General features: G+C 29.5%; 57 protein-coding genes and 1 other annotated feature (1 of these 58 running past the window's edge). Of the genes, 11 read left to right on the forward strand and 46 right to left on the reverse strand.

What is annotated here, in order from left to right; genetic code table 11:
• Window positions 1-166 precede the first annotated feature (166 nt).
• On the forward strand, window positions 167-1267 hold the full coding sequence (locus tag B5E92_RS04605; RefSeq protein WP_087299665.1) for a tyrosine-type recombinase/integrase: 1101 nt from the start codon (window positions 167-169) through the stop codon (window positions 1265-1267).
• A gap of 177 nt (window positions 1268-1444) precedes the next feature.
• Here the strand turns inward: B5E92_RS04605 and lysS are convergent, their stop codons facing one another.
• The 4 genes from lysS to B5E92_RS04625 form a co-directional block, all read right to left on the reverse strand.
• Window positions 1445-2935: a lysine--tRNA ligase gene (lysS, locus tag B5E92_RS04610; RefSeq protein ID WP_087299667.1), complete on the reverse strand. Its 1491-nt coding sequence runs from the start codon at window positions 2933-2935 to the stop codon at window positions 1445-1447.
• Window positions 2936-2968: 33 nt separating this feature from the next.
• Window positions 2969-3204 (reverse strand) — a binding site (T-box leader).
• 43 nt (window positions 3205-3247) lie between these two features.
• A complete protein-coding gene (locus tag B5E92_RS04615; RefSeq protein ID WP_087299669.1) occupies window positions 3248-3493 on the reverse strand; it encodes a helix-hairpin-helix domain-containing protein in 246 nt (81 codons plus the stop codon).
• Window positions 3494-3617: 124 nt separating this feature from the next.
• A complete protein-coding gene (locus B5E92_RS04620; RefSeq protein WP_087299671.1) occupies window positions 3618-4904 on the reverse strand; it encodes an O-acetylhomoserine aminocarboxypropyltransferase/cysteine synthase family protein in 1287 nt (428 codons plus the stop codon).
• A gap of 211 nt (window positions 4905-5115) precedes the next feature.
• Window positions 5116-6534, reverse strand: coding sequence for an NAD(P)/FAD-dependent oxidoreductase (locus B5E92_RS04625; protein ID WP_087299673.1), 1419 nt, complete (start codon window positions 6532-6534; stop codon window positions 5116-5118).
• Between the two features lie 198 nt (window positions 6535-6732).
• Between B5E92_RS04625 and thiM the strand changes: the two genes are divergently transcribed.
• From thiM to thiD, 4 genes are read left to right on the forward strand one after another with little or no spacing between them, the layout of a single operon-like run.
• Window positions 6733-7542 carry a hydroxyethylthiazole kinase gene (thiM, locus tag B5E92_RS04630; RefSeq protein WP_239406400.1) on the forward strand — a complete coding sequence of 270 codons (810 nt, stop codon included), beginning with the start codon at window positions 6733-6735 and terminating at the stop codon, window positions 7540-7542.
• Window positions 7529-8167: a thiamine phosphate synthase gene (gene thiE / locus B5E92_RS04635; RefSeq protein ID WP_087299676.1), complete on the forward strand. Its 639-nt coding sequence runs from the start codon at window positions 7529-7531 to the stop codon at window positions 8165-8167. Before thiM ends, thiE begins: the two co-directional genes overlap by 14 nt.
• Window positions 8160-8798, forward strand: coding sequence for an HAD family phosphatase (locus tag B5E92_RS04640; RefSeq protein WP_087299678.1), 639 nt, complete (start codon window positions 8160-8162; stop codon window positions 8796-8798). The genes thiE and B5E92_RS04640 overlap by 8 nt, the downstream gene beginning before the upstream one ends.
• Before the next feature lies 1 nt (window position 8799).
• A complete protein-coding gene (gene thiD / locus B5E92_RS04645) occupies window positions 8800-9582 on the forward strand; it encodes a bifunctional hydroxymethylpyrimidine kinase/phosphomethylpyrimidine kinase (RefSeq protein WP_087299680.1) in 783 nt (260 codons plus the stop codon).
• A 22-nt stretch (window positions 9583-9604) separates the two neighbouring features.
• On the opposite strand, the gene B5E92_RS04650 is transcribed toward thiD, so the two are convergent.
• Window positions 9605-9883 carry a hypothetical protein gene (locus B5E92_RS04650; protein WP_087299682.1) on the reverse strand — a complete coding sequence of 93 codons (279 nt, stop codon included), beginning with the start codon at window positions 9881-9883 and terminating at the stop codon, window positions 9605-9607.
• Between the two features lie 294 nt (window positions 9884-10177).
• Here B5E92_RS04650 and B5E92_RS04655 point away from each other — a divergent pair, with 294 nt between their 5' ends.
• Window positions 10178-10630 carry an N-acetyltransferase gene (locus B5E92_RS04655; protein ID WP_239406401.1) on the forward strand — a complete coding sequence of 151 codons (453 nt, stop codon included), beginning with the start codon at window positions 10178-10180 and terminating at the stop codon, window positions 10628-10630.
• 92 nt (window positions 10631-10722) lie between these two features.
• Here B5E92_RS04655 and B5E92_RS04660 read toward each other — a convergent pair whose 3' ends face one another.
• Window positions 10723-11340: a hypothetical protein gene (locus B5E92_RS04660; RefSeq protein WP_087299684.1), complete on the reverse strand. Its 618-nt coding sequence runs from the start codon at window positions 11338-11340 to the stop codon at window positions 10723-10725.
• A 190-nt stretch (window positions 11341-11530) separates the two neighbouring features.
• Here B5E92_RS04660 and B5E92_RS04665 point away from each other — a divergent pair, with 190 nt between their 5' ends.
• Window positions 11531-11857: a helix-turn-helix domain-containing protein gene (locus B5E92_RS04665; RefSeq protein ID WP_087299686.1), complete on the forward strand. Its 327-nt coding sequence runs from the start codon at window positions 11531-11533 to the stop codon at window positions 11855-11857.
• 61 nt (window positions 11858-11918) lie between these two features.
• On the opposite strand, the gene B5E92_RS04670 is transcribed toward B5E92_RS04665, so the two are convergent.
• Window positions 11919-12959 carry a DNA recombination protein RmuC gene (locus B5E92_RS04670; RefSeq protein WP_087299688.1) on the reverse strand — a complete coding sequence of 347 codons (1041 nt, stop codon included), beginning with the start codon at window positions 12957-12959 and terminating at the stop codon, window positions 11919-11921.
• Window positions 12960-13343: 384 nt separating this feature from the next.
• Here B5E92_RS04670 and B5E92_RS04675 point away from each other — a divergent pair, with 384 nt between their 5' ends.
• Window positions 13344-13976, forward strand: coding sequence for a hypothetical protein (locus tag B5E92_RS04675; protein WP_087299690.1), 633 nt, complete (start codon window positions 13344-13346; stop codon window positions 13974-13976).
• A gap of 588 nt (window positions 13977-14564) precedes the next feature.
• On the opposite strand, the gene B5E92_RS04680 is transcribed toward B5E92_RS04675, so the two are convergent.
• The 4 genes from B5E92_RS04680 to B5E92_RS04695 are packed head-to-tail and all read right to left on the reverse strand — an operon-like array spanning window position 14565 to window position 17993.
• Window positions 14565-16013 carry a glycoside hydrolase family 1 protein gene (locus B5E92_RS04680; RefSeq protein ID WP_087299692.1) on the reverse strand — a complete coding sequence of 483 codons (1449 nt, stop codon included), beginning with the start codon at window positions 16011-16013 and terminating at the stop codon, window positions 14565-14567.
• Window positions 15997-16356 (reverse strand): PTS lactose/cellobiose transporter subunit IIA, encoded by a 360-nt coding sequence (locus B5E92_RS04685; protein ID WP_087299694.1) that lies wholly within the window; start codon window positions 16354-16356, stop codon window positions 15997-15999. Before B5E92_RS04685 ends, B5E92_RS04680 begins: the two co-directional genes overlap by 17 nt.
• Window positions 16357-16371: 15 nt before the next feature.
• Window positions 16372-17649, reverse strand: a complete 1278-nt coding sequence (locus B5E92_RS04690) for a PTS sugar transporter subunit IIC (RefSeq protein WP_087299696.1) — start codon at window positions 17647-17649, stop codon at window positions 16372-16374.
• 20 nt (window positions 17650-17669) lie between these two features.
• The gene (locus B5E92_RS04695) at window positions 17670-17993 is read right to left on the reverse strand and encodes a PTS sugar transporter subunit IIB (protein WP_087299698.1); all 324 of its coding nucleotides are present in this window, start codon (window positions 17991-17993) and stop codon (window positions 17670-17672) included.
• A gap of 185 nt (window positions 17994-18178) precedes the next feature.
• Here B5E92_RS04695 and B5E92_RS04700 point away from each other — a divergent pair, with 185 nt between their 5' ends.
• Window positions 18179-20095: a transcription antiterminator gene (locus B5E92_RS04700; protein WP_087299700.1), complete on the forward strand. Its 1917-nt coding sequence runs from the start codon at window positions 18179-18181 to the stop codon at window positions 20093-20095.
• Window positions 20096-20176: 81 nt separating this feature from the next.
• Here the strand turns inward: B5E92_RS04700 and B5E92_RS04705 are convergent, their stop codons facing one another.
• The 26 genes from B5E92_RS04705 to B5E92_RS04830 all read right to left on the reverse strand — a co-directional run bounded on the left by B5E92_RS04705 (window position 20177) and on the right by B5E92_RS04830 (window position 46580).
• Window positions 20177-20857 carry a response regulator transcription factor gene (locus B5E92_RS04705; protein ID WP_087299702.1) on the reverse strand — a complete coding sequence of 227 codons (681 nt, stop codon included), beginning with the start codon at window positions 20855-20857 and terminating at the stop codon, window positions 20177-20179.
• A 16-nt stretch (window positions 20858-20873) separates the two neighbouring features.
• Window positions 20874-22394, reverse strand: coding sequence for an ATP-binding protein (locus B5E92_RS04710; RefSeq protein ID WP_087299704.1), 1521 nt, complete (start codon window positions 22392-22394; stop codon window positions 20874-20876).
• A 36-nt stretch (window positions 22395-22430) separates the two neighbouring features.
• A complete protein-coding gene (locus B5E92_RS04715) occupies window positions 22431-23894 on the reverse strand; it encodes a TrkH family potassium uptake protein (RefSeq protein ID WP_204245234.1) in 1464 nt (487 codons plus the stop codon).
• Complete coding sequence (locus B5E92_RS04720; protein ID WP_087299708.1) at window positions 23894-24553, reverse strand: TrkA family potassium uptake protein; 660 nt, start codon at window positions 24551-24553, stop codon at window positions 23894-23896. Before B5E92_RS04720 ends, B5E92_RS04715 begins: the two co-directional genes overlap by 1 nt.
• Entirely contained in the window at window positions 24550-24969 is a 420-nt protein-coding gene (locus tag B5E92_RS04725; RefSeq protein WP_087299710.1) for an NAD-binding protein, read from the reverse strand. The genes B5E92_RS04720 and B5E92_RS04725 overlap by 4 nt, the downstream gene beginning before the upstream one ends.
• The gene (locus B5E92_RS04730) at window positions 24962-25153 is read right to left on the reverse strand and encodes a hypothetical protein (protein WP_087299712.1); all 192 of its coding nucleotides are present in this window, start codon (window positions 25151-25153) and stop codon (window positions 24962-24964) included. The genes B5E92_RS04725 and B5E92_RS04730 overlap by 8 nt, the downstream gene beginning before the upstream one ends.
• A 428-nt stretch (window positions 25154-25581) precedes the next feature.
• Window positions 25582-26253 (reverse strand): YoaK family protein, encoded by a 672-nt coding sequence (locus tag B5E92_RS04735; protein WP_087299714.1) that lies wholly within the window; start codon window positions 26251-26253, stop codon window positions 25582-25584.
• A gap of 115 nt (window positions 26254-26368) precedes the next feature.
• On the reverse strand, window positions 26369-27142 hold the full coding sequence (locus tag B5E92_RS04740) for a MurR/RpiR family transcriptional regulator (RefSeq protein WP_087299716.1): 774 nt from the start codon (window positions 27140-27142) through the stop codon (window positions 26369-26371).
• A 17-nt stretch (window positions 27143-27159) separates the two neighbouring features.
• Window positions 27160-27711, reverse strand: a complete 552-nt coding sequence (locus B5E92_RS04745) for a DJ-1 family glyoxalase III (protein WP_087299718.1) — start codon at window positions 27709-27711, stop codon at window positions 27160-27162.
• A gap of 1 nt (window position 27712) precedes the next feature.
• On the reverse strand, window positions 27713-28273 hold the full coding sequence (locus B5E92_RS04750) for a DJ-1 family glyoxalase III (protein WP_087299720.1): 561 nt from the start codon (window positions 28271-28273) through the stop codon (window positions 27713-27715).
• A gap of 255 nt (window positions 28274-28528) precedes the next feature.
• Window positions 28529-30298, reverse strand: a complete 1770-nt coding sequence (locus B5E92_RS04755; RefSeq protein ID WP_087299722.1) for an ABC transporter ATP-binding protein — start codon at window positions 30296-30298, stop codon at window positions 28529-28531.
• A complete protein-coding gene (locus tag B5E92_RS04760) occupies window positions 30288-32054 on the reverse strand; it encodes an ABC transporter ATP-binding protein (protein ID WP_087299724.1) in 1767 nt (588 codons plus the stop codon). The genes B5E92_RS04755 and B5E92_RS04760 overlap by 11 nt, the downstream gene beginning before the upstream one ends.
• Window positions 32055-32131: 77 nt before the next feature.
• Window positions 32132-33178: a HAMP domain-containing sensor histidine kinase gene (locus B5E92_RS04765; protein ID WP_239406402.1), complete on the reverse strand. Its 1047-nt coding sequence runs from the start codon at window positions 33176-33178 to the stop codon at window positions 32132-32134.
• On the reverse strand, window positions 33168-33848 hold the full coding sequence (locus B5E92_RS04770) for a response regulator transcription factor (RefSeq protein ID WP_087299728.1): 681 nt from the start codon (window positions 33846-33848) through the stop codon (window positions 33168-33170). Before B5E92_RS04770 ends, B5E92_RS04765 begins: the two co-directional genes overlap by 11 nt.
• A 325-nt stretch (window positions 33849-34173) precedes the next feature.
• Window positions 34174-35886 carry a class I mannose-6-phosphate isomerase gene (locus tag B5E92_RS04775; protein WP_087299730.1) on the reverse strand — a complete coding sequence of 571 codons (1713 nt, stop codon included), beginning with the start codon at window positions 35884-35886 and terminating at the stop codon, window positions 34174-34176.
• A gap of 30 nt (window positions 35887-35916) precedes the next feature.
• Window positions 35917-36720, reverse strand: coding sequence for a Cof-type HAD-IIB family hydrolase (locus B5E92_RS04780; RefSeq protein ID WP_087299733.1), 804 nt, complete (start codon window positions 36718-36720; stop codon window positions 35917-35919).
• A gap of 57 nt (window positions 36721-36777) precedes the next feature.
• Window positions 36778-37044, reverse strand: coding sequence for a hypothetical protein (locus B5E92_RS04785; RefSeq protein WP_087299735.1), 267 nt, complete (start codon window positions 37042-37044; stop codon window positions 36778-36780).
• 15 nt (window positions 37045-37059) lie between these two features.
• Complete coding sequence (locus B5E92_RS04790; protein ID WP_087299737.1) at window positions 37060-37893, reverse strand: PTS system mannose/fructose/sorbose family transporter subunit IID; 834 nt, start codon at window positions 37891-37893, stop codon at window positions 37060-37062.
• Between the two features lies 1 nt (window position 37894).
• Window positions 37895-38734: a PTS sugar transporter subunit IIC gene (locus tag B5E92_RS04795; RefSeq protein WP_087299739.1), complete on the reverse strand. Its 840-nt coding sequence runs from the start codon at window positions 38732-38734 to the stop codon at window positions 37895-37897.
• A gap of 27 nt (window positions 38735-38761) precedes the next feature.
• Complete coding sequence (locus B5E92_RS04800) at window positions 38762-39253, reverse strand: PTS sugar transporter subunit IIB (protein WP_087299741.1); 492 nt, start codon at window positions 39251-39253, stop codon at window positions 38762-38764.
• A gap of 14 nt (window positions 39254-39267) precedes the next feature.
• Window positions 39268-39690 (reverse strand): PTS sugar transporter subunit IIA, encoded by a 423-nt coding sequence (locus tag B5E92_RS04805; protein ID WP_087299743.1) that lies wholly within the window; start codon window positions 39688-39690, stop codon window positions 39268-39270.
• 141 nt (window positions 39691-39831) lie between these two features.
• Window positions 39832-41121, reverse strand: coding sequence for an ABC transporter substrate-binding protein (locus tag B5E92_RS04810; protein ID WP_239406403.1), 1290 nt, complete (start codon window positions 41119-41121; stop codon window positions 39832-39834).
• On the reverse strand, window positions 41114-41788 hold the full coding sequence (locus tag B5E92_RS04815) for a response regulator transcription factor (protein ID WP_087299747.1): 675 nt from the start codon (window positions 41786-41788) through the stop codon (window positions 41114-41116). The genes B5E92_RS04810 and B5E92_RS04815 overlap by 8 nt, the downstream gene beginning before the upstream one ends.
• Window positions 41766-43091, reverse strand: coding sequence for a sensor histidine kinase (locus tag B5E92_RS04820; RefSeq protein WP_087299749.1), 1326 nt, complete (start codon window positions 43089-43091; stop codon window positions 41766-41768). The genes B5E92_RS04815 and B5E92_RS04820 overlap by 23 nt, the downstream gene beginning before the upstream one ends.
• Window positions 43091-44044, reverse strand: a complete 954-nt coding sequence (locus B5E92_RS04825) for a sugar ABC transporter substrate-binding protein (protein WP_087299751.1) — start codon at window positions 44042-44044, stop codon at window positions 43091-43093. The genes B5E92_RS04820 and B5E92_RS04825 overlap by 1 nt, the downstream gene beginning before the upstream one ends.
• 322 nt (window positions 44045-44366) lie before the next feature.
• Window positions 44367-46580 carry a family 16 glycosylhydrolase gene (locus B5E92_RS04830; protein WP_087299753.1) on the reverse strand — a complete coding sequence of 738 codons (2214 nt, stop codon included), beginning with the start codon at window positions 46578-46580 and terminating at the stop codon, window positions 44367-44369.
• Window positions 46581-46725: 145 nt separating this feature from the next.
• Between B5E92_RS04830 and B5E92_RS04835 the strand changes: the two genes are divergently transcribed.
• On the forward strand, window positions 46726-47424 hold the full coding sequence (locus B5E92_RS04835; protein ID WP_087299755.1) for a GntR family transcriptional regulator: 699 nt from the start codon (window positions 46726-46728) through the stop codon (window positions 47422-47424).
• A 107-nt stretch (window positions 47425-47531) separates the two neighbouring features.
• Here the strand turns inward: B5E92_RS04835 and B5E92_RS04840 are convergent, their stop codons facing one another.
• The 3 genes from B5E92_RS04840 to B5E92_RS04850 all read right to left on the reverse strand — a co-directional run bounded on the left by B5E92_RS04840 (window position 47532) and on the right by B5E92_RS04850 (window position 50737).
• Window positions 47532-48374, reverse strand: coding sequence for a YitT family protein (locus tag B5E92_RS04840; protein ID WP_087299757.1), 843 nt, complete (start codon window positions 48372-48374; stop codon window positions 47532-47534).
• Window positions 48371-49780 (reverse strand): family 1 glycosylhydrolase, encoded by a 1410-nt coding sequence (locus B5E92_RS04845; protein ID WP_087299759.1) that lies wholly within the window; start codon window positions 49778-49780, stop codon window positions 48371-48373. The genes B5E92_RS04840 and B5E92_RS04845 overlap by 4 nt, the downstream gene beginning before the upstream one ends.
• A 123-nt stretch (window positions 49781-49903) precedes the next feature.
• Entirely contained in the window at window positions 49904-50737 is an 834-nt protein-coding gene (locus B5E92_RS04850; protein ID WP_087299761.1) for a MurR/RpiR family transcriptional regulator, read from the reverse strand.
• A gap of 249 nt (window positions 50738-50986) precedes the next feature.
• Between B5E92_RS04850 and B5E92_RS04855 the strand changes: the two genes are divergently transcribed.
• Window positions 50987-51808: a MurR/RpiR family transcriptional regulator gene (locus B5E92_RS04855; RefSeq protein WP_087299763.1), complete on the forward strand. Its 822-nt coding sequence runs from the start codon at window positions 50987-50989 to the stop codon at window positions 51806-51808.
• 20 nt (window positions 51809-51828) lie between these two features.
• On the opposite strand, the gene B5E92_RS04860 is transcribed toward B5E92_RS04855, so the two are convergent.
• From B5E92_RS04860 to B5E92_RS04885, 6 genes are all read right to left on the reverse strand, one after another.
• A complete protein-coding gene (locus tag B5E92_RS04860; RefSeq protein ID WP_087299765.1) occupies window positions 51829-52611 on the reverse strand; it encodes a PHP domain-containing protein in 783 nt (260 codons plus the stop codon).
• An 11-nt stretch (window positions 52612-52622) separates the two neighbouring features.
• The gene (locus B5E92_RS04865) at window positions 52623-53450 is read right to left on the reverse strand and encodes an energy-coupling factor transporter transmembrane protein EcfT (protein ID WP_087299767.1); all 828 of its coding nucleotides are present in this window, start codon (window positions 53448-53450) and stop codon (window positions 52623-52625) included.
• A 13-nt stretch (window positions 53451-53463) separates the two neighbouring features.
• A complete protein-coding gene (locus tag B5E92_RS04870; protein ID WP_087299769.1) occupies window positions 53464-55143 on the reverse strand; it encodes an ABC transporter ATP-binding protein in 1680 nt (559 codons plus the stop codon).
• The gene (locus B5E92_RS04875) at window positions 55140-55973 is read right to left on the reverse strand and encodes a hypothetical protein (protein WP_204245235.1); all 834 of its coding nucleotides are present in this window, start codon (window positions 55971-55973) and stop codon (window positions 55140-55142) included. The genes B5E92_RS04870 and B5E92_RS04875 overlap by 4 nt, the downstream gene beginning before the upstream one ends.
• A 206-nt stretch (window positions 55974-56179) precedes the next feature.
• On the reverse strand, window positions 56180-56995 hold the full coding sequence (locus B5E92_RS04880) for an ABC transporter permease (RefSeq protein WP_204245236.1): 816 nt from the start codon (window positions 56993-56995) through the stop codon (window positions 56180-56182).
• Window positions 56995-57671 carry the 3' portion of an ABC transporter permease gene (locus B5E92_RS04885; protein ID WP_087299771.1) on the reverse strand. Its footprint extends 115 nt past the window's final position, so 677 of the gene's 792 nt are visible here — the last part of the coding sequence; the start codon falls outside the window, past its right edge; its stop codon occupies window positions 56995-56997. The genes B5E92_RS04880 and B5E92_RS04885 overlap by 1 nt, the downstream gene beginning before the upstream one ends.

The following is a 57671-nucleotide window of genomic DNA, read 5'->3' on the forward strand; positions in this document are numbered from 1 at the left end:
GATAAGCAGGCAGTTAAAGAAAGCAATCAAATAATATTAAAAGAACTGGAGAATATAATTTATGACAATGACTAATGATGTACTGGAACAATTGAATTATTTAAAACTGAAATCAGCATCACATCAATAGAAAGAATTATCATAATGCTGTTGTAGGAGCAATGTAATGGCTCAACAAAAAGAAAGTAATGGAACATGGTCATTCTATGGAAAACTACCGAAAGATGAAAATGGAAAAAGAAAGAATTATAAACGTAGGGGATTTAAAAGTAAAAAAGCAGCAAAATTAGCGGAAGCAGAATTTTTGAAACAATATAATAATATTTTACCAACTCGTATAAAATTAAATGATTTGATTAAGGAGTATCATAAAGATGCTCCCAATCATATTAAATTATCTACTCTCAAGGCTTATAAGAGATTTGAAACATATGTTATATCACCTAGTTTTGGTAATCGTTATATTGATGATATTACAACATTAGAAATTACACGTTGGATTAATGCTATTTCACAAAATGGATATGATGGGAGAATTTATGGCGAATCATCTACACGTAATATTTTACTACACCTGTCAGGTTTATTCACATATGCTGTTGATCATGACTGGTTACAAAAGAATCCATGTCATAAAGTTAAACCACCTAAAGATCCAAATAAGATTATAAAAAGGCAATCTAGTGAAGAAAACTTTTGGGAGATAGATGAATATCACAAATTTATTAATAGCGTTGAAGATGAATATAAAAGGGATATTTATGAATTTATGTTTCTTACTGGTTTACGTATTGGTGAATTCTGTGCTTTACAATGGAAAGATGTCGATCTTATTAATAATAAATTAAGAATATCTAAATCATTAAGTGCGATTACATCACAAATAACATCACCTAAAACTTCACGTTCAAATAGAACTATTCAATTACCAGATAGACTGGTAGAAAAATTAAAAAGGCGATATATTATTGTTTCTCAACAGGATGGATTTAATGAAGACTATTATTTATATAAGGATCAAACCTATATCTCTATAGCTACACTTAGAAGATGGTTTAATGCAGATGTAAAAAAATCTGGAGTTAAAAAAATAACAGTACATGGACTAAGACATTCTCATGCAAGCTATTTATTGTCAAATCCTGTGATTTCTGAATTATTAATTGCTGATAGATTGGGGCATAGTGTAGAAATGTTACGAAGTACGTATGCACATATTTATGAAAAAAGTCGTAAGAACTTAATTGAATATATTGATAAATTATAATATAGTGTATGCCACTTGTATGCCAGTATCATAAATCTCGCTATGAGAGTCAAATAAAAAAAGCATAACAATAAACTCAATATCATTTCGTTTATAGAGATGATTATTGTTTAAGTTATGCTTTTTATTTTTATTATTTATTGGGTTAAAATAATTCAAATTATCCTGATTTTAACACTATTTATTTCTTGGTTTCATCTGAGGGAACAAGATAACTTCTTGGATAGATTCTTGACCAGTTAATAACATCACAAGTCTATCAATACCCATACCCATTCCACCTGTTGGTGGTAAACCGTATTCCAAAGCTTCTACATAATCTAAATCCATTTCATTAGCTTCGTCATTTCCAAGTTCTTTTTCTTTTAACTGATTTGCAAATCTTTCATATTGATCATCTGGGTCATTTAGTTCATTAAAAGCATTTGCATATTCATTACCACAGATAAATAATTCAAAACGTTGTGTAAAACGTGGATCTTCAGGGTTTTTTCTTGCTAATGGTGAAATTTCTACTGGATGTCCATAAACAAATGTTGGATCAACAATTGTTTCTTCTACATATTTTTCAAAGAATTCATTAATGATATGACCATATTCATAATGTGGTTCTACTTCAATACCATGTTCTTTAGCTAATTCTTTAGCTTGTTCAAAAGTCATATCTCCTGCAAAATCAATTCCTGTTTTTTCTTTTATTGCTTCTGTCATAGAAATACGTTTAAATCCAGGAGCTAAAGAAATTTTATGTCCTTTATATTCAATATCATATGTACCACAAACTTCATTAGCTGCATTAGAAATGATTCCTTCAGTTAAATCCATCATTCCTTCTAAGTCACTGAAAGCTTTATAAACTTCAATTGTTGTAAATTCTGGATTATGTGTTCTATCCATTCCCTCATTTCTAAATAAACGTCCAATTTCATAAACAGCATCCATACCACCAACAATTAATCTTTTTAAAGATAATTCAGTAGCAATACGTAAATAATAGTTCATATCTAATGTATTGTGATGAGTGATAAATGGACGAGCAGCTGCACCACCTAAAATAGGATTTAATACTGGTGTTTCTACTTCTACATATCCCTTACTATCTAAATAATGTTGAATTGAACGAATAATTTTAGGTCTTGTAAATGCGATTTTACGAGCATCTTCATTCATAATTAAATCAACATAGCGACGACGATAACGTTCTTCAACATCAGTTAAACCATGATATTTTTCTGGTAATGGGCGTAAAGCTTTTGTTAAGTGAGTATAGCTAGATACTTTAATTGAACATTCACCTGTATTAGTCATGAATACAATTCCTTTTACACCTACAATGTCTCCAATATCACCTTTTTTGATGATTTCATATACATCTTCACCAACAGTATCCTTACGGATATATAATTGGATTTGTCCATCACGATCTTGAATATGCATGAAACATACTTTACCTTTACGACGTTTAGTCATAATTCTTCCAGCAACGCTAACTTCAATAGCTAACTCTTCTAATTCTTCATGAGTTTTATCACCATATGTTTCTTTAATTTCTTTTGAATAAGCTGTTACATCAAATCTTTGACCAAATGGATCAATTCCTTTTTCTACTAATTCTTTTAACTTTTCGCGGCGAACTAATTCTTGTTCACTAAACTTTCTTTCTTCCATTTTCTCCTCCTAAAATATAAAAAGCTTCCATCCGCAAGGGACGAAAGCTATCGTGGTACCACCCTAATTCGTTAATAAGTCACCTTATTAACCTCATCAACTATCTAATAATAGTCTTGCCTGTAACGTGGCTCACGTTATCTAATCAATTTAAGTATCCTAGATACGGCTCCTAGTCTTTATTCATTGTACCATTCATTATCTCTTTCCACCAGCCGAGACTCTCTATAATTTCAAAATACAATTACTCCTCTATTCATCGCCTTTATTTATACGTTGTAATCTTAACTTATCTAATCTTGCTTGTCAATATCAATCTTTCCAATACCACCACTTTAATTTATCTGGATCAGGATTTTTGGTATTAGCATAATAAACAACCATTCGATACATATATAGCTGACAACGATCTACTTCTAAATCCCGTAACTCACATTCTTTTTGATACATCTTTTCAGGATCAGCACCTTTTAATGATTCAATTGTGTTATATCCAATTAAATTTAATGATGCTTCAGTTGCTTTACCAACATAAGGTATTTTTCTAAGTTCGCCCATATAATCACCTTCTATTTAATTGTAACATAAAAGCCACTTATAGTGGCTTTTAGTCAATAGAAATTTAAGGTTTTGGCAACTACATTAGTAGTATAACCATACATAAATTTTTTATACTCATTATTTAAATTTGTTTAAAAGCATTATCAAGATCTTCTATTAAATCACAAATGTGTTCTGTTCCAATTGATAATCTAATCGTATTTGGTTTAATTCCAGAATTCAACAATTCTTGTTCATTCATTTGTGAATGAGTTGTACTAGCAGGATGAATAACTAGCGATTTTACATCTGCGACATTGGCTAGTAAAGAAAAGATTTCTAAAGAATCAATAAACTTCTTAGCTTCTAAAGCACCACCTTTAATTTCAAAAGTAAAGATAGAACCAGCACCATTTTTAAAATAACGCTTATATAAATGATTGTATGAACTATCTTTTAATGATGGATGATTTACTTTTTCAACTAATGGATGATTATTTAAATAATCTACAATTTTTAAAGCATTTTCAACATGTCGCTCTACTCTTAGTGATAGTGTTTCTACTCCCTGTAATAACAAAAATGCATTAAATGGGGAAATAGCAGCACCAGTATCACGTAGATAAATAGCTCTTATTCTTGTAATATAGGCTTTATTGCCAGCAACCTCATCAAAAACCACATTATGATAACTAGCATCTGGTTTTGTTAATTGTGGAAATTTACCAGAAGCTCGCCAATCAAAATTACCTGAATCAACTATTATTCCACCTAAGGTCGTACCATGACCACCAATAAATTTAGTTGCTGAATGAACTACAATATCACACCCATGTTCAATTGGTCTAAATAAATATGGCGATGCAAATGTATTATCAACAATTAATGGTATTTTAAAATCATGAGCTATTTTAGCTACGGCTTCAATATCGATCAAACTAGAATTGGGATTACCTAAGGTTTCTATAAAAATTGCTTTAGTATTTTCTTTTAAAGCTTTTTTAAAATTCTCTGGATCGTCGCCATCAACAAATGTCGTAGTAATTCCATAACTAACTAAAGTGTGTGCTAATAAATTATATGAGCCCCCATAGATTTGTTTGGCGGCAACTATATGATCACCTGCCTGAGTTAAAGATATTAGAGCATAAGTTATTGCGGCAGCACCAGAAGCTACCGCTAATGCACCAACCCCTCCTTCTAAAGCAGCGATTCGATTTTCTAGTACCTCTTGAGTACTGTTAGTTAAGCGACCATAAATATTACCAGCATCACTTAAACTAAAGCGCTCTTCAGCCTGCTTACAATCTTTAAAAACATATGACGTTGTTTGATAAATCGGAACAGCCCGTGCACCTGTTGCAATGTCAGGTGTTTCTTGTCCAATATGTAATTGTTTTGTTTCAAATCTTAATTCTTTTTTATTCATTATTATATCCCCTTTTTTACTTTTCTTTTAGATTTATACAAAACAACACATTCGTCCATTTCTAAAGTTATGTCTTAACTGTTTTAACAGTTCAAAACTCATCTTCCCACCTCTATTCATACTATTTTAGTATGAATTAAGTATAGAGAATATCATTATCCTTGTCAATAAATATCGTAAAACAAAAAAAGTCTTACTAAAAGTGTAAGACTTATTTAATATGATCAATAATATGACGTGCTACAATAATACCATTAGCACCAGCTTGAGCTAATCCTCTAGTTAAACCAGCTCCATCACCAGCAACATATAAATTATCAATTTCACATTCAAAACCTTCTCTTACTTTAGGTCTTGCAGAATAGAATTTAGCTTCTACTCCATATAATAATGTATGCTCATTAGCAATTCCTGGAGTAACATTATCTAATGCTTCAATCATTTCAATAATTGATTTCATAGTATTGTATGGTAATACTAATCCTAAATCACCAGGTACTGCCTCAGCAAGTGTAGGTACTGTATACCCTTCTTTTAAACGTTTTTCAGTAGTACGGCGTCCTCTTTTAATATCACCATATCTTTGTACAATTACAGAACCATTAGATAATTTATTAGCTAAACGACTTACTTCGTGAGCAAACTCATTAGGTTCATTAAATGGTTCACTAAAAGTATGAGAAACTAATAATGCAAAGTTAGTATTTTTACTTCCTAATTTTGGATCATGATATGCATGTCCATTAGCTAACATTGTTCCACTGTGATTTTCAATAACAACATGACCAGATGGGTTTGAGCAGAATGTTCTTACTCGAGTTCCCACACTAGCATTATAAACGAATTTACCTTCATATAAATTTTCATTAATTTCGTTCATAACAATATTACTTGTTTCAACACGAACTCCAATATCTACTTGATTATTATATAATTCAATTCCATGTTGTTTTAAAACTTTTGTTAACCAGGCAGAACCATCACGACCAGGTGCTAAAACAATCTTTTTACCTTTAATTTCTTGTCCGTTTTCTAATATAATTCCAGTAGCTTGGTTATTTTCTACAACAACTTCTTTAACTGTAGTAGCAAAAGCCATATCAATATGTTTCTTTAATTCATTAGACATTTCTGTCATAATTCTTAAATTCTCTTCTGTTCCTAAATGACGAACTTTAGCACGTAATAATTTTAATCCTACTGCATATCCGCGATGTTCGATTTCTTTTACTTTATCAGTAGTTGGATCAGTAATTTCCTTAGTAGCTCCATGGTGTAAATATAAATCATCAACATAATTGATAATATCTTCAACTTCATCTGTTGAAAGGTAGTCAGTTAACCAGCCACCAAATTCACTTGTAATATTAAATTTTCCATCTGAATATGCTCCAGCACCTCCAAAACCAGAAGTAATTGAACAAGCTGGTAAGCATCCAGGTTCATTATCTTTAATTATTGGACACGCTTTAATCTTTTTTTCTTTAATTGGACAACGTCTATCCATTACGTCGCGTCCTTTATCAACTAATAACACACTTAAATCGGGCTGCTTTAAATACAATTCATAACAAGCCATAATTCCTGCCGGTCCAGCCCCAACAACTATGACATCATAACTATCTTTCATTTATAATCGCTCCATTCTAGGTTTTTTGCCAACCCAATAGATTATACAAGAAAATTCAATTATAAGCAACTATACTTTTTAATTATTAACAAAAAATATAGTAATAATCGCTTAATTGTCTAACTAACAATAAAATGATATGATATAAACAACTAACATATTAATTTGAAAGTGAGTAAAAAAATGTATGAGAATGTAATGAAGGAAGTTAAGTTTCGTAACCCTATTGTTCATTGTATTACTAATTATGTTACTGTTAATGATTGTGCTAATGCAATTCTTGCTACTGGTGGCAGCCCAATAATGGCAGATGATCCTAATGAAGTGGTTGAAATTACGACCATTAGTAATTCTTTAGTTATCAATCTTGGTACCCTTAGTGAAAATAAAATTATCGCGATGAGCAAAGCTGGTAAAATGGCCAATCACCTTAATCATCCTGTTATTTTGGATCCAGTTGGTGTAGGAGCTAGTATATTCAGAAAAGAAGCTGCTAAAAAATTATTAAGTGAAATCAATTTTGCAGTTATTCGTGGTAATATTTCAGAAATCAAAACTTTAGCTAAAAACTTTACTACCAGTAGTGCTATTGATGCTAATATTAATGATCTTGTTACTGAATCAAATTTAAAAGAAACTATTAATTTTGCTAAAATGTTTAGCCAAGAAACTGGAGCCATTATTTCAATTACTGGCGAAATTGATATTGTTGCTGATGCTAATAAAGCATTTGTAATTAAAAACGGCTGTTCAACTATGAGCAAAATAAGCGGTACTGGCTGTATGCTTTCGGCTATATTAGGTGCCTTTGTTGCTGTAGGGCAAAATGATATTTTAGAAACTACAGCCTATACTACTGCTTTAATGGGATATTGTGGAGAAATTGCTGATCAAAAAATTCGTAATCAAGACTTAGGTACGGGCAGTTTTAAAGTATATTTAATTGATGCATTAAGTACAATTACTTTTCCAAAATTAAAGGCAGGTGTAAAAATTGAACTTTACTAAAGAACAATTAAACTTATATTTAGTCACTGACAGGCATTGGTTAGCTAATCGCAACCTAGAAGATGATGTAGAAAAAGCAATTTTAGGCGGTGTTACAATGGTTCAGCTTCGTGAAAAGAACATTGATAATGAATCTTTTATCAAGCTGGCCAAAAAAGTTAAACAAGTTTGTCATAAATACAAGGTTCCTTTTATAATCAACGACAATTTAGAAGTAGCTTTAGCTGTTGATAGTGATGGAATACATATCGGTCAAGATGATTTGCCAGCTAATTTGGTTCGTCAAAAAATTGGTCCTAATAAAATCTTAGGGGTTTCTGTTCATAATCTAGATGAAGCTATTGCTGCCAAAAATGCTGGAGCAACTTATTTAGGAGCAGGAGCTATGTTTTCAACAACTACAAAAGATAATACTACTAATCTTAGCATTGAAAAGTTACAAACAATAACAACAAACATTAATATTCCAGTTGTTGCTATTGGTGGTATCAACTATGATAATTGTTTATCTTTAAAAAACTGTAATTTAGCGGGAATCGCTGTTGTATCTGCAATTATGGCAGCTACCAATATTAGTGAAGCAGCTTCAAAATTAAAAAAGAAGGCTCAGATTATTTATGATTAAAGGTTATATAGTTGATTTAGATGGTACTTTGCTTGATTCAATGTTTATTTGGAATGATATAGGAAGTCGTTATTTACTTTCTAAAAATATTATCCCCAAAAAAGATTTAGATAAGATTTTAGCACCGTTATCGATTAATCAAGCTATCAAATATATAATTAACGAATATTCTTTAAATCAAACTCCTAAACAAATCTATCAAGAAATAAATACATTACTTAAACAACGCTACTTAACTGAAGCTAAATTAAAACCAGGTGCTAAAGATTTTTTAATTAGATGTATAAAAAAACAACAGAAATTATGCTTGTTAACTGCTAATACTTTAGAAATTACTAATGCAATTTTAGACAAATATTCCTTATCAGAATTGTTTACCAAAATCATTACTAGTGAACAAACTGATTTAGATAAACAAAATGGTACAATCTATCATTTTGCAGCTAATCAGTTAAATTTAAAACCAAGTGAATGTATTGTAATTGAAGATGCTTTTCATGCAATCTTATCAGCAAAACAAGCTGGATTTACCGTTTGGGCCGTTTATGATGCAAGCGTTCAAGATAAATGGTCTCAAATCTGTACTATAAGTGATAAATATTTTAAAAATATATCTGAAATGGAGGATTAAAATGAAAAAAGTGTTAACTATTGCCGGTTCTGATTGCTCAGGCGGTGCGGGGATTCAAGCCGATTTAAAAACAATGATGGCCCACAAAGTTTATGGAATGAGTGTAATTACTGCTTTAACTGCTCAAAACACTATGGGTGTTAGTGATATTATGGATGTTACACCAGAATTTTTAGCTAAACAATTAGACTGCGTCTTTGAGGATATCTATCCTGATGCTGTTAAAATTGGTATGGTTTCTAATCCCGAGTTAATTGCAATGATTGTAGAAAAATTAAGCGAACATCACGACTTAAAAATAGTAGTTGATCCCGTAATGGTAGCAACTAGTGGTTCACGTTTACTTGCAGATAATGCATTAAAGATTTTAAAAGAAAAACTTATTCCACTAGCAACTATAATTACTCCTAATATTCCTGAAGCAACTGTGCTCACCGACATTAAAATAGTTAGTAAAGATGACATGGTAGCAGCTGCTAAGAAAATATCTGAATGGTATTCAGGATATATTTTAATAAAAGGTGGGCATTTTGAAAATCGTGCTGATGATTTACTTTATTTTCAAGAAAATATATTGTGGTTAAAAGGAGATAAAATTGATAACCCTAATACACATGGTACTGGATGTACTCTTTCATCCGCTATCGCATCAAATTTAGCACTAGGATATTGTGTTGAAGATAGCGTAACGCAGGCAAAAGATTATTTAACTGGCGCTTTAAAAGATAATTTAGATTTAGGCCATGGTAGTGGTCCTTTAAATCATTGTTGGAACATAAAATAAGAACACTATATATCTAGTGTTCTTATTCGTTATTATTCAAATTTTGCTTTAAATTATCAATTTTTTCTTGTAATCTTTCGATTTCTTTAACAATTTCGACACTATCTTCATCAATGACATTGTCTTTTAACATAATATCGTAGTAAATTTTTCCCAATTTAATAAATTGTTCATCCATATCAGCTTCAGCACTTTTTATACTTAACTTAGTTTTAGCTGTATCAGCCAATTCCGATGATTTCTCGATTGTTTTTTCTGTTAACTTTACTGCTTTCTTACTTAAATTATCAAATAAGGCCATAATAATTCCTCCTTAATATAATTATACCATCATTATCAAATAATAGACAAAATTGTAAACCAAAAACTGATCCTATAAAAATTCCCAACCATATGTCTATTTAATTCAATAAATATTATCGATTCTATTGATTAATAGATAAGCAACTAGATTGGTTATTAAAACTGTATCTCTTCATTATCAAATTCTTTTTTATTTTAAATTGCAGTAATACTATTAAACTGACTAATATTTTTATTAAGATTTGTAAATATGTTAGTCTTTTTATATAATAAATTCAAGTGAGGTGTGATTATGATAAGAAGAGCTCAAGAAAATGACATTAACGGAATTAACAATCTTTTGTATCAAGTGAATAATGTTCACGCTGATGGAAGACCAGATTTATTTAAACATGGGGGTAAAAAATATAATGATGAGCAGCTTTTAGCAATCATCAATGATAATAGTCGCCCTATTTTTGTTTATACCGATGAAAAGCAAAAAGTTTTAGGATATGCTTTTTGTATCTTTCAAAACAATTATGGTAACAAAATAACTTTATACATTGATGATTTATGTGTTGATGAAAATTATCGCGGTCAACATATTGGTACTAAACTATATGAACACGTTGTTAGCTTTGCTAAAGAACATGATTGTTATCATATTACCTTGAATGTTTGGTGTTTAAATGAATCAGCAATGAAATTTTATGAAAAATGTGGTTTAACACCATTGAAAATAATGATGGAAAAAACCTTATAAAAACTATTATAAGCAACAAAATGCTCATAATAGCTCTTTATTTAAAAAATGTACGATAATCGTACATTTTTTAAATAATTAATAATATCCATTTAATCACTACATGTTATTTTTAAATCCATAAAATATGCTTCGGTTCCAACATCCACAAAAAAACCAATTGCTCCATGTTTACCAACACCATGTTTCATATTATTAACAACCAAAACCGGCTCTTTACTATCATTTAGATAAAATTTAGCTTGTTCATTTTCGATAACAGCTTTTAAACTAATCCACTCATTTAACCCAATATCTGCCGGTCCTTCATAATCAGTAATATTTTTATTTCTAAAATAAGCAAATGTATATTTAGGATATGAAAAATACTGACAACCTCGATTTTTTCTTACTGGATCATCAATTCGACCATTAGTTGGTCTAAGATAAAATGATTCAAAAGCAGAATCATCTTCATTAATTCTAAAAGCAATACCAATAAACCCACGTGCAAAATCAGGAGCATCTTTCAAAAGACGACTTAACATTTTTACTTCAATAATTCCATTATGAAACGATAATCCTAGTAGTTTAGCATAAGTATTTTCATCAAATTCCATAATTTTTTTAGCTTTAACCACTTTTAATACTTGTTTATTATCAATATTTATCTTTTCTATTTTAGTATTTACTGGTTCAAAATTATCAATATCTAAATTTATATTATTCATAATTACACCCTTTCTTTATATTCAATTATTATTTTAAAGGCTTTTTCTTCTTTAACAAGTAGGCACTTTTTGGTAAGAAATGGCATTATTATGTTTCTATTTATAATTATTGTTTCAAATCTAGATAATAATTATAATATAAATATATATTATTTTACTACTAACATATATACCATATAGGAGAATAATTATGTTAAAAAAAGAAAATATGCCTGAATGTCCAGTAGCAACTACTGTACAATTAATTGGTAGCAAATGGAAATTACTTATTTTACGAGATTTACTAACTGGTACAAAGCGTTATAATGAACTGCGAAAATCTTTACCTGGTATTTCACAAAAGGTATTAACAGCAAGTTTAAAATCAATGGTTAATGATGGTATTGTCATTAGAACCGCTTATCCAGAAGTACCTCCTAGAGTTGAGTACAGCTTAAGCGAACTAGGCGAATCAATGCGTCCGGTTATTGTGGTAATGGAACAATGGGGTAATCAATACAAAAAATCTTTAGATTAAAAAAAGCCAGTGCTTGTTAATTACTTACACTGGCTTATAACTTTTTATTTGTAGTTATTACTTAATCTTTATCCTCGACAGTTTCAGGTTCATATCCATCATGAATTTTTATAATTCTTTTACCTATTTTTTCTGCAGAAATCCGAACATCTTTAAATAATTTTTGTACTCTAATAATTGCTTGATCAACATTATCTAAACGCTCTGTCAATCTAGTAACATCTTCATACATTGCTACAATATCTTTTTCCAAAGTTTTAATATGTTTGCTACGATTAAAATCTTTAGTAACATTAATCAATGTAAAAACAACCCCAATTAATGTTGTTGGACATGTAATTAAGACATGCTTACTATGAGCGTATTGAATTAAGTTAGCACAATTACCACATATATACATATAAATAGCTTCACTAGGAATAAACATTACTGCATTTTCAACTGTTTGAACACTAATATATTTTTTAGAAATATCGTTTATGTGTTTTTTTATATCCTGTCTAAATGCTGCTTCGTATTTTAACCGTTCCCCTTCTAATACATCTTCATCAATAAATTTTTGATAATTTTCTAATGGAAACTTAGAATCAATAATCATTATCTTATCTGTACCTGGTAAATGTAAAGCAACATCTCCAATATATCCATTTTTAAGTTTGTACTGTGTTTCAAATATTTCCTGGTTATCTCCGGCGTAAACACTTAATAAATTATTTAATTGGTATTCACCCCAATTACCACGAGATTTTTTGTTTATCATAATATCATTAATATCATTAATTCGATTAGCAATATCTGCTACTTTTTGAAAAGACAGTGATGATTCTTTCAATAAACTTTGAACACTTTCGTTTACATTTTTTAATCGTTCTCCAAAACGTTCATCATTTCCTAAACTTTTTTGATTTTGTTGATTTAAAAGTTTAATGGTTTCGTTTTGAGAATTAAGAATTGTTGTAATTTGATTAATTGTATCATCTTTTTGTGTTAACATTAATTGCTGTTGCTGCATTTTTTGTGTTGTCTTTGTTAATTGATAGAACATAATAATTACTAAGATTAAAATTATTATGATTCCAATTAGTATTAGTAATTCATTCATCTTATTATCTCCTTTATCAATATATAAAACTTGCTATATAAGTTTTAATTAATAAAAACACTATCAAAAGTATAAGTTATATTAATACAAATGTCTAGAAAAGGAGATCCTTGTCTCGAAATCAAAAAAATGTAAGATTATCAAAAATATCAATCTACAAACGATATTCTACATTAGTTATCAAAATATATTTATTTTGCAATAAATCATTTTTTATCAATAGAATTTTTAAAAGTTAATAGGATAACATCACTATGCTACTTGAGTTTTGAAGATATAATAGTATAATTTTTATTTAGAAGATATCAAAAAATATATAAAAATTTAGGTTATTATAAGACAAATCATATAACTAAAAATAATTCTAAAGAAGGGGAAATTATTATGAAAAGAAAAATTAATTTACTATTTATAAGTACTTTATTACTAACTTTTATGATAAGCGGTTGTAGTTCTAAGGGCTCTAATAATAACAATATTGAACCAACTAAAGATACTAGCGATACAACATCTTCAGAAACACCATCAACAGATACAATAACCAATGAGTCAAAAGATGACTATCAATATGTCGATGTTTCTTCAATAACATCTGAAGCACCAAATGAAATTGAAACAATTATTAATCAAATTAATGAAACATATAGCTTAAATTTACAATTTATCACAGATTCTTCTCGTGGAAATGATTTAATATATGTTTATCAAGATGAAGCTGCTCAAGATAAACAAAATATTGGAAATGCAATTGCGTTTTTTATCGATAGTCAAAATGGTAGGTATTCTAAAGTAGAAATAGAATCTGAAGAAGTAGAAATTTTATTAGATGTATCAAATTTGATTGCAAAAAAAATAGGATATACTACATATGATATCGATGAATTAACTCAGATTTTTAATGATTCTTCTAAGTCAGGAGATATTACAGAGTTTATCGGAGCTAACGGTTATGGATATTCTTATGAAAAAGCTACTAAGTTTAACCGTCCAGCTATAGATTTTAAAATTTTAGAATAATATATTTACATTCTAAAATAGTATTTTTTTAATAATGTAAGATAGAGTGATAAATTATCATATGAAAAATACAATATTTAAAATATAGGATGGTTGATTTTATATTGACTATCCTTTTTCGTTAAAATGGATAAAATCAATTTAAAAAATGCCCATATGTTTATATTTATTAATAGCAATAATTAAACTCAATTCTTCAACAGTTATCTTTTTGTTATTACCATATACTAAAGAAAACCATGATTGTAAGGCAATATTGTACTTGCCACAAAATTATTTTATAGCTTCTAACAGTAAACTTATCTTTTTTACTTTATTTGTCTTTTAGTAATTATAATTAACCACAATAAATGATAACCTAATTAGCATATTTTCACATGGTACTATTAGTAATATTTTTTATCATTATTTATGCGCCAATGCTAGAAAAATGGATAAGCTTATCGAAATCCAACAAAAAATCCAAATGAAAAGAGCTTTAGAAACCTAATATAAAATATTAGGTTTCTTTGTAGCCCTATATTTTGTCAATATTTTAAAAGATTATAAAAATATATTTGGTATATAAAATTTTATATTTCATTTATATCAAAGATTAGTTCCGTTGCTTTTTATCACTTTTTGATACCACGTAAACGAATCTTTTTTATATCTTTGATGACTACCATTACCGTAGTCATCTTGATCATTATAAATAAAACCATATCTTTTTTTCATTTCACTTGTTCCTGATGAAACCATATCAATTGGTGACCAAGCACAATAAGCAAATACTTCTACCCCATCATCTATCGCTCGTTTTAAAGACATAATATGTTTACGAAGATAATCTATCCGATATTCGTCGTGAACAGTATAATTCTCTAGTTTTTCAATTTGTCCTATTCCATTTTCAGCAATCATCAACGGTTTTTGATAACGATCCCAATATTTTAAGAAACAATCATATAAACCAAGCGGATTGATTGTCCACCCCCATGGATTAGCTTTTAAATATGGATTCTGTTGGGCATCACCGATTGCTAGTGTATTATTTTTATAACTGACAACATTAGAATTATAGTAACTGATTGCTAAAAAGTCCAAAGTGTTATTTTTTATTAACAATAAATCATCTTCTTTTGTGTATATAGGTATGTTATTTTCATGAAAATAATGAATAGCATATCCAGGATATTCTCCTCTTAATTGTACATCTGCATAAAAATACATTGTCATTTGATTTTTTTTGGTTGCAAAAAGAACATCTTCAGGCTGACAAGTCATAGGTGTCACCAAAAAATCTGCCAGCATACAACCAAATTGGAAATCTTTATTTATTTTATTACCAATTTCTTTGATTTTGGCACAGGCAATAAATTTATTATGGACAGCCTGGTATTTTTTCTGTTCTAAATTGGTAACGGTATCTTTAACAATCCCTAATGAACTTAAACCTATGCGAGTTAAATTAATCTGATTGACAGGAATCCAATACTTCACTCTATCTTTATATCTTTTCATGATAAGAGTTGCATAATCAATAAAACTATTGACCACCTTTTCACTTAAAAAACCATTATAATTTAATGCTATATCAACTGGCATATCATCATGATAAAGAGTAACAATAGGAACGATATTCATTTCTGTCAATAAATCAAATATTTTATCATAAAAATGTAATCCTTTTTCACTTGGTTCGCCATCTATTCCATCAGGAAAAATACGCGCCCAACTAATAGAAAAACGAAAACAGTTAATTCCCATTTCTTTTAACATCTTTAAATCTTCACGATAACGATGATAAAATTCAATACCAATCATCTTTGGAAAAATATATTGATCTGGATGTTCAATACGATCTAAAATTCCCTCTCTATTTAAATCACCTTTAACTTTTGTCTTATCTTCAGGATCATAATTCTGCAAATCTGCTACAGTTAAACCACGATCATCTCCCCCTTCTGCCTGTTTAGCACTGATTGCAGCACCCCATAAAAAATGAGAAGGAAACTGATTTATATTTTGTTGTTGATATTTATCTGTCAGTAACATTGCTATTCTCCTTTTCGGCTTTTATCTGATAGAGCGTTTCAAATAGCATAATCATCTTTTCAATCAAATTGACTTCGCTCATGATTGTCATCAATGTATCTTGAGCATGAGTAAATAATAAACATGGTTGATAAGTTTGACCTGCGGCTTCATTTTGAATAATTTCGGTCTGAACTTGATGTGCTTTTTTTATGTCTTCTCTTGCTTCTAAAATTTTTACATGAGCTTGATGAAAGTGAAAATCATTAATCAAAGTTAATGCTTCATCAGCCTTTGTACGTGCATTTCCTGCATTTAAAATTATTTTCATTGCCGTAGACATTAAAAGATTCTTTTCTTCCACTACTTATCCCTCCTATTAAATACATTTGTTTTTTTCCTGTTCTTCTTTAATCAGCTGGTGATCATATTTCATTAAAAATGGGTACCAGATAATTGTATAGATAATAAACAAGATAAAAAACCAAATAAATGCCCGTAAATCATCTGTTGTCAACCATGTACATATTGGCGCAGGAATACGTGAAATATTGTTAACTCCTGCAGGAATATTTAGCATTCCAGCTTTCATGATAAACCATACGATTAATGGTCCAACAATCGAATTAATCCACATTGGAATCATCAACAATGGATTAAAAACTATTGGTGCACCATAAACAAGTGGTTCGTTGATATTGAAAATTGATGGTGCAATACAAATCTTTCCCATTGTTTTCAACTTCTTTGATTTGCATTTAAAAATCATTAAGATATTTAAAGGCAAGGTTGCTCCTAAACCTCCCATTGCCACTAAAGCTGTTGTAAAAATTGTTTCTGTCGTAACAATATAAATTGGGTTTCCTCCAGCTAGAGCCATTTCTGCATTAGCCGCAATTCCTGCCATCAAAATCGGTTTAACAATTGCATTTAATGACCATGCTGAAATACCCACAGAATAAAGCAACACATATAAGAAACAAATTACGACAAATCCTGGTAACGATTGTCCAAGATTGACAACTGGCTGGAATATATAGTTAATGAACTCAACTAAATCAAAACCAATAATAAAAACTGTAATGCCAAAAAGCAGATAAATCACTGTCATCGGCACAATATTATTAATCCATTCACAAACAAAATCCGGTAATGTAGCACTATCTTCTAAAACATGTAATTTTGCATATAAATGAAATATTAGCATTACAACAAGGCCGACAATAATTGCAACAAACAAACCCGAACCACCTAAAAAATTAATATCAGTAAATGTCAGCTCTGTTTTCCCTGTTGTAGTATTTTGTAGCAAGGTTGCCATAGTTGGACATAAAGCCATCAAAAATACTGTTAAAGAAGTTAATCCTGCTGTAATGGTATATTTTGGATGATCTAATTCAACCATACCAAAATAGGTAACCATAAAAGCAACGATTAAAGACATCATCCCAAAACTAAATGTGTTGACAAAACTCAAGTCTGGTAATGATGGTATGTAACGAACAAAGACGTTGTATATAGATACAACTGAACCAACTAAAATAAATGGTAAAATTTTCTGCATTGCACTAGCTACGGCAGCAATCCATGGATTACTGAAGATTTTTTGCATACCTGGTGCCAATTTATTGGTAAACCAATTCATTATTCCTGTCATTTTTTTCACTCCTATCATGATTAATTTTTTACTTTTTCGATTTTAGATAAAGCTAGTTCAAGTAAGGCTTTACCATCTAGCATAGAATATATTTCTTCTGGAATCACAATAACTGGTATATCATATGGGGCTGCCATATCTTGAAAAGCCTCCAATCTAAATTCATAATGTGGTCCAATACATAAAATATCCATTTTGGGTAAATACTGGACTACTTCACTTTCACTTTTCGCTTCAATAGTCGCATTGATTTTTCCTTTTTTTGCAGCTGCTCTTGCCTTTTGAGCTAAAAAGCCTGATGATAATCCTCCGCCACAACAAAGAAATATATGCATTTGTTTCATTTTGTTTTCCTCCCTTTTTCTTGATTTCTTGTTTTGATGCTTTTATTAAATCATTTTGTATAAATCCCCTCAACTAACACTTTGCACAGTGCAAAACCAACATTTGCACCGTGCAAAATTTGAGTTTTAAATGTATTTTAAATTGACTATAATATATTTAAAACTAGGTATGAAAGGATGAGAATATGAGAAAAAAACAACAAGAGCTAATTAATTATTTATATATGAGCAATCATAAAGTGACTGCTGACAATCTAGCTAAAGTTCTTAATCTTTCAGTAAGAACGATCAAATCTTATATTGCTGAAATAAATATGTCATATACTCATTTAATCTCATCCAGTAATCGGGGCTATACTATTAATAAAAAGAAAGCTAAGTTTCTACTTCAATGCAATCATGATATTCCTCAAGATTACGAAGGCCGGTATATTTATATCGTTAAAAAAATGCTTTTAGAAAAGCAAGATAATATTGATATTTTTGATTTATGTGAGGAACTATTTATTAGTTACAGCACCTTAAAAAAAGATTTGCACAAGATGAATACATCACTTGCCAGATTAAATATAGCTTTATCTAGCGAAAATAATAAACTGCATATCGAAGGAAATGAGCATGACAAGCGAAAACTAATTAGTCTTGTTATTTCCGAAGAAGTCTGCGGTAATTTTCTCAATCTCACTTTTTTACAAGAAAGTTTTCCTGATTATGATTTAGAATATCTTTTTTCTCTAATCAAAGATATCTGTAAAAAATATAACTATTATATTAATGATTTTTCATGTGTTAATTTTGTTTTACATGTTACGATTATGGTCAACCGTATTCATCATGGCAATCATATTATCGATGATAAATCATTAAATTTATCAGGAAATAAAAATGACGAAAAAATGATACAGGAATTATGTGATGTTTTACAACAAACTTTCGATGTTACTTTCAATGAAACTGAGATTCTTGAAATCTATATTCTTTTAAAAAATAAGGTTAATGATCTTAATCATAAAATTGAAAATATACCTCTATTAGTTCCTAGTGAAATCATTGAAATGACTAAACAAATCATCAAAAAAGTTGATCAGCATTTTCTAGTAAATCTTGATACAGATACGTTTATAGCACCATTTGTTTTGCATTTAAAAAATTTAAAAAACAGACTTACTCAAAATACTATATTAAAAAATCCTATGCTAGAATCAATCAAATTATCTTGTCCAACAATATATGATATTTCAACTTTTATTGCTTATCAGCTGATGCAATCATTCCATGAAAATATCAGTGAAGATGAAATTGCTTTTATTACCTTACATGTTGGCACCGAAATTGAAAGACAAAAAAAAGAGGAAACTAAAGTTTCCTGCTGTCTGTTATGTCCTGAATATCTGAATTTAACTAGCACTTTATATGAAAAACTAATGATGGATTTTGGTGATCAATTAACCATTATTAAAACCATATCATTTGAAAATGAAATACGGGATAGTCACTTTGATTTACTTATAACAACAATACCTGTCACTCCTTCTTCACAGTATTTAACGTTGTTATTACCACCATTATCAATGGGTTATGATAAAAACAAAATTATTGATGCCATTACCAAAATCAGAGCAAAGAAAAAAAGTGAAATACTCACTAATAATCTCAATTTCTATTTCAGTGAAAATCTATTTTATATACAAGATAGCGATGTTTCTAAAACAACAGTAATTAATGAATTATCACAGAAAATGATTAATCTAGGCTATGTCGCTGATAATTTTCAAGAAGAAGTATGGAAAAGAGAAATCACTAGTTCCACTGCTTTTATGAACATTGCAATTCCTCATCCGATGAAAATGAGTGCCTACAAAACTAGTATCGGTGTTGTCATCAGTCCCAAAGGTATAGATTGGGGAAATAAACATTATGTAAACGTTGTCTTTATGATTGCTTTTAATAAAATTGACAGTAAACATTTTCACGAACTATACGAAACATTGATTTCTTTGTTTAACAATGATATCGTTATCTCAGAAATAAAAAAATGTAAAAACTTGAAAAACTTCAAATCTATTATCATAAAGAATTATTTAAAATTTGATAATGAATAAAATGGATCCCATCTATGAGATCCATTTTTACATATATCCATTCATTCAATGATAAAACTATTTGTGAAAAAACATCCATTTTTATTCATCTGAAAAACGATAACCAATACCTACTTCAGTAAAAATGTATTGTGGTGAAGATGGATTTTTTTCTATTTTTCTACGTAAGGTTGTAATATAAACGCGTAAAGACTGATACTCATCTTCACTAGTATACCCCCAAATCTGTTTTTGAATATAACGATGTGTCAATACTTTGCCTTGATTTTCAATAAACAGTTTGAGAATTTTAAATTCATTAGGGGTTAGATGAATATCATGACCATCTAGTGTTACTTTATATTTATTAAAATCTACAGACAAGCCCTTATAACAAAAACATTGTGATGCCGTATCTCTTTTTGATTTACGGAAACAGACTCTCATTCGTGCCATTAACTCTCCAACATTAAATGGCTTTGTAATATAATCATCCGCACCAGAATCAAGTGCCTCAACTTTTTCTTTCTCACGTCCTCGTGCTGATACAATAATCACTGGTACTTGATCAATTTCACGAATCTGTGCCAATACTTCAGTTCCATCCATATCCGGCAATCCTAAATCTAATAAAATCAAATCCGGCTTTAAAGACAAGAACAATGAGATTCCGTTAACTCCATTTTCTGCCGTAATGACTTTATAGTCATTTGTTTTTAACGCAACCTTTAAAAGACGAACAATTGCTGGATCATCTTCAATAACTAAAATTGTTTTATTCATAAAAATCTCCTTATTTCTACTTCACTATATGTTCATTACTCATTACAGTTTCATCACTTTGAATATTACTTTGATTAACAGGAGCAGTTAATGGCAAAGTGAAAGCAAATGTTGCTCCTCGAGGATTATTGAAAGCCCATATTTTTCCACCATGTGCTTCAACAATCGCCTTACAAATACTTAAGCCCAATCCTGTACTACGCATATGATCTTGATTTTTAGTAATCGAATAGAAATCCTCAAAAATCTTATCTAGCTGATTGTCTTTAATACCACCACCGGTATCACTGATTTCAATCAATATACAATCACCATCAAGATGATAATTGATAGTAATATGTGTTCCATCAGGAGTATGCTTAATAGCATTTTCTAAGATATTGACAATGACCTGATTAATCAGTACCGGGTCAAGATCAACTAAAATCATATCACGTTGCTGATCAACTTCAATTGTACGATGAGACAGTCTTTTTTTTATTTTTCCAATAACATCAAATAAAATATCTTCAATAGATTCTTTAGAATATTGAAGGATATTCTTATTTTCGCTTAACATACTTAAGTTTAAAAGATTTCTAACAAAATCACTCATAAAACATGATTCTTGATAAATATCTTGGATCAGTTCTTTTTTTGATTGATCATCTATCAAATCATAACTCTCCAATAAAAAATCTGAGCCACTTTGAATAGAAGTCAACGGTGTCTTAATATCATGAGATAGTCCTCTTAATAAAGCTGTTTTAAACTTTTCCTTTTCCATTTGAATCTTGCTTTCTTCTTGTTTTTTTGCAATATATTCTTTATCTAGTACTAATGTCAACTCTCTGATAACAACAATCAGAAAATCTATCTCTTCTTGTGATATGTTATAATTTCCCGCTTCAACAGCCAATACCCCATAATCAGCTAATTTAGATTTTATCGGAAAAATAATTAACGGTAAATGAGAAAACTCTTGCTGATTAAAACCAATCGGTTGATCTTTATCTAAACAATATGCAAATAATTCATCAAACGAATCAATATTTAAAACATGGCCATATGTTTTTCTTTGGGTAATGATAGATAATGGAAAATGAAAATGTTTGTCCAAAATAGAAATAAGCATCTGATAAATATCATCGTCTATATGATTGTATAAAAATAACGATGTAATATCATATAGAGTACGAATTCTATTTTCTTTATTTTTTGATAAAATCATCTGTTTTTTTAATTGCAACACCAATGAGTTAACAATCAGTGTAATGGTAATAAAAATTACGAAACTGACATAATAGTTTTGATCATCAATATGAAAAGTATATCTTGGTGCTGTTAAAAAATAATTAAATGACAATGTAAAAATAATTGTCTGCATAATTCCATAATATAGCTTGCTCGTTTCAATCGAAGTAATCAATATAACAAAAACGAATAAAAGAAATATATTTTCATCATTGACATGAAATCCATCAAGAGAAATCATCAAAACAATCATCAAAGCTGTAATTCCCAGGAAAAAAATAACATTTTTTAAATGTGCTTTCATAATTCTCCTTTCAAAAAAGCCATTCAAGGAAATTCTTTACGTTAATTCCTTTTTCTTTATATCATATAATACTCTTATAATTACATGAAATACAATAATAATTTCCAAACGACCAATAAACATTCCTATCGTTGACGTCCAAAGAATAATAGGATGCGCCGAATACCCAACAATTCCTACTGATAATCCTACCGTAGATAATGATGAAGAAAACTCAAACATAGCATCTTGTAAATTATAACCAAAACAAGTAAAAATCCATGATCCTATAAAAAAGAAAATCAGATAAACAATAATAAAGAATGAGGTATTTTTTACTTCTCCATCAGACAATTCTATTTTTTTACCAGCTCTTTGAATATAATTAGTACGAATAACATGCGTATTTGACATTGATTGGCGAATATAATGAGCCAAGCTTTTTATCGAAAGCACAAAACGATACTGTTTAATTCCTCCAGCAGTAGATTCGATTCCACCACCAATAACCATTGCCAAAATAAGGATTGAAAGGAAACCATTTGGCAATTCTTTCATTGTTTCTACAGACTGAAAACCAGTTGTTGAAAGTGCACTTACTAACTGAAAAACAGAAATACGTAAGCTTTCTATAAAACTATGTTCATAGCAATTTGAAACCAGAATAACAGCCATTAAAGGAACAACAATAAGCAACGCTATGATCATAAATCGTATTTCACAATGATGCAAAACTGTTTTAAAACGACGTTTGATCAAAAAATAATGTACTAAAAAATTTGTATTTCCTAAAATCATTAAAACAATCGTTATAATTTCAATCACAGCACTATGATAACCATAGATGCTTTGGGGATGAACACTAAATCCACCCGTTGACAAACAAGCTACAGAATGATTAATTGCAGCAAACCAATCCATTCCAGCTATGACATATGCAATTGTTCCTGCAACAATATAAAACGAATAGATAGATAAAATAAGTTGTGCTGATTTTGCTAGATTCGGTAATAACCGATCACTATGTCCTTCGGCATGATAAAGATTCAAACCAAGCCGATCTGACAAAACACTGGTAACAACTAAAACTAATCCTACCCCACCTACAAATAACGTAACAGTTCTAAAAAATAGAAAGATATGTGGACAATGGGTAACATCAACAACTGATAATCCAGTTGTTGAATAACCACTTGTCATTTCAAAAATAGCTTGAGTAAAATTATAATGACCAGTTAACATCCATGGAACTGCACTAATAACAATAGCACTAATCCAAGTAATAACAACAAGTATAGAGTCGTAAAAAGAAGGAAGCTGCATAATTTTAAAATTTTTGTAACAGCTTCTTACAACCAACCCTCCTAAAATACTAAGAACTCCAGGAACAATAAAATGTGGCGCATAAATGATTTCATCAGGATAAAAAGGTAAAACCACTAGTGGTATTAGCTGTACAAAACCAATAAGAATAACAAAGAAACTTAAATAATAAACAATCAAATGATATTCTTTTTTCATCATAAACCTCTAAATGCTTTTATCATTCGTTCTTTATTTTCTGGTTTTGTAACAATCAAAACTCTATCACCAGCATAAAGACGTGTATCTCCATGGGGAATAATAACTTGATTATGTCGAGTAATACAGCTAACACTTCCCATTGAAGTAACATTCAACTCTTTTAATGTCTTATAGCAACATTCATCCTGATTAACAACTTCGATTTCAATAATAATAATCTTATTATTTTCTAAAGATAATACTTTTATCAAATCTTCAATTGCGCTTTCGTTTTTTATTTCCTGAGCCAATAAGGCAGTAGAACTTAATACTGAATCAATTCCTAGTTGTTTAAATATTTCAGCATTTTTGGGATTCAGTACCAAAGCGATAGTATGCTTAACCCCAAAAATATCTTTTGCCATTTTACATGCAACATAGTTTTCTATATCATCACTAGCTAAAGCAATAAATAAATCTGCACCGTGAATACGCGCTGATTCTAAAGAAAACTCTTTAGTTGGACTTCCATGATAAACACTTAAATGCGTTTTAGCACTAAGATATTTGCATGTTTCTTCATTAGAATTAATCACAATGAGATCATGTTTTTGTTTTTTATACATACCAATAATATAATCTGCTTCGTGTTTTCCATTTGCAATAACTATTTTCATCTTGAAAGCCCCCCCTCTCCACAAAGATCATTGAAATAATCCAATGAGAGCAAAAATGGACAAATACATTCTATTCCTCTGGCTTCAACTAGTTTTTTCTTTCTAGCGTCATTTAATCTTAGATATATATAAGGAATATGAAAAATATCATGACACAAATCTGCAAGAAACAAATTAGTATTATCATTATTTGTTGTTAAAACAATCGTGTCACAATCTTTGATTCCATGTTCAATAAGAAAATCAATATCCAAAGCGTTTCCTTCTTCATAAAAACCACTATAATCTTCAAGTTTCAAAAAAGCTTGATGTCTAACGTCAATTACTAAAACATTTTTCCCTTGTGAACATAACTTTCTGGCAATACTTGCTCCTAGTTTACCAGATCCAATAACAGCTACTTCAATTTTATTCATTAATATCACCTACTATTTCTATCGTTTTTATGCATTGCATATTTACGTACTTGATTTTTTTTGTCAATTCATTGATCATGACAATAAAGTTATGATCAACTTGAATAAATGGACCAGTTTCACATATCCACCCTGTATTAGAATTAAATATAATTTTGATTCTTTTATTTTTAAATGCTTCCATAAAAAAGCACCTCCCTTATGCTTAGATTATAGAGCAGAGTAGTGTTAAAAAAATATGTAGAAACTAGAGCAGAGTTGTTAAAATTATGTTAAAACACGCAATATACAAAAGCTTATCTATCAACAATCATATAAACAAAAACAAAATGGGCGCCACCTATAAAATACTTGGAAGCACCCATCATCTAAAATTTATAAATATTTTTACTAACTATAAACCAAACGTTAAGATTTTTATGCAGCTTTTCATCTTCAAGATATCTTAATGATTGAAAAATATTAATAGCAGCTTTTTTTATGAAAAATGTATCTACTTAGTGTTTAGATAAATAAAACAATATAACATCTAGAATATAAATATCTTATTACTACAAAAACACGCTATAAATAAACTTATTATAGCGTTATTTCAATATAATGCTTTTTCTTTTATATACCATAATTTATTTTATCTGACATAACATAGATGGAAATAAACAACGGTATTAAAGATATTAAAATAGCTTTTTCCAATAGTATATTAGTAATCAATACCCCGCTAAATGCTCCGCTAATAAAAGAAATAATAATCAATAAATATTGCATCATATTTTTTAACAATTTGTAATTTTTATTCACAATAGCATTGTACAAATACTCTGTTCCACTTCTTAAATTTCCTGTGCACATAGTTGATGAAAATGGTTTCCCTAAAACTTTTCGAAAACTCTCAGCTTGCATTGCACATAAAAAAGAAATAAGAATATTTGATACAATATTTAAAACGTTATTCATAGGTATAAAGCTTACAATTACAATAATCATCGCTTCAAAAAATAAAACAACCTGACGCCAATGAAATTTGGAATAATTTTTGTTTCTCATATACATAGCAAGTAATACGCCTATTGAAAAAGCCAATATTGGAATCGAATATCTTAACGTTTTATAATATTCACCGTTTGCTAGAGTAATTCCAACTCTAACAATATTTCCAGTTTGTGCATTAGCAAAGACTTTATCACGACAACAAAATGTATAAGCATCTAAAAAACCACCTACTACAGCCAATAAAGCAGCTAAGATAAAAGATTCTGATTTTTGATTATTTTTATTATCCATACACTTTTTACCTCCATTTCTTTTTTTTAATATAGCTAATATTTTTTATCTTAGCCATTAATTTTCTAAATTAAGAAATGATAGTTTTGATTTAAAAATCATACAAAAACACAAGTTATTTAAACTTGTGTTTTCTCGAATATTCTTGTGCTATCAAGCTGGCAATAAATTGTAACTGATAAGGATGACTATTTTGATCTTGTAAAGATTTAAACGTAATTATTCGATCTAAAAAGGTAGAAAATTCACTTTTTTCACTTGAAATAAACCATATTTTAGGTATTTTTAACTGATTTTTAGCGGCTCTGATTTCTTGGTAATCAAAATACGAACCAGTATAAGAAAAAATTATAATAAGATCCTCTTCATTAGCTGACATTATATACTCCATTTGTTGTTGATAGGAAATATTAGTATATACCTGTTTTCCAAGCATTAATAAATCACCTTGTAAATTAAGACAAACCGCTCCTGCTTTTAATAAACCAAAAACCGCTACTCTTTGATAATTATAAATATCATTGCACAAATCTGTTATAGCAGCCATATCTATTGAATTTTCAACCATTTCAATACTTTGCTTAACTTTTTTACTATAATCATGTAAACGATCTTTAGGAGATTTTAATGCCGATTGTTCTTCAAAATATAAATCAGTTGATAGCAATAAGTCTTTTAATTCCGCAAAATCTCTTAAACCAATTTCTTTACAAAATCGAGAAATTGAACTGATTGCAACACTACACTCAGATGCCATTTGTTTAATACCAATGTTTTGCAATTCATCAAGATGATCTAATATATATGTTGCAATTTGACTATTTGTTGAATCTTTCTTTTCACTAGCAATTGTACTTAAAAATACAATTGGTAATTTATCATAGATCATCCTTCATCACTCACTTTCTATTTTCCGCCAGCAAAATTATACATTAATCTTTCTTTCATTTCTGTTACGTCTTTTCCAAAAATCTCAGCAATTTTAAATGCAAATGGATAAGGAGTTGCTGGTCCTTGACTTGTTACTATATTTTGATCAAAAACAACTACATCATCTACAAATTGACCACCAATTAACTTTTCTTTATAACCAGTATAACCTGTTACCTTTTTCCCATCAATAACTTTTGCTGTTGATAAAACAATTGTTCCTGAACACATAGCAGCTAAATATTTATTATTATCATTGAAATAACGAACCATAGAAATAACATCTGTATTATTATTCAAATTAGCTCCACCAGGTCTTCCTCCAGGTAATACTAACATATCATAGTCTTTAACTTCTTCACTAAATATTTTATCAGCCCTAATACTCATGCCATGCATTCCTTTAACGAATTTTTCACCAAAACTAAAGGTATAACATTCAATTCCAGCTCTTCTTAACAAATCAACAATTGTTAGTGTTTCTCCTTCTTCATAACCTTCTGCCATTAATACAGCAACTTTTGACATATTACTCATCCTCCTTTACATCAAACGCATTGAAATAAACCATTCTTTTTTTAACCGCTAGCGAATCACCATCTAATAAATCAACAAGCTTATATGCAAATGCATATGCAGTAGCTGGTCCGCGACTAGTTACTATATTACCATCGATTACAACTTTATCTTCAAGATAATGTCCTTGCTTAATTTTTTTATCATAGCCTATATAAGCTGTATAATTTTTATCTACTAAAAGGTTAGCCCTTTCTAAAGCAATTGGAGCTGCGCACATCGCACAGATATATTTATTTTTTTCATTCATTTCCTGAAGTATCTTCATAACAATTTTGCTATCCCTTAAATTGGCAGCCCCATCATATCCTCCAGGTAAAATAACCATATCATAATCAATAACTTCTTCACTTAATCTTTTATCGCATCGTACTTGAATTTCATGACCACCCATTACCACATCATCAAATCCAAACATATCACATTGTAAATTAGCTCTACGAATAATATCTACGATTGTTAATGTTTCACCTTCTTCAAATCCCGGTGCTAATAAAACCGCTGCTTTTTTCATATTTTATACCTCCTCTTCTTTTTACACTTATTATTTTATTTGCTTTAACTTTGTCTTCAATCGATTTCCTAAATTAAGAAATCGACTGAAATATCTTTATCTTTTGTTACTAATAAATCTAATATAATAAAATAATTATCTACAGCATAAAAAAACTAGTATAACATTTCATTATAGTTATACTAGTTTTTATCTAATAACTTATATTATTCTATAAACTACTAATTAAGCTTTCTTCCCAATAATTAAATACTTTTATTCTTCGAATTGACTATTATATAAATTTGCATAAAAACCATTTAATTTTAATAATTCATCATGCTTTCCTTTTTCAACAATATCACCCTTATCCATTACTAATATTAAATCAGCATTTTTTATCGTTGATAATCTATGAGCAATAACAAAAGAGGTTCTATTTTCCATTAATTTATCCATAGCATTTTGGATAATTAATTCTGTTCTTGTATCAACAGAACTAGTAGCCTCATCTAAAATTAACATTGGTTTATCTGCAATCATTGCTCTAGCAATAGTTAATTGCTGCTTTTGACCTTGAGAAAGATTAACAAAATCATTTAATACTGTATCATAGCCATTTGGCAATGTTTGAATATAATGATGTAATCCAACCGCTTTACAAGCTTCAATTATTTTTTCATCAGAAACGTCTGGAGTACAGTAAACTAAGTTTTCTTTAATTGTCCCCTCAAATAACCAAGTATCTTGTAAAACCATACAGAATTGTTCATGAATATTTTCTCGCTTAACGTCCTTAGTATTGACGCCATCAATATAAATTGCCCCATCATCAATTTCATAAAATCGCATTAGCAAGTTTACTAATGTAGTTTTACCTGCCCCGGTTGGACCAACAATTGCAATTTTTTGCCCTGATTTAGCGATAGCTGAAAAATCATTAATAATAGTTTGATTTTTTTCATAACCAAATTTTACATGTTCAAATTTAACATTTCCTTTAACATTCGTTAATTTTTTAGTTTTATAGTCTTCATTGTCCATCTCTTGAGCTTCTAAAAACTCAAAAACACGACCACCAGCAGCCGATGCTGATTGCAAAGTTTGCACCGCTTGGGCCATTTGCGATAAAGGCTGCGTGAAATAACGAATGTACATCATGAAAGCTACAATAATACCAAATGAAATTTGATCATTCATTGTTAAAATAGCTCCAACAATACAAACAACAACATAACCAAAATTACCAATAAAACTCATGATTGGCATCATCAAACCAGATAAACATTGTGCTTTAAAACCACTATCAATTAAACCTTGATTATATTCATTAAATTGTTTTTTTGCATTTTCTTCCCCATTATAAGCTTTAACTACTAAATGACCAGTATATATTTCTTCTACATGTCCATTTAATTTTCCTAAACGACTTTGTTGTAAATCAAAATATTTTTGTGAATGAGACATAATAATTATCATGAGAATAAAACCAATTAAAACTGCTAATACACCGGAAATCGTCATAATCAAATTTGTTTTTAACATCATAAATAATGATCCTAAAAATAAAGTAATCGCACTTACCAATGTTCCAACACTTTGATTCAAAGCTTGTCCAATAGTATCAATATCATTAGTAATTCTAGATAAAATATCCCCAGTTGAACTATGACTATAATATGACATTGGTAAACGATTGATTTTACTTGAAATAGCTTGTCTTAATTTCTTAGAAATTCTTTGGGTTATATTAGCCATTATCAATCCTTGAAATAAAGACAGCAACATACTTACGACATAGATCACGACTAAAACAATTCCAATATCAAAAATAGTTTGCATATTAATCCCCGTAAACATATTATCAGTTATACAATCAGTTAACTTAGATAATTTATCTGGTCCAATAATAGTTAAAAAAGATCCCCCCATAGCCAAAATGACAGCAATAATTGCTACTATTTGATACTCTTTTGCAAATTTAAATAGCTTTTTAAAAAAAGTAATTATTCCAAATTCATTGGAAACTTGTTTTTTATTTTTCATTTTCAAGTTCCTCCTTTGATAATTGAGAATAAGCAATTTCTTGATATACAGGACAAGACTTTAATAATTCTTGATGTGTCCCCATTCCTACAACTTCCCCATCATCTAAAACAATAATTTGATTGGCATCAATTATTGTTCCAATACGTTGAGCAACAATTAATTTTGTTGCTTCTTTACATGCACTATTTAAAGCTTTTCTTAGCTCTTTATCAGTACGATAATCTAATGCTGAAAAAGAATCATCAAAGATAAAAATTTCAGGACGACGACAAACGGCACGAGCAATTGATAAACGTTGTTTTTGACCCCCAGAGAAATTAGAACCATTTTGACTAACATACCCATCATAACCAACGTCTTCAGTTTCTACAAATTCATTAGCTTTAGCAACATAAATAGCTTCAACAATATCACTATCTAAAGTTGTTTCTTTACCATTATCCCCATAATCAACATTAGAACGAATTGTTCCTTTAAATAAAACTGCTTTTTGACTAATATATCCTAGTTTATTGCGCAATGCTTTTTGATTATAGCTTTTGACATTAACCCCATCAACTAATACTTCCCCTTCAGTTGCATCATAAAATCTAGGAATTAAATTAATTAACGTACTTTTACCACTTCCCGTCGATCCAATAAAAGCAATAGTATCTCCTTTTTTTGCTTTAAAAGAAATATTTTTTAAAACATATTCTTTAGCATCTGGATATTTAAAACTAACGTTTCTAAATTCAACTTCACCTCTATAATTATTTGGTGAATTGACAACTGTCCCATCCTTAAGCGTAATCTTAGTATCTAAGACTTCATTAATTCTTTTAGCTGACACTAATGAACGTGGCAACATAATAAAGATTATGACCATTAACATAAAAGCCATTACTACTTGCATTGCATAAGTTGAAAAGACGACCATATCAGAAAACAAATTAATTTTTTCAATCATATTAGCGTTATTAATCAAATAAGCCCCAATCCAGTAAATCGCCAAAGTCAAACCGCTCATAATAAACTGAATCGATGGATTTAATATTGCCATAATACTATTAGCAAATAAATTTGTTTTTGTTAGTTCTTGATTTGCTTGTTCAAATTTATCTTCCTGATAAGCTTCAGCATTATAAGCTCTAACGACAGATAAACCAGTTAAATTTTCTCTGGCTACTTTGTTAACATTATCAGTTAGTGTTTGAACTTTATTAAATTTTGGAATTGCAAATAGAATACAAATTAAATTAACAATTAACAAAATAGCAACTGCTATTCCAGTTACCCCAGTCCATTGCCAGCTTTTATCAGCAATTTTTAAAATCGCCCAAACTGCCATAATTGGTGCTTTTACAACAACTTGTAACCCCATGACAATTAAATTTTGTACCTGAGTAACATCATTAGTTGAACGAGTAATTAAGCTAGCTGTAGAAAAATGATTAATTTCTGCCAAAGAAAAATTTTGTACCTTATCAAATAATTTTTCTCTAATTCGCCCACCAAAATTACTAGCAATTTTAGCAGCAAAAGCAGCAACAATTACAGATGCTATCAAACTTCCAAAAACACATAAAAGCATTTTACTTCCTTCAATTAATATATCGTTAAAAGCACTACCTTCACTTTGAACTAAAGTAGTTATTGAACTCATGTAATCAGGTAAGAGTAAATCCAGATAAACCTGAATACAAATAAAAATAAAACAAATAAAAATTATTAAGTATTCTTTTTTATTTAATTGTTTCATTAGTTTCCACATATTTCATCATCCTTTCATTTAGAATTATATATTTGTAAACTAAACTGAAACTAAACTAAAAATAAAAACCAGCATAATTACTGGTTTGTTTGATAAATAGGTAAAACTATTTTAAATGTTGTTTTATCATCGCTAGTTACCGTGATATTTCCTTTATGCAAAGCGACAATCTTACTTACGATTGACAATCCAATACCTGTTCCTTGACTAGCGTGTGATGTATCCCCCTGATAAAATTTTTCAAATATTCTTTTTAAATCATGTTCTAAAATTTTAGGTCCATAATTACTTATATTAATTTCTATTTGTTGCTCATTTTGTTTAATTGAAACTTCTATTATATTATCTTCTGGTGAAAACTTGATTGCATTATCTAATAAATTAATCCATACCTGTTCCAACATTTTTTTATTAGCTTCAATATCATAATCATTAAAATCTAAATCAAATTCGATTTTTTTTGCCAACCATTTTTTTTCTAATAATATGATTGCATTTCTAATCTGTTCTGATAAATTAAATCTAGTTACATCACTTAAAATAACTTGTTTTTCTATCTTTGATAAATTTAAAACATTTGTTGCCATATCTGTTAATCTTTTTGATTCATTTACAATTATATCCAAATATTCATCTTGTTGTTTCTTAGGAAGATCATTATTTTTTAAAATCTTGGCAAACCCACTAATAGAAACAATCGGTGTTTTAAATTCATGTGAGAAATTGTCGATAAAATCACTACGTAATAATTCTGTATTTTCGAGTTCTGTAGCTAAGTGATTAAAATTAGTTGTTAAATCTTTTTCTAATAAATTTTTTCCTAAATCTATTCTTGTTTCATAATGACCATTAGCTAATAACTGCATTCCTTCAATTAATTTCATTATCGGTTTAACTGGAAAACGGCTCAAAATAGTTGAAACGATTGTTCCAATTAAAATACTTCCTACTGACAAACCAAATAATAAAATAAAAATATTTGGTTTTCTTAAATCAATAACATTAAAATAATCTAATAAAGTAACTATAAGCATTTCCAATGATACAGTTATAAACATAATAAAAAAGGTAAATATTGCAATAAAGAAAGTTAAAAGTAAACGACTTGGTTTTTTATTTTTCATCATTACGTACCCCTTTATACCCTAATCCACGCACAGAAATAATTGAAAATTCATCCCAATTTTCAAATTTCTTTCGCAAACGTCCGATATGAACAGTAACTGTTTCCCAACCAGATTCATTATCCATTCCCCAGATTTCATCCATCAATTGAATTCGAGTAAAAATTTTTCCAGGATAAGAAAGTAGTTTATAGAGCAATTCAAACTCTTTTTTTGGTAATTCAACCACTTCATCTTTTCTTGATACAGTAAATGAATCATAATCTAACACAACATTTCCAATGTGAATCTTTCGTTCGTCGTTAATCTTAGCTCTACGCAATAATGCCTTAATTTTTAAAATAAACTCTTCTTCATCAACTGGTTTACTCATATAATCATCAATTCCAACTAAATATCCCATTTTACGATCAATCGTTTTTTGCTTAGCTGAAACCATTAAAATTGGCATATTAGAGTAACTATTTCTAACAACATCTGTCAATTCATAACCATCAATATTAGGCATCATAATATCAACAATCATTAAGTCAATTGTTTTTTGATCTAAGCACTCCAAAGCTTCTTTACCATCATTAGCTAAAACAACATCGTAGCCCTCATTTTTTAATAAGCTTTTCATATATAAGCGAGTATTTTTATCATCATCTACAACCAATATTGTAATCATAGTACAACTCCTTTAATTTTCATTTATCCTGGCATCCTATTATTAATTATAGGTTCCTTCCAATCGCATTTCAATATTACTGAAGATTGACAATTTAATTTTATTTTTTAATTAAATTTAAATTTTATGCAAAGCTTCCACTACTTTTAAAACAATTTATATATAATTTGTTTACATACAATTAAATTCATTTCTAATAGAAAAGCTCAATGGAAAACTACCAATTGAGCTTTAAAAAAATCTTATCAACTATTACTTTATAATATTTCAATTAATCATATTTTTCTTTAATAACATCTAATAGATAATTTATACCAAATACATCTTATCTTACATATGCCTGAATAAATTTTATTGTTTCATCTTTATTATACGGTCTAATAGTATACTCTTTTACTGCACTAGGAATAATAAATGTTTCCGCATAATGTACAATAAATGGTTCAAAAGCACCAGTTGGACTTTCAATAACAGCACTGGAACCATCTACCAAATTAAGCATATGTACTCCTTTCTTAGAAGAATGATAAGTCCTTTTTTTAGTAGTAAATCTTCTTGTCTCTATAAATTCTAACTCATGTAAACCAGTTTTTTCTTCTAAATAATCATTATCCTGATGAATAATTTCAATATTATTAACCAGATTATTTTTTACCCATTGTGTAGTTCTATCCCATTGAATATTATTTTTGCCATCTTCTATATGGATTGGTCTTGGAAAACCATCCAACCCTAACCGATTCCAATCCCATAGCTTAAATGTAAATATATATGGAGTGGCACTAATTTCTAAAACCATACATCCTGAAGAGGAACAATGAATTGTTCCTGCTGGTATCAAGAAATGATCATGTTTTTTAGCTGGAAAAAAATTAACATACCTATCAGCATCAAATGTTTTTTTACCTAACTGTGCTACTTTAAGATCATCAATCATTTCCTCAGGATTAATATTTTCTTTAAGTCCAAGATATACTCCACCATGATTTTGTGCATCTAATATATAATAACTTTCATCTTGAGTATAAGTCATTCCAAAATGTGATTTAATATATTCTGTTAAAGGATGAACTTGCAAACTTAAATTTTGACCATCAATTGTATCTAAAAAGTCAAAACGAATTGGAAATTCAGCTCCAAAGCGACAATAATTTTTTATACCTAACAGTTCTACTGGCTGATATAAAACCAAATCCATAGCTGGTATTTCAATTCGAACATTTCCATATCTTAAATATAAACTGTTTTCTTCAGGAACACCATCAAAACTCCAAGCATAGTTTTTTTCTTTAGGATCTAAGCCACAATGTTCTTTCATCCATTGGCCACCCCATACACCGGGATCAAAATAAGGAACAAGTCTAAATGGTTGTTTTACTATTTGTTTTAACCCACTTCTTAAAGCGTTGCCGGTTACCATTTTTAAATGACCGTATTTATTACTATCAATAAAATAGTCAACTTTTTCAAATACTTTCATTTTATATTTATCCGCTATACGCCATTCAATAAAAAATCCTCTTTTGATTTTTCGTAGTGAATCCTCATCATTATTATCCGCTTTAAAATTAGGCATTCCTTGACGATAACGACATTGAATTTCCCATCTCGCTAAATCACAATAAATATAAAGATCACCCTCACTAATCAATCTAGCACCAACACCATATATTAAAATGTTCTGTTTATCTTGAATAAATTTCTTTACTTCATTTAATTTTTCATAATCTACAAAATCTTCTAATATACCATAGAACATGACACCACGTACTCTATCATCTGTTAAGTGTGGTTTCATTAATTCATTTATCTTTTCTTTATCATAAAAAATATCTTCACTTCTGATTAATATTTTTGGTTTATAGACGTCTTGAATAAAATCCAAAACCTCATCATCTACTCCAGGATAACAATCTACAACAAGACAATTAACAGCCTGTGTTGCTGTTGATAGCTCTTTTTCCATCGCTGATATAGTGCCAAAAGCCTCTTTATCAAATCCCTCAATTTTTGTTTCTGGATATTTATCATAATTCATTTTATAATTCATCTCTTTTCTTTTATTAATTTATTTTTCAACTATTTTTAATTTTAATAATGCATGATATATCCCATCATGATTATTATCCAAGGTTACTCTTTTTACCTGATTTTGAATATTTTTGGGGGCATTTTTCATTGCATACCCATATTTTACTATCTTCAACATTTCTAAATCGTTATACTGATCACCAAATGCAATTGTATTATCCAATGGTATTTGCCATAACTCACATAGTTTTTTTATCGCAGTACCTTTATTAACATTTTGATCCATTATTTCTATTAAATTATTGGATGATTGAGTAATAGTACAGTTATTAAAATGTGACTGGATTTTTTCTTTTATTGATAATGTTTTTTCTGGATTACAAATACATAAAATCTTATGAATAGCAGTGAATTGAGATAATTGATCGATTGTTGTTTGTTGTGACTTTACTTTAACAATATTTTCTTCATTTTGAATTCTTGAATCATTGCAATTTTTTACTAGCCATTGATCAAAAGAATACACACACCATGATAAATCAAAATGCTCCTTTTCAAGATATTCGATAATATTTATTGCATAATTTACATTCATACTCTGAGTATAAATAATGTCTAATTTGCTATCAATCATTAATGCACCACTATATGCAATAATAGTTCCTTTAATATTATATTTTTTCAAAATTGACAAAATTCCCGAAGGACTTCTTGCAGAAACAATAACAAATGGAATTTTCTTACTTTCTAATTCAAGAATAGCTTTTCTAGTTAAAAACGTAATCTCGTGATGATCATTTAATAACGTTCCATCAACATCACTAAATACTATTTGATTCATCTTAAGTCCTCCCTAAATTTTAATGGGTTTTATTCTCAAAGAACAAAACCCATTTTTTTATTTTATATTATCTATAATTTTACAAATATTGTTGCGCCCATTTTTATATCCAAGCCCAACTAAAACACATGCAAGAATACTAACAATCATCAATACAACTCCCAGTATTTGCATGAATGGATGAATGGATGCACCAAACAGAACAAGAACTAAGGATATTGAGGAAAAAATAATAAGGTTTCTTAACCATTTTTTTAAATGGTTTAACATTTTTGTTTGATATTGTACTTCTGCAATATATGCATTTTTAAGTTTTGCATCCATATCTTCATCTCCTTTTTAATATTGTAAACCTGGATTAAAGAACCCAATTAATACACCAACAAAGGCAATAACAACCAATAACAACATTACTTTAATTGGTGACATTTTCTTTTTAGCTAATAAATACCAGCAAAGCATAATAAATGCAGCTGTTAAAAATCCTGGATAAACACTGTCTAATGTTTTTTGTAATTCTAAATATGGTTCTTTAGCACCTTGAGCTGTTAATGTAAAATTAGTAGTAACACTAACCCATGTAGCAGCTACAGCACCAATAACAATACCACCTAACATAGTGATTGATTCTCTTAATGCTTCTCCTTGTGGTCCGACTAAAAAATCAACTGCTTTTCCACCTAATTCATATCCTTTAAAATATAAGAATTTCATTCCAAAGTAAGCAAATAAGTTCCATACAATAATATAGAATATAGCTCCTAATGGTGATCCGCCGCTTGACATTCCTAAAGCTACCCCTAATAAAATAGGTATAACTGTTCCAACAACTAGCGAATCTCCAATTCCTGCTAATGGTCCCATTAACCCAGCACGTAACCCATTAATTGTTTCATCGTCAACATCTTCCCCATTGGCACGAGCTTCTTCTAGTCCAGCTGTCATCCCAACAATAACTGATCCAATTTGTGGTTCGGTATTAAAGAAAGCTGTATAAGTTTTCATTGCTTTTTCTTTATCTTCTTTTTTATTATATAATTCTTCAACAACAGGTAGCATTGAACACAAATATCCAAATGTTTGCATATGTTCTTGAGAAAAACATGTTAAATTCCCATAATACCAATTGTGAAATGACTTTGTAAGAGTCTTTTTTGTTAACTTTTTATCCATTTTAAATATCCTCCTCATCATCTTCATCATCTGATACTGCTACCGTTTTGTTTAGTGTCAACATTTTAATTCTGTAATTAATTAACGCAAACATTCCAGCAATAATTGTTGCAGAAACAAGATTGATACCTAAAGCAGCAGCTAGAGTAAATCCAAAGAAAAATGGAATAAAATCAATAGCTTTAGTTACAATTTGTTTTAATAAAATTGCAATTCCGACACATGGAAGTAAAGAACCAACTGTAAATAAAGTCATCATTGCAATTCCGTCCATTGGTAAATAACTTTTAATTAAATCTACCATTGGTGCCCCCATTTTACACATGATTAATGTTGGGATAAAAGAACAAATAATGTGTGAGATCCAAGGTAATCCCATATTAACTAAATATAATTTTTTAAAGTTTCCGTTTTCAACAGCTTTCCATCCCATATGTTGCCAAACAAGATTGATTGTTGCAGTACCATAGAATAAAACTGTTCCTAAAGTTCCAACCATTGTACCAAAAGATGTAGCCATTGCTTGCCCATCAGCACTACCAGCATCTAAACCATAGCTCTTCAATGCAATCATTGCTAATGGAATACCAATATAACTTACCGCACGAACATCTGCTGAAACTGTTCCACCAGGTGTAACCAATGCAATATATACTACTTGCATTGCAACCCCGACTAAAATACCAGTATAAATATCCCCTAAAATAATACCACACACTAAACCACCAATTAATGGTCGTCCTAATGTATAGTTACCGATTGACGTTCCTCCTAAACCAGGCATACTTGATAAACAAGCGAATAATCCTAGCAAAGCCGCTTGAATCCAACTAATTTCCATAATTAACTTCTCCTTTTTATATTATTATTAATAACCAAATTTTCCTTTAAAATCATCCCATGTTCCTATTGATACATCAGGTAATAAAGCGAATTTGATTTTATAGCCAGCTTTTGCTATTTTTTCAAATGCATCTGCCTCTTCTTGAGTAATTGATTGATTATTTCCCAATTTGACTGCACCTTCTCTATCATTGCATGGTCCAACAATAACTGTATCAATTCCACATTTAAAATTTTGATCTACTAAAATTTTACACATATCAATTGGATTTTTAGTGATTAAGAAATAACGTGTATCACTATCTAATACTTTCTGACTCTTTTTTTCAAAATCAGCTAATGTCCATACAAATGTCTTTTTTCCACTTGCTGCTTTATAAGCGGCCTTAAGAACATCATTTTTTGCTGCTTTATCGTTAACAGCAATTAACCCATCACAAGGATATTCACGAGCCCAACGTGTACATGTTTGACCATGAATCATCCGATCATCAATACGAATAAATGAAACTGACATAATTTTTTCCTCCTTTAAATATCATCGTCTTCATCATTTTCAATTTTGAATTCTTTTAAAGCTGTTTGTCCCTCATGTAAAACTTGTTGTAAAAATGTTTCTTTATCTAATGTGTCTTTCATAAGAACAGTTGTTAATGCTAATGGCAAATTCATACCACCAATAATAATGCAATGTTCATCCATATTTTTTTCATGAATAACATTCATTGCTGTAGTAAGTGGTGAACCCCCTATTAAATCACCAAGCAAAATGATTTCATCATCTTGCTTGATAAAATCAATAGTCTTTTCAAAATCTTGTGCAAATTCATCAGCACTTTTTCCATTTTCTAAACCTGAAGCTATAACATCTTCACGTTGTCCTGCCAACATCATAAGCGCATCTTTTAATCCATTTGCAAATTGACCATGACTGACCATAACTACATATCTCATTTTTTATTCCCTCCTCTTTCGACACTTAAATTCTATCAATAAAACTCATTCATTCCATCTGTCTATTGTCACATTTTATTAATGACAATCAACAGATTATTAGTATGACAATTGTCATATAAAAAAGAGAATAGTTGCAAACTATTCTCTTAAAAATTCATTAACTTCATTTTGTAAAGACATTAATGATAAATCTAAATCTTGTCCATTTCTCATAATGTTTTGAATTTGAGTATCCATCATACTTAATGCCGAATTATATTTTCTAAATTGATTTTGACTTATTGTATTTTGCATAACCTCATTTAATAAACTTAAATCAACTTGTGTATCTCCTAATTCTTCATCACTCAACATATTTAAAGCTTTTGAAGATTGGATAACAGTTTTTAAAGATGATATTCCTTGCGAATAACGGAATAAATTTTCTTGAGATTCTTGATCATACGTTAACATTTTTAAAAATTCCCAAGCTTTTTTTTCATAAGAGGTACGTGAAGAAATTCCCATTAATAAAGACGATACTTCACTTCCAGTTTTTTGAGTTATCCCTGGCATTTTAACACAATCCCATTCAAACTGTGAATATTTTTTTACTTTATATGGATAAGGTTTGTAAGTTCGATATTCAGCAAAAGTCATTGGTGCAAATGCAACTTTACCGGTATCAAAATCCTGAGAGGTAACTGTGTAACCTTGATTTAGTTCCGTTAATCTTTGTGCAAAAGATAAAGCACTCTTTACAGATTCCTGGCTTAAATAACACTCATCTCCATCATCATCAAATAAATTAATTTCATGACTATAAATTGAATCTAGCCAATCATAATTATAACAACCATACTGATCAATTTGTCCATCGTTATTAGTATCCTTTGTAATTTGTTTACAAATTCCATAAAAATCATCTAACGTCCAATCATTATTAGGAATCTCTATATTTTCATTTTTTAGCAACGTTTTATTGACGAACATTAATGTCGGATTACTTTCGTATGGTAATGCATACTGATCACCATGATATTTTCCTGTATCCAAAGCACTTTCATAATAATCATCTTTATTAAATTGTGTATCCTGCTGGATTAAATAATCCAAATCCTTTAAAGCTCCCAGAGCACTTAAAGTATTGAAATCTTCACTTAATATCATAAATACATCTGGTTCTTCCCCTTTAAGATATTGCGAAGATAGCCATTGTGAATAATCATCTTTTATAATTCCGCTTTCATATTCAACATTAACCATTGGATATTTTTTTTCAAATCTCTCAATAACCTGATCAATAATTTTATAACAATCACCATTAGGCACATTCCAATTACTTCCTGCAAAAATACCAATCTTTAATGTTATTTTTTGAGGTTGCCAAATAATTAATAAAACACATACTACAGCTAATAAAATACAAATAATTTTTTTCTTATTCATTATTTAAATCCCTCGTTGTTAATCCGGTCTGAACAGCCCAAATAGCTAACTGAGTACGATCTCTTAAGTTTAACTTTGATAATATTGAACTTAAGTAGTTTCTCACTGTCCCCTCTGATAAAAAGAGTTTTTGTGCAATCTCTTTATTAGATAGACCAAATGCAACCTGCTGAATAACCCGCCATTCAGGTTGAGTAACATCCTGAATAGCTTCTTCGTCAACTTGAATAGCTAAATTATTTTGCGACATCTTTGAAAACATACTAAATACTTTAGTAGCAATATCCGGGTTAATCATTGCTCCTCCACTATTTACTGTTAAAATAGCTTGATATAACTCATCCATTCCTACTCCCTTCAACAGATAACCACTAGCACCATATTTTAAAGCACTAAAAACAAAATCATCATCATCAAAAGTTGTTAAAATAATAATTTTTGTTTCAGGATATTTTTCTTTGACAACTTTAGTACAATATACCCCATCCATACCTGGCATTCTAATATCCATCAAAATAATATCTACTTTTTCTCGTTCTAAAATTTTTAATACTTCAAATCCATCCATTGCAGTGGCAACTACTTGAATATCTTCGTGAGTTCCTAAAACTATTTTCAGTGATTCTCTTATTAATTCTTGATCATCAGCTATTACTACTTTCACCATATTTTTCTCCCCTTTGTATTGGTATTTTGACAATTGTTAAAAATCCATTATCACCTGCAAAATAAATTTCACCATTGATAATAGCTACTCTTTCTTTCATTTGGGTTAATCCAAATCCATATTTAATATTTTTACACCCAGCCCCGTTATCTTGTATCTTTAGGTATAAAAAATCCATCTCCTGATAAATATCAATACCAACAAATGTTGCATGTCCATGTCTTAAAGCATTAGTGATACATTCTTGAATAATACGAAATAAGATATCCTCTTTATTTTTTTCAAAATCAATATTGTTTAATTGATAATTTAGTTCAATCGTTAAATCACTTACACTAGAAAACTCATCTATCATCCGCTCAATAGCTTCTTTAAAACTATGCTCTTCTAATGCTCCTGGACGAAGTTTATTTAATGAATTACGTACATCTTTTATTCCCTGACGTACAACCTTAGAAATGACCTCTAATTGTTGCTTAGTAGCTTGAGGATTAATTTCAATCATTGCTAAACAAGCATCTATTCCCGCAGCAATCCCCGTTAATGCATGACCTAAAGTATCATGTATTTCTCTTGCCAAACGTTTTCTTTCATTATTTTCGCCTATTTTTTCGGTTATTGCAGCATAATTTTGTAGTTCTTTATTCACTTGATTAATCATATTTAATTCTTCACTAATATGTTCATTTTCTTGAATTTCATCTGCAAGATAAACAATCATGAAACTAATAAACAAAATTATATTAATTGTTTCTAAACATGCTTTGACAATCATAAATACACCAGAAATATTAGATCCATAGACTTGAAAATAGTCATTGACACTTACCATTGGAAACATTGCTGAAAAAACATCATAACTAGATATTAGGTATACAATAACCAATATCACCATAAACCATTTAGAATATCTACCATCTTTTAGATGAAAAATACAATCACAAAATACTAAAAATAAAATTCCATTATATCCCATATATATACTATAAATTAATGCAAAACTTACTATTATCTCGATAATGCTATAAAAGATATTCATATATTTGTGAGTGACAACATTTTCATTACGGCCATACATAATAAAAATTAAAATACCATAAAGAAATAATGAACCAAAAAAAACTTTTAAAGGATGATGAGGTATGTAATCAATATTATCTAAAAAGTCTCTTGATAATTGTGATAAAATAATATAACGAGTGGTTAAAAGAATCACAGTTCCGTAAAAAAGAACAATTATTAGATTTAATATTGACATTGTATTATGTAAAATTGACAATGTTTTACGATGTGAATAAATCATTATTGCCACCCCGTTTCATCATAAAAGGAAATATTTTCCTTATTAATTAAATTTACTGGAATAATAATTTCTTCTTCAATATCTTTACCTGACAATAACTCATACATCTTTTTGCCAGCGATATTTCCAATTGAAATTGGTGATTGAGCAACAGTACCAGCTACCATTTCATTACTACTAATCAATGACTTTAAATCTGGTGTTCCATCTATCCCATAAACTATAACATCATTAATATGGCGTGATTCTAAAGCTGCTAACGCTCCTAATGCACTAGGATCATTCAATGCCATTACAACATCAACATCACTATTTTTATCTAGCATTTTTTCCATCAAAGGCATTGCTAATTCTAATTGGCCTTCACATTCTCCTTCATCAATAACTTGATATTGTGAATTTCCAGCAATTGTATCTAAAAAACCATCAATCCGATCTTTAGCAGATTGGACATTTGTATGCTTTAACAACATAATTCTTGCTGAATCCATTTTTTGCATCATATCATGAGCACATTGTACTCCCGCATCATAATTATCAGAAACTATGGTACTATCTACTAACTGTGAATTTTCAACAGGAGCATCTACTATAATAATAGGTATACCTGCTTGGCGCGCTGCTTTTAATGCAGGCGTAATTTTTTGTGAATCAATAGGATTTATAAAAATCCCATCAACTTGCCTATCAATAAATGAATAAATTTGTTCAATTTGCTTATCAACATCTAAAGCTGGATTACGAACTAAAAGTTGATCTTCGTGTTCTTCGACAACCTTGATTAATTCATTATTAATAACTTCATAAAAGGGGTTATTCATTGTCATGTACGTTACTCCAAAAACCCGATTTCGATCTGATGGTGACTGATATTCTTTATAAATCAATGATGTAATTAAAGCAACTATTAAAATAATGACAATATATACTGATTTGCGATTAATTTTTTTCATCCTTTTCACCTACTTTTTTTATTCTACCACGATAATATTATATAAACAATCTAACAATACTTTCTCGATTATCAATATATTTTAATTATACTGACTATTTTCTAATAAAAATATTTTTAATTACTTCAAAACATAAAATAAAATGACACTTAAATCTTTTTCAACAAAAAAATGGAACATATCCATTTCAATAGTTATGTTCCATTTCAATTATTTTTGGAATATTATCTATAAATATAGATAATCAATATTATTTTTAGACAAAGAAGTAATCATTTATAACAAATTATCTTTTACAAAAATTATTCAACACTTTTTTAACTTAACAATTATTTTTACGTTTCTTTAATACATATAACATACTAGAAGAAAGCAATAATGTTGTCATTAACATTCCGATTGGACTTTCATCACTTGTTTTTACAACTTTGTTTGTAGTTTCTTTTTGTTGTGAAGGAGTCAAATTTGTCCAAGAAACACTAACACTACCATCTTCTTTTAATTTTAATTGTCCTTTTGCATCTACCAAACGTGATAATATATCATCAACTTGAGTTTGTGTTACATTTTTATCTGCAGCAACTGCCTTAGCATCCACAAGTACACTAGCTAAGTTGTCCCATGTTTCGGCTGTATATTTTTGACTGTCTAATTTTTCAATATTATTAATTTCTAATTCTAATTTTGTTATATCAGCTCTTTTAACTAATGATCCTATTGATGCTTCCAATGTTTTAACCATAGAATCTACGTCTTCTTGCCAAACACTGTTATCTTCTAAAACTTGTTTAGCTTTTGTTAAATCATTTTGCAATTTGCTCCATGTATTTGGTGTATAATCATCGGCATTTAATAATTCAACATCTTCAATAAGTTTCTTCAATTCATCTTTAACAGGTAAATCAACAACTGTTAAAGTTGCATAGGTGCGTCCATATACACCTGAATCATCTTTTGCAGTATAAACTAACATTGTTTCTCCAACAGTATTAGTATCGAATGTTGATGGTAAAGTAGAAACACCAACTGTTAATTTTTTACCATTTTTATCAACAGCTTGAACACCATCTAATAAGTCTAATCCACTTTCTCCATTTTCCTGAAGAATTGGAGTTCCTTTTAAAACTTTTATATCTTTAACTCCACTAATCTGTGGGGCATTTGCATAAAATGCATCTGCTGCCGCCTTTTGTTCCTCTGTTTGAGAATAAGTTACATAATCGATTCGATACTCTGCTGGTAATTTACTTTCGTCGATAGTATTACCTGGCCAGCTACCACCTACTGCTAAATTTAATTTAACAAAGTGTGGTTTTTGGAAATTTTCTATATCAGAGATATCTGCGGTATAAAATACAATATCATCGAAATACCATTCTATTTTTTCTGGTGTCCAATTGATTCCATAAATATGATAATCATCTGCTAAATCTTCACTAAATTTATATTCTCCACCCATCTTTTGATATGATCCATTTTTTTGATAATGAATAGTTGCCCAAGTTGTCTTGTTAACTCCATCTGGACTTTGGACAGGTGCTTCCATAATATCGATTTCACCACATTCAGGCCATGCTGTTCCTTCTCCTAATTGTCCTTCACTTGTCCATTCAGAACCTAATGTCCAAAATGCTGGCCAAAAACCTTTACCATTTGTTAATTTCGCTCTCATTTCAATTTTTCCATAAAGAACATCTTGGTGACCAAATGACTCAATACTTCCTGAATTATAGTACATTTTATGATCTTGTCCATCAACAGTCACAGTAACTGGCTCATCTTTTTTTGTTGCTTTTAAAACTAAATCACCATTTTCTAAGTAAACATTTTCTTCACTATCAACATATTCTTGTAATTCTTTATTTCTAACATAACCAGTTTCATAACGCCATTTATCTAAATCTAATTTTTCTCCATTGAATTGATCTTCCCATACTAAATTATAATCTTCTTCAGGAACTTCAATTGAGTTCACCTCTTCAATAATAACATTATCAATATACGCATTACATTTTTTTACTGCTTCATAATTACTGTCTGACACTCCAGCCCACTTAACTAATGAAACAAAAACTTTATTTGTATTTAATGCTGTATTAAATTCATAACTGTACTCTTGCCAATTAGTTGAAGTGACAGCCATTTCTTTTAAGATTTGATCTTTCTCTGGTTTACCTTCATATTCCCATGGATTGTTATCAAATACACGTGTTGCCAAAATAGCTTTTGCTCCATCTGTATCGACTTTAGCTTGTACTGTAATTTTATATGTCGTATTTGGTTTAAGATTATATATATACTGTCCAACATAACCATCAGCACAATCTGAAGGAACAACACCAGCTTTATTACCATCGCCATAACTCACTCCATCTATGACATGTCCTACTTTATTTTGTTCCCACCCCTCGTTATTTTCTGATTCAAAATCCCAATTTCTGACCAAATTATTGGTTTTAGCTTTAACTTGTCCTATATTTAAAGCCATAGTCATCAAAAGCGATATAATCATCAATACTTTCGATATCTTTTTCATATGTTTCTCCTTTCATCTTATCTCTATATTTAGTATATCTCTCATTTTAGATGATGTCAATAAGATTGTTACCTAACAATTTTACTAATTCTTACCACTTTTATGGTGTGGTATTTTATGATATAATAACCTTAGAGGTGATTTGATGGCTAAATATAAAGATATAGCTAAAAATATAAAAAGTAGAATTGCTCATGGTGAATTTAAAGAAAATGAAAAATTGCCAACTGAGAAATTTTTAATGGAAGAATACAATGTAAGTAAAAATACAATTCGTAATGCGATTAATATTTTAGTTAATTCTGGTGATTTGATTCCTATTCATGGTAGTGGTATTTATGTTAGAAAGAAAAAATATTCTAGTGTAATCAATTTAAGCAATACTCGCGGATTCGCGTCTGAACATCCAGGAACTTCTTTAAGTAGAGAAATCCTAGATTTTGAAATTATTAAAGCTGATAATGATTTGGCATTATCTCTCAATACTGAAATTGGAAAAAAACTCTATTATATAAAAAGATTAATGATAATAGATAATAAACCAATTGCCGTAGAATATACTTATTACAATACTGATTACGTTGCATATTTGAATGAAGATATCGCTAAAATATCTATTTTTGACTTTCTTATAAATAATTTACACCTGCAAATTGGGTTTTCTGAAAAATATATTTCTACTAATAAATTAAGTAATCAAGATGCAAAACTATTAAATCTTGACGATAATGATTTTGGTTTAATTGTTGAAGATAGTACATATCTTTCTAATGGTAATCAATTTAATTATTCAAAGATATGGTATAATTACAAATATATTCATCTATTTAATTCAGACAGATAAAATAACTCCCATATTTAAACTAATATGGGAGTTATTTTTCAAATATAGTTAATTTAATCAATAAAAATATTGCATACTACTGTCGATAAACCATTACTACACTCTAATTATTTTTCTAATGTAAAACCTCTCCCTCTTACTTCAGATACAGAATGTATTGTAACAAAAGCCATATTATCTACTCTTTCAATAATTGATTTAATCTTAGGAAGTTCTTTAGAAAAAACAGTCGTATTTACTACTTGAAATTCAGTATTTTTGAACCCGCTTGAAGCATGAAATAAAGTAACTCCAAAATCATTTTTAATAAGCTCATTTTTTAGTAATTCATATTGTTTTGTAAATATAAATACTTGTTCTTTAGTTGTCCCGTATGACAAAACTTTGTTTATCATAAAAGTTAAAAGATACGCTGAAATAACACCATAAAACACTTTATCAAATTTGTAAAATGGAAGTTGTCCTAACATAATCAACGTATCAATAATATACATCGATTTACTAATTGGCACACTCAATTTTTTATTTATAATAACTGATATAATTTCTAATCCATCAATTGTCGCCCCTGCTTTTATGGCAAGTCCAACTCCCAAGCCAGAAATAACCCCACCAATAATTGCTGATAAAATAATATCATGACTTAAAGATGTAATCCCTGGTATTCTTTGACACATCGAAAGAAAAAGTGGGTATAAAAAAGATGATAAAAGTGATCCAATTACCAATTGTTTTCCTATAAAAACATAGCCTAAAATCAAACATATAATATTAATAATTAATACAACTGCTGACAAATTAAATTGAAATAAATTATTGCAGATAATTGATATTCCTGTTGTTCCTCCAACAGTAATATTAAAAGGTAACGTGAATGCACAAACACTAAAAGCTAACAAAAAATTTCCAATGACAATTAATAATGTATTCTTATGAAACAAATATTTCATTCCAATATTCCTCCATTGCTACTTATTAACTCTTTATACCAATAAAATGAATCTTTTCTTATTCTTCTCAATGTCCCATTTCCATTATCATCTTTATCAACATAAACTAATCCATATCTTTTTCTCATTTCTCCAGTACTATCAGAAATCAAATCAATACAACCCCATACGGTATATCCAATAACATTAACTTTATCATCTTCAATTGCGTCCAATAACGCTTTAATATGTTTTTTCAAATATTCAATTCTATAATTATCATGAATTTTCCCATTTTCTAATAATACATCCTCTGCACCAAGACCATTTTCTACGACAAATAGTGGTATCTGATAGCGATCATAAAGTTGGTTCAATGATATTCTTAAACCTAAAGGATCAATTTGCCATCCCCATTTAGTCATAGGAAGATATGGATTTTTACCTCCAATGGAAATATTTCCTTTGATTCTTTCGAATTCTCCTTGACCTTCAATTTCAGAAAAATAATAACTAAAGCTAATAAAATCTACAGTTTCTTCTTTTAATTCATATAATTCATCCTCCGTAAAATCAGGCCCTTTCCCCATTTTTTTCCAGTATGCCTCACATATGTTAGAGTAGTACCCTCTAACATGGACATCTAAAAAATAGTAAGTCTGATTTATTTTTTTCATAGCAAGCAATTGATCCACTGGCTTACATGTTGCACCATAAGTCAACGGATATAAAACCATGCAACCAATTTTAAAATTTCGATTTATCTGATGTCCTAATTTGACTATTTTAGCACTTGTAAGCAATTGATAATGTGCGATTTGTAACTGTAATTGCCCAATATCATCTTCTTCATTGAAAATAACTCCTGAACTATGCCAACTACCCTCTTCCATAAATAATGAATTTATCTCATTAAAAGTAATCCAATAACGCACCTTATGTTTATATCTTTCAAAAACAGTTTGTGCATAACGTACCGAGAATTCAATTAATTTTTTATTTCTCCATGCTCCATATTTTTTTACTAAATGTAATGGCATTTCATAATGAAACAAAGTCACTATTGGTTCAATATCATATTTAGCCAGTTCATCAAAAATCCGATCATAAAATTCTAATCCAGATTCATTAGCTTTATCTTCGTCACCATCTGGAAAAATTCTTGTCCACGCCAATGACATACGGTAACATTTAAATCCCATTTCCGACATCAATTTTATATCTTCTTTGTAACGATGATAAAAATCACTTGCTACATGACTAGGATATAAACAATCACCATGAACATCATCATGTATCACTCTTGGCTGCCCATGGACAGAACCTAAGGTTACATCAGCGATACTTAATCCTTTACCGTCTTCGTTATACCCACCTTCAAATTGATTTGCTGCAGTAGCTCCACCCCATAAAAAATTTTCTTTCATTTTTATCACTCCTTAAGCGCTATTTTACATACCATAAATTTTAAAACAACGCTATAAATCTAAAAAGAAACAGTGCTACATAAAATATCATTTTTAACGATATTTTATGTAGCACTGTATACATTAATCTTCATATTTTTTATCATTTTCATTATATATAGACACTGCTTTTTCTAAATCATTAGCAGCAATCAACGATAACAAAACATCTAAAATATAATGAACAGATATTCCATAAATCATTTCTCCAAATTCTTTAACTCCTTCAATATAAGAAGCTTTTATAAAAAAATCAGCCCTTTTTACAATCAAAGAATTTTCATTAGAACATATGGATATTGTTTTTATACCGCTTTTTTTTAGTTCTAACATGGCCCTTGCGATATTTTTATCCTGTCCTTGCCTTGTTATCACAATAATAGATGACAAATCCTCATGGCTAACATTATTATATAATAAAATTTTATCCATCGAACTATACACATTTGATTTTTTCCCAATTAAAAATAAATTATGAGATACATATTCAGCAATCGCCTTATTAGCATCAGTAGCAAAAAAGTTAATTTCGTGACTTTCATTCAGAATTTTTGAAATCTTTATTATATTTTCAATATTCATATTTTTCTTTGTTTCAAAAATAACTCGTTCATGTAAAGACGTTAATTTATTTAATATTGTATAAATATTTTCTTGCTTATCTAAGCATAAATCTTCTTTACTGTATATTTCGTTTTTTAAATCATATAAAAGATTTACTTTAAAGTCATTATAACTATGATATCCTAGCTTCTTTATAAAACGTATAATAGTTGTTGAATTTGTCAAAGTTTTTCGTGCTAATTCACGAGAAGACATGTTTACAACTTCTTCACTATTTTCAACAATATAATCTGATATCATTTTTTCTCTTTCAGTAAAATTTTCTTGTATATATAACCGCTTTAATAATGACATAGCTGCCCCTCTTTCATATCATAATAAGAAAACATTTTCTAATGTACTATAACTATTGTGATAATCATATTACTTTTTTAACATACTTATTTATGTTATTCAACATTTACTTTGAATTTATATATCATCATTTACTACAAATACTTTTTAATTAGTTCTTCATTTTTCCTTTATTAAAATACATTCTACAAATAATCTATCTATTCTCATTTGTTTAATCCTCATGTATAATATTTTTGAGGTGCTACTATGGTTTTTAATTTAACAGATAAATCAATTAAACAATTAACAAAAAACGAAATGAAATTAATCGAATACATTTGTTCTTATAGTCAAGAAGTTGCTTTTATGTCAATTCACGAATTGTCACAAGCTACCCATATATCTCAATCGACAATATCTCGTTTACCACGTCATTTAGGCTTTGATAATTTTAAACAAATGAAACAATATATCATTCAAAATAGTCTCTCACCGAATGAAAAGATATCTGCAACAGTAACACAAAGTCAATCGGTTTTAGAATTTCTTCAGTTGCAAAAACAATATTTAGAACAATCAATGAATCATATCGATCTTGAAGATTTTCAACACATCGTTGACCATATCGTAAAAGCCGAAACAATTTATCTATTCGCTAAAGGAGCTACATTAGCACTAGCGCAACTATTATCTTTTCGATTAAGAAGATTTAAAAAGAAAGTTGTCATCATGCCTTCAAGCGGATCAGAAATTTTTGAAACTTTACCATTAATTACTAATCAAGATTACATGATGATTTTCGCTTTTCAAAAAACTCCTATTGAAGCTCAAATAACAATCGAGTATTGTCATGAACAGCACTGCCCCGTGATGATGATGTCAAGTCGCCATTTGAAGGAAAAGAAAATTAATCATCATCTCTATGTCTATCGTGGCAATGAAGATGAATATCATTCGTCTGCGATTGCCATGGCCTATATCGATGCTTTGATTATTGAAGTAGCCAAAGCCGGCGGTAAAGAGTACATGCAGTATTTAGAAGACATGTATCAATTAAAAGAAAATCATAAAACAAAAATACAAAGATAAAACTATCTTTGTATTTTCAATCAATCTAATAAAGCAACATAATTGCCACCTAATTTATAGACTTCTTTAAGAAGTCTTTTTTGAATCGTGGCATCTTCTACCTGAATAGTCAAACTATCAGCAATTGTGATTGTATATTTTTGATTTTTGATTTCATTTTTTAAATCATTCAATGTTGTCATATTATTTTCAAAACAAGTCATAACACATCCATACTGTGTTGCCTGATGGGTATCACTACCAGCAACAACAGGCTTATGACAATAAGTAGCTAAAGATGATACTTGCATCTCTGTCTGTTGTTGATTGCATGATAAATCTTTACCATTTAAATCAAAAAAATCAAATTGATTCAACTGTTCTAAAGATAATTCAGGAATGTGACTGCCTTGACGAAATGGGTGTGCACCACCAAATAAAACATCATAAGATTTAACCAGTTCACACAAACGATCAAATGGTAAAAAACAGCCTTTTTGTTTATAATCATCTAATAAACAATTTAACGAAATAATATCCTGATATCGCCCAATCACTAAAGTATGACCACCTTCAGCTATATCAACTTCCATTCCAAAAAAAATGAATAAACCATCTTTAGTCTGGCATCCATCACCAACATGCTCATATTCATTATAAATATAATTGTACATATCGCGAAAAGATAACGTATTAAAATGTTCAGTCAAACAAATCGCATCAAGCCCTTTCTTTCGTGCCTTTTGAAATAACAAATCTGTATATTCTTTAGAAAATGGTAATTTTTTTGCCAATTTCCCATGAGTATGAAAATCAATCTTCATAAATTTCCTCCTTATAATATCATGCTAATTTGAATTAATAAAATAATCCAAATAATCGAAACTATTATAAATATGATATCGTTTTTTTCAATCTTCAATGTCTTTAGTTTTATTTTTCGAACAATCTTATTTTCATTAGCATATCGATATCCTTTAAGTTCTAAAGCTTCCACCGTAGTACGTGAACGTTTTGCAGTATTAAGCATTAAAGGGTAAAAAGACATAATAATAATCCTAATTTGATAAATTAAATATTTTACTTTGCCTAAGAATGTTTTTTTAGATGGTGATTTACCACGCAAACGATAAGATAACAATACATTTTGAAATTCTTCCATTAAAATAGGTAACATTCTAAAAGCATAGGAAATGCTAAATGTCAATTGATCTGGGCAACCAAAATACATTAACCCTGTAGCCAAACGATCTGGATTCAATCCAGAAAAAACAGTAATTGAAGCCAGTGATGTGACGGCTACCTTTAAAGTCATGATTAGTAGAGGGGCTACTGTTGCTAATCCTCCTCCAAAAAACAATGCAGTAATAAATAAATATCCGGTTTGCGAAAAAACACCAATGCAAAACAAAAATAAAACTAATGGTGCAATTTTAGCTAGCTTTGTTGTAAGTACCACAAAGCAAAACAAACCTAGTAAAAATACCAAATTATTTATAAACCACGGAACCAATCCAAAAAATAAATACCAGCATAATAATACTCTTGGATCCAATTTAGCTATTGGTGTATCGTCATTACCATAAGCATTTTTTAAGACTTGATTCCTCAAAAATTCTATTGTAAATTTATCTAAAATATTTTGTGATAATTTTTGTAACATGAACTACCCTCCTTTAACAATCATAAGCCTGAATAAATTCTTCAATTTCATAGCAGTGAATATTTAAAGCTTCACCCATTTTATAGATTTGTGGTGGTTCGATACCAACCATTTGTCGTACATAACGATCTTGAAAAACTTCATCCCTATTTCCATCTTTAATAATATACCCTGCAGATAAAACAATAATACGTTGTGCCCAGTCACAAACCAATTGCATATCATGGGTTGCAATCACAACTGTTTCTATAACATCTTTTAAAATATCTAAAGTCTTAATTATTTCTTTACGAGTCGCAATATCTAAATTTGCAGTTGGCTCATCTAAAAGTAAAATTGCTGGTTTAAGCGCAACACCTATCGCTAATGATGCTCTTCTCATCTGACCACCTGATAATAATCGGCCATCCCGGTACTGGATATCTTCAAGATGAAAAAGTTTCATTAATTCTTGGGCACGCTGTTGATATCCTTCTATACCTCTTTCTTTCATTGCAAATTCAATATCAGCTTTAATACTGTCCTTAATGAACATTTCTTCAGGATTTTGATATACTAAAGATATATATGGTGATAACTGCTCAGCTGAGTAATCACGTGTATTTTGTCCCATAATTTCAACCTGACCAACCTGCGGCTTAATGAGACCAACCATCATTTTCATCAACGATGATTTTCCCGCTCCATTTGATCCAATCAAAGCAATTTTATCACCTTTAAAAATATCCAAATTGAAATCTTTCATCAATTCATGTGGTTTTCCCTTTACGCTACGATATTTTAAGGTAATATTTTTAAATTGGATTACTGGCTCACTTTCATGAATTATTTGTTTCTTTTTAGTTACGTCGATAATCCTATTATGTTTAGCAAAATACTGTATTCCGTCTGCAACAGTAGTCGGTAATGGCTGATGAGGATCATAGATATTTAAATCCTTTAATTTCTTGGCTGCCACAGTGACTTGTGGGGGAAAAATAGAACTTTCTTCTAATTCTTCAACTCTAGACAGTGCCTCATTAACAGGTAATTGCCATTGAACCGTTCCCTCTTTCATAAAGATCACATGCTGACAATATTGAGCAATATATTCCGTATGATGTTCAATTACTATAATTGTTTTATGATATTTTTGATTCAATTCTGTTAAAACTTCATAAATTCTTTTAGCATGTTTAGGATCCAATTGAGCAATGGGTTCATCTAAAACCAGAATATCCGGTGATAAAGCAGCAGCTCCAGCCAAAGCCAGTAAATGCAACTGTCCCCCTGATAATTGCCAGATATAATCATCTTTACGATTACGAAGATCACAAATATCTAAAACTTTTAAAGCTCTCTCTTGATAATTATCTTCCCCAAAGTTCATACAAGCAAAAGATGCATCTTCTAGTACCGTTGGACATACAATCTGATTCTCAAAATCCTGATAAACATAGCCTATTTTTTTAGCAATTTCACCAATATTCATTGATTTAATATCTTTATTATCTAAAAAAATATTACCTGTCATATTCCCGGAAATAAATCTTGGAATCAGTCCATTCAACGTTTTGCATAAAGTTGATTTGCCACAACCATTGTTTCCAATAATTGCGGCAAAATCACCTTTTTTAATTTTTAAATCAACATGCTGTAAAGTTGGTTTATCTGCTCCGGGATATGTGAAACTTAAATCACGTATCTCGATCATAGTTTTACCTCTTTTCTTCTTTTCATAAAAACCAAAGCACCGACAATAACAACACAAGCAACAATCGCACTAATCGTCATAGCATTGCTATTTCCAGCCCATGAAGCTTCCCAATCAATAATTGCCATACCGTTTTCAGCTAAAAACTCTCCACCTACGGCAACAATAAAAGCAATCAAACATAAACCAATTGTCCTTATACTTATTTTTTCCCCACCACTAATCAATGTATTTTCATCACGTGGCGATACTCCTAATAATGGTTCTATTTTTCCATATAATTTTGGTACTAAATACATACTTGGTAACATAGCAAATAAAATACCAGAAAATAAAATATCATTTAAGCAAGCAAATCCTTCGGTAAAGAAAACAGATTCTGGTAATCCAGCCACAGCTTCAAATTCTTCAACTGCTAACTGAACCTTTAAAATATCAACAATACACCCTAATGTTTGTTGAATGATAACTGCCAATATCGAAGCTAAAGCCACGCTTTTGACATTTCTAGGATTTTTAACAAGTCTACCTGCAATATAAATACCTATTGTTAATGTTATAAATTTTTCCAGTTCACCTAATCCTCCGAACTGTCCTAACATAATTTCACTAAATACAAGTTCTCCTGTCGCTGCCCCAAGTGCTGCTGACATCGGATCAAATAAAAATGCTAAAACTAAAGGTATAAATAAGAAATACTCTACTGATAGTTCAATAATTCCAATTTGAAATGATGGTATCATTTCTGTAAATAATGTTGCTAATCCATATAATGACATACTTAAAACAAATGTCATTAACTTTTGGGATTGTGTCATTGATTTTTTCACTTTAATATCCTCCTCTTCATGACAACGTTATATTATCATGGATAAGCATAAGTTAAATCATAGACAGGTAAAATGAATATTAATATTTCGTTAACTGACTTAAATGAAATAAAAATTTCATAATATTGACTGATAGTTTTGATATTCTCCTATTATTACAATCTTTTATAAAAAAAGAATAGCATCCGCTATTCTTTCAATATCTATTATTTCAGTTTCTTTTTTAATATAACAAAGAATCGTTCTATTATTATCGCAAATAAAAATACCAGTAAAATCGCTAATCCAGCTGTTCCATAATCGTAGGACTGCAAACTAGATGAAATAACATAACCTATTCCTCCAGCTCCTACCATCCCTAAAATAGCACATTCAGCAAAATTAATTTCAAATCTCATACCTAACCACGCAATAATCTGAGTAAATGATGAAGGTAATATAGCAGAAATAAATATTTGTATTTTTGAAGCTCCAGATGCTTCTAACGCTTCAATAGTATCGTTTGCTATATCTTCAAAACTTTGAGAAAAGGATTTAGTAAAAAAAGCTGTAGTATGTACACATAAACCAGCAATTCCTGCTGATGGTCCAAACCCTAAACACACCAGCATCAGTAATACCCATACCGGTGTTGGTACAGCTCTTAAAAAAGTGAAAAAGCATTTGATAAACGTGGACAATATTTTGATTCTAAATACATTTTGAGCTGCTAACATACCAAAGAACAATCCTAAAATCAAACTATAAAACGTAGATAATAATGTAATAGAAACCGTTTCAAAAAAAGAACTGAAAATAAGATCAAATTTATCAAAATTAAATAATGCTAATTTATAAAAGACAACACCTATTTCTGGTACTCTAGAAAAAAGTTTTAACCAGTCAACATTTAAAATAAATAAACTTATAATCGATAAAAGCAATACCGATATCATGAAAAGAGGTAATATTTTCTGACTGTCTTTACATCTAACTTCAATCTTTTTATTATTTTTATAACGACATTCCATAACTTGCTCCACTAATCGCTCACCAGCTTTCTTCTTAAATATCCAGTCAAAATATCTACCAAAATAACCATTATGGCAATAATAAGAATAATTGTTGTCGCAATATTATAATGAAATCCTTTTAAATATGAGAATAAAACGAGACCAACTCCGCCTCCACCAACCATTCCAACGATGGTAGAAGAGCGAATATTAACTTCGAAACAATATAAAAACCATGAAATAAAACCAGAAATACAAGTAGGCACAATTCCCTGAAATACCCTTTGCCAAAACGTTGCACCAACTACTGCCAAACTTTCAATACAATCTTGTGAAACTTCATCAATTGTCTCTATAAATGCTCTAATCATAAAGGCAAAACTAGTCATAAATAAGGCTACAACACCAACTCCTGTCCCTATTCCTAAGGATGAAAAGAGAATAAAAGCCCATACTAATGCTGGAATATTCCTTAAAAAGGTAGCAACACCTCGAATATATTTGCATATTTTAGGAAAAGGTGAGATATATTCACTGCCAAATAATGAAACAAAAAATGCAAATATGCCAGCTACTGTTGTCGATAAAATAGCCATTGCAATGGTAATAACAATACTATGACTTACTTCCAGCCAAGTTTCTTTATCCAACATTGCTGGAGGAAGAAAATCATGGGTCAAAAAGTAGATAAACTGATCAAAATTAT

Origin of the sequence: Erysipelatoclostridium sp. An15 (assembly GCF_002160675.1) — a bacterium.
Taxonomy (GTDB): Bacteria; Bacillota_I; Bacilli_A; order Erysipelotrichales; family Coprobacillaceae; genus Thomasclavelia; species Thomasclavelia merdavium.

Bases quoted from the DNA above. Each gene is read 5' to 3' on its own strand.
- B5E92_RS04855 (WP_087299763.1), top strand. From the start codon at position 50,987: ATGGTTTTTAATTTAACAGATAAATCAATTAAACAATTAACAAAAAAC.
- B5E92_RS04810 (WP_239406403.1), bottom strand. From the start codon at position 41,121: ATGAATAAGAAAAAAATTATTTGTATTTTATTAGCTGTAGTATGTGTT.
- B5E92_RS04705 (WP_087299702.1), bottom strand. From the start codon at position 20,857: ATGAATAAAACAATTTTAGTTATTGAAGATGATCCAGCAATTGTTCGT.
- B5E92_RS04710 (WP_087299704.1), bottom strand. From the start codon at position 22,394: ATGAAAGCACATTTAAAAAATGTTATTTTTTTCCTGGGAATTACAGCT.
- B5E92_RS04805 (WP_087299743.1), bottom strand. From the start codon at position 39,690: ATGAGATATGTAGTTATGGTCAGTCATGGTCAATTTGCAAATGGATTA.
- B5E92_RS04760 (WP_087299724.1), bottom strand. From the start codon at position 32,054: ATGTGGAAACTAATGAAACAATTAAATAAAAAAGAATACTTAATAATT.
- B5E92_RS04795 (WP_087299739.1), bottom strand. From the start codon at position 38,734: ATGGAAATTAGTTGGATTCAAGCGGCTTTGCTAGGATTATTCGCTTGT.
- B5E92_RS04825 (WP_087299751.1), bottom strand. From the start codon at position 44,044: ATGAAAAAAATTAATCGCAAATCAGTATATATTGTCATTATTTTAATA.
- lysS (WP_087299667.1), bottom strand. From the start codon at position 2,935: ATGGAAGAAAGAAAGTTTAGTGAACAAGAATTAGTTCGCCGCGAAAAG.
- B5E92_RS04840 (WP_087299757.1), bottom strand. From the start codon at position 48,374: ATGAAATATTTGTTTCATAAGAATACATTATTAATTGTCATTGGAAAT.
- B5E92_RS04730 (WP_087299712.1), bottom strand. From the start codon at position 25,153: ATGGAAGCATTTAAAAATAAAAGAATCAAAATTATATTTAATTCTAAT.
- B5E92_RS04845 (WP_087299759.1), bottom strand. From the start codon at position 49,780: ATGAAAGAAAATTTTTTATGGGGTGGAGCTACTGCAGCAAATCAATTT.
- thiM (WP_239406400.1), top strand. From the start codon at position 6,733: ATGAAGGAAGTTAAGTTTCGTAACCCTATTGTTCATTGTATTACTAAT.
- B5E92_RS04750 (WP_087299720.1), bottom strand. From the start codon at position 28,273: ATGAAAAAAGCAGCGGTTTTATTAGCACCGGGATTTGAAGAAGGTGAA.
- thiD (WP_087299680.1), top strand. From the start codon at position 8,800: ATGAAAAAAGTGTTAACTATTGCCGGTTCTGATTGCTCAGGCGGTGCG.
- B5E92_RS04745 (WP_087299718.1), bottom strand. From the start codon at position 27,711: ATGTCAAAAGTTGCTGTATTAATGGCAGAAGGTTATGAAGAAGGAGAA.
- B5E92_RS04815 (WP_087299747.1), bottom strand. From the start codon at position 41,788: ATGGTGAAAGTAGTAATAGCTGATGATCAAGAATTAATAAGAGAATCA.
- B5E92_RS04755 (WP_087299722.1), bottom strand. From the start codon at position 30,298: ATGAAAAATAAAAAACAAGTTTCCAATGAATTTGGAATAATTACTTTT.
- B5E92_RS04660 (WP_087299684.1), bottom strand. From the start codon at position 11,340: ATGAATAATATAAATTTAGATATTGATAATTTTGAACCAGTAAATACT.
- B5E92_RS04665 (WP_087299686.1), top strand. From the start codon at position 11,531: ATGTTAAAAAAAGAAAATATGCCTGAATGTCCAGTAGCAACTACTGTA.
- B5E92_RS04735 (WP_087299714.1), bottom strand. From the start codon at position 26,253: ATGGATAATAAAAATAATCAAAAATCAGAATCTTTTATCTTAGCTGCT.
- B5E92_RS04680 (WP_087299692.1), bottom strand. From the start codon at position 16,013: ATGTTACTGACAGATAAATATCAACAACAAAATATAAATCAGTTTCCT.
- B5E92_RS04650 (WP_087299682.1), bottom strand. From the start codon at position 9,883: ATGGCCTTATTTGATAATTTAAGTAAGAAAGCAGTAAAGTTAACAGAA.
- B5E92_RS04740 (WP_087299716.1), bottom strand. From the start codon at position 27,142: ATGATCTATGATAAATTACCAATTGTATTTTTAAGTACAATTGCTAGT.
- B5E92_RS04850 (WP_087299761.1), bottom strand. From the start codon at position 50,737: ATGTCATTATTAAAGCGGTTATATATACAAGAAAATTTTACTGAAAGA.
- B5E92_RS04670 (WP_087299688.1), bottom strand. From the start codon at position 12,959: ATGAATGAATTACTAATACTAATTGGAATCATAATAATTTTAATCTTA.
- B5E92_RS04800 (WP_087299741.1), bottom strand. From the start codon at position 39,253: ATGTCAGTTTCATTTATTCGTATTGATGATCGGATGATTCATGGTCAA.
- B5E92_RS04860 (WP_087299765.1), bottom strand. From the start codon at position 52,611: ATGAAGATTGATTTTCATACTCATGGGAAATTGGCAAAAAAATTACCA.
- B5E92_RS04675 (WP_087299690.1), top strand. From the start codon at position 13,344: ATGAAAAGAAAAATTAATTTACTATTTATAAGTACTTTATTACTAACT.
- B5E92_RS04770 (WP_087299728.1), bottom strand. From the start codon at position 33,848: ATGATTACAATATTGGTTGTAGATGATGATAAAAATACTCGCTTATAT.
- B5E92_RS04785 (WP_087299735.1), bottom strand. From the start codon at position 37,044: ATGGATGCAAAACTTAAAAATGCATATATTGCAGAAGTACAATATCAA.
- B5E92_RS04615 (WP_087299669.1), bottom strand. From the start codon at position 3,493: ATGGGCGAACTTAGAAAAATACCTTATGTTGGTAAAGCAACTGAAGCA.
- B5E92_RS04690 (WP_087299696.1), bottom strand. From the start codon at position 17,649: ATGACAGGAATAATGAATTGGTTTACCAATAAATTGGCACCAGGTATG.
- B5E92_RS04695 (WP_087299698.1), bottom strand. From the start codon at position 17,993: ATGAAACAAATGCATATATTTCTTTGTTGTGGCGGAGGATTATCATCA.
- B5E92_RS04725 (WP_087299710.1), bottom strand. From the start codon at position 24,969: ATGAATAAAATTGAAGTAGCTGTTATTGGATCTGGTAAACTAGGAGCA.
- B5E92_RS04780 (WP_087299733.1), bottom strand. From the start codon at position 36,720: ATGAATCAAATAGTATTTAGTGATGTTGATGGAACGTTATTAAATGAT.
- B5E92_RS04790 (WP_087299737.1), bottom strand. From the start codon at position 37,893: ATGGATAAAAAGTTAACAAAAAAGACTCTTACAAAGTCATTTCACAAT.
- B5E92_RS04655 (WP_239406401.1), top strand. From the start codon at position 10,178: ATGATAAGAAGAGCTCAAGAAAATGACATTAACGGAATTAACAATCTT.
- B5E92_RS04720 (WP_087299708.1), bottom strand. From the start codon at position 24,553: ATGAAAATAGTTATTGCAAATGGAAAACACGAAGCAGATTATATTATT.
- B5E92_RS04620 (WP_087299671.1), bottom strand. From the start codon at position 4,904: ATGAATAAAAAAGAATTAAGATTTGAAACAAAACAATTACATATTGGA.
- B5E92_RS04865 (WP_087299767.1), bottom strand. From the start codon at position 53,450: ATGTTACAAAAATTATCACAAAATATTTTAGATAAATTTACAATAGAA.
- B5E92_RS04775 (WP_087299730.1), bottom strand. From the start codon at position 35,886: ATGAATTATGATAAATATCCAGAAACAAAAATTGAGGGATTTGATAAA.
- B5E92_RS04870 (WP_087299769.1), bottom strand. From the start codon at position 55,143: ATGATCGAGATACGTGATTTAAGTTTCACATATCCCGGAGCAGATAAA.
- B5E92_RS04605 (WP_087299665.1), top strand. From the start codon at position 167: ATGGCTCAACAAAAAGAAAGTAATGGAACATGGTCATTCTATGGAAAA.
- B5E92_RS04820 (WP_087299749.1), bottom strand. From the start codon at position 43,091: ATGATTTATTCACATCGTAAAACATTGTCAATTTTACATAATACAATG.
- B5E92_RS04625 (WP_087299673.1), bottom strand. From the start codon at position 6,534: ATGAAAGATAGTTATGATGTCATAGTTGTTGGGGCTGGACCGGCAGGA.
- B5E92_RS04700 (WP_087299700.1), top strand. From the start codon at position 18,179: ATGAGAAAAAAACAACAAGAGCTAATTAATTATTTATATATGAGCAAT.
- B5E92_RS04835 (WP_087299755.1), top strand. From the start codon at position 46,726: ATGGCTAAATATAAAGATATAGCTAAAAATATAAAAAGTAGAATTGCT.
- B5E92_RS04830 (WP_087299753.1), bottom strand. From the start codon at position 46,580: ATGAAAAAGATATCGAAAGTATTGATGATTATATCGCTTTTGATGACT.
- B5E92_RS04640 (WP_087299678.1), top strand. From the start codon at position 8,160: ATGATTAAAGGTTATATAGTTGATTTAGATGGTACTTTGCTTGATTCA.
- B5E92_RS04715 (WP_204245234.1), bottom strand. From the start codon at position 23,894: ATGAAAAAAGAATATCATTTGATTGTTTATTATTTAAGTTTCTTTGTT.
- B5E92_RS04765 (WP_239406402.1), bottom strand. From the start codon at position 33,178: ATGAAAAATAAAAAACCAAGTCGTTTACTTTTAACTTTCTTTATTGCA.